Consider the following 54,617-nt stretch of genomic DNA (forward strand, 5'->3'; position numbering starts at 1 on the left):
GCGCACCGTGCCCGGCGTCACGAGGTTGACGCGGACACCGCGCGCGGCGGCGTGTCCGGCGAGGGTGCGGGTCAGCGAGGCGAGGCCCGCCTTGGCGGCGCTGTAGGCGTGGTTGCCGAAGTCCTGGACGCCGTTGACCGAGCCGATGCTCACGATCGCACCGCGCCCCGAGGCCGCCAGGTGGGGCAGCGCGGCCCGGCAGCAGCGGTAGGCGCCGCCGAGGGTCACGTCGAGGTCGCGGGCCCAGACCTCGTCGGACTCGTCCTCGAAGAGCGGGGCGTCGGGGGCGCAGGCGTAGGCGTTGTTGACCAGTACGTCGAGGGTGCCGAAGGCGTCCACGGCGCGGGCGACGGCCGCCTCGACGGACGCCCGGTCGGTCACGTCGCAGGCGAACGCCTCGACGGCGAGCCCCTGCCCGGTCAGTTCCCCCGCGGTCCGCCGTGCCGCGTCGAGGTCCACGTCGGTCAGCAGCACCCGGGCCCCCTCGGCGGCGAGCCGGTGTGCGGTGGCCGCGCCGATGCCCCGGGCCGCGCCCGTGACGAGTACTCCGTGATCCGTGAAACGCCTGGTGTCCGTCATGGGCCCGACGGTACTGCCGGCCCCCGTGTCCCGGTCCGTATCCGCCCGTCAGCGGTACCCGGTGACATCGGCCGGCCTGTCCGCGTCCTGCACCTCGACGAGATAGCGCCAGGCGTCCGGGCGGCTGCCGTCGAGGTCGGTGAAGCCGTACTCCCGGGCCAGGCCCCCGCTGGAGAGGGAGCGGCCGTTGAAGCGGGCCACGTCCGGGTCGGCGGCCAGGGCGGTGACGGCCCGGCCGGCATAGCGGGGCGTCTCGGAGATGGCGAAGTGCGGGACGCGGTCGAGGGCGTCGCGCCAGTTCTCCTCCCGCACGCCGAAGTGGTCGAGCATGATCTCCGAGCGCAGCCAGCCGGGGGTCAGCGCGACGGCGGTGGCGCCGCGCGGCCCGAGTTCGTGCCCGAGGGCGAAGGCCATGCGCAGGACCGAGGTCTTGGCGAGGTCGTAGAAGAAGGAGTTGCGGTAGTGCTCGCGGTTGTACTCGTCGGTGCCGTCGGTCACCTCGACGACCAGTCCGCCGGGGCGGCGCAGCAGCAGGGGCAGGGCGTGGTGGCTGGTGACGGCGTGCGTCTCCACCGCGAGGCGCAGGAGCCTGAGCCCCTTGTCGAGGTCGTGCTCCCAGACGGGGCTGTCCCACTCGAAGAGGTTCTCGCCGCCCCAGATGTCGTTGACCAGGATGTCGAGGCGGGCCTGTTCGCGGGCGACGCGGTCGACGAGCAGCGCGACCTGTGCCGGTTCGAGGTGGTCGGCGGGTACGGCGATGCCGTGGCCGCCGGCCTCGGTGACCAGGTCGGCGGTGTCCTCGATGGTCTCCGGGCGGTCGTACTCGGAGCGCCGGGCGCGGGTGCTGCGGCCGGTGACGTAGACGGTGGCGCCGGCCGCGCCCAGTTCGACGGCGATGCCGCGGCCGGCGCCCCTGGTGGCTCCCGCGACCAGCGCGACCCTGCCTGCCAGCGGCTTCTTCGGTGACTCTGCCATGTCCGGCTCCCGTTCCTCTCCCCCACGAGCGATGTCGTGATCGAGAGTGCCCGGGAAACCGGACATCTTCTGTCACCTTTTCCGCGTGTCCGCCTTGTCCGGTCTCGTGAGCGGCGGGTCAGTGCCCGCGTTCGATCCACTCCTCAAGGTGCGGGGCCTCGGCGCCGATGGTGGTCGACTCGCCGTGGCCGGTGCAGACCTCCGTCTCGGGCGGGAGCACGAGCAGCCGGTCGCGGATGGAGTCGATGATGGTCGGGAAGTCGGAGTAGGAGCGGCCCGTGGCGCCGGGTCCGCCCTTGAAGAGGGTGTCGCCGCTGAAGAGGGCGCCGAGGCCCGGGTCGTAGAGGCAGACCGCCCCAGGCGCGTGCCCCGGGGTGTGCAGGACCGTCAGGTCGGCGCCGCCGGCCTCGATGACCAGGCCGTCGGTCAGCCAGGCGTCGGGGTCCCGGTCGGGGTGGGTCTGCCGCCACAGCGGCAGGTCGTCGCGGTGCAGCCAGATGGTGGCGCCGGTGCGCTCGGCCAGCGCGGGCGCGGCGTCCACGTGGTCGTTGTGGGCGTGGGTGCACACGATGGCGGTGAGCCGGCGGTCCCCGACCGCCTCGGCGATGGCGTCGGCGTCGTGGGCCGCGTCGATGACGACGACCTCCTGGTCGTCGCCGACGAGCCAGACGTTGTTGTCGACGTCCCAGGTGCCGCCGTCGAGGCTGAACTGCCCCGAGGTGACGAGGCGTTCGATGCGGGCGGTCATCACAGCACCACCACCGAACGCAGCACGTCACCGGCGTGCATCCGCTCGAAGGCCTTCTCGACCTCGTCGAGCCGGACGGTCTCGGTCACGAACTTGCCCAGGTCCAGGCGGCCCTGGAGGTGGAGGTCGATGAGCATCGGGAAGTCGCGGGAGGGCAGGCAGTCGCCGTACCAGGAGGACTTCAGCGAGCCGCCGCGTCCGAAGACGTCGAGGAGCGGCAGTTCCAGCTTCATCTCGGGCGTCGGTACGCCGACGAGGACGACCGTGCCGGCCAGGTCGCGGGCGTAGAAGGCCTGCCGGTAGGTCTCGGGGCGGCCGACCGCCTCGATGACGACATCGGCGCCGAAGCCACCGGTCAGCTCGCGGATCGCCTCGACGGGGTCGTTCTCGCGGGAGTTGACGGTGTGGGTGGCGCCCATGCCGCGGGCGGTCTCCAGCTTGCGGTCGTCGATGTCGACGGCGATGACCTTCGCCGCCCCGGCCAGGTGGGAGCCGGCGATCGCCGCGTCGCCGACGCCGCCGCAGCCGATGACGGCGACCGTGTCACCGCGGCCGACGGCGCCGGTGTTGATCGCGGCGCCGATGCCCGCCATCACCCCGCAGCCCAGCAGGCCGGCCACCTGTGCGGAGACGGCCGGGTCGACCTTGGTGCACTGTCCGGCGGCGACCAGGGTCTTCTCGGCGAAGGCGCCGATGCCGAGGGCCGGGGAGAGTTCCTGGCCGGTCGAGGCGAGGGTCATCTTCTGCTCGGCGTTGTGGGTGTCGAAGCAGTACCAGGGCCGGCCGCGCAGACAGGCCCGACACTTGCCGCACACGGCACGCCAGTTGAGGATGACGAAGTCGCCGGGAGCCACGTCGGTGACGCCCGCGCCGACCGACTCCACGACACCCGCGGCCTCATGGCCGAGCAGGAAGGGGAAGTCGTCGCTGATGCCGCCCTGCTTGTAGTGCAGATCGGTGTGGCACACCCCGCAGGCCTGGATCTTGACCACGGCCTCCCCCGGACCGGGATCGGGCACGACGATCGTCTCGATCCGCACCGGCTCGTCCTTCCCCGGTGCGATCACGCCGCGTACTTCCTGCGCCATGGTGGTGACCCCTTCTTCGGCCGTTCAGAGTTCCCCCCGACCCTACGCGCCGCCGCTCGGCAAAGGGCAGGTGACAGGGCGGTTCGAAGGATGTGCCGGGTGGCTGCCGACCCTCCGCGGACCCCGCCGCGGGGCGCCGACGTAGCCTGAGTGCCCCAACCGCGCGCCGAGGGAGCATCGTGAGCATCGCAGAGCCGGATACCGGTCCGCCCGCCTGGCGACTGCTCCTGTCCTACGTACGGCCGCACCGGAGGGCCCTGTTGGCGGGCGCCCTGCTCTCGCTGCTGACCGGCGGCACCGCGCTGCTGCTGCCGCTGGTGGCGCGGGAGCTGATCGACGATCTCGCGCACGACCGGACCATCACCGGCGCCCTGCTGCTCATGTCGGGGCTCGTGGTCGTCAACACGGTGCTCGGGGCGCTGGGTTCCTATGTGCTGCGGCGCACCGCCGAGTCGGTGGTGCTCGGGGCGCGGCGCGCGCTGTCGTCGTATCTGCTGCGGCTGCGCGTCACCGCCGTGGACCGCACCGAGCCGGGTGATCTGATGGCCCGGATCACCTCCGACACGACCCTGCTGCGCGAGGTCACCACCGACTCCCTGATCGGCCTCGGCACCGGTGGGCTCACCCTGGTGGCGACGCTGGTGATGATGGGCGTGGTCGACCCGGTGCTCCTCGGGGTGACGCTGGCGGTGGTCCTCGGCGCGGGGACGGTCCTGGGCCTGATCGTGCCGCGCATCAACCGGGCGAGCCGGCAGGCACAGGACGCGGTGGGTGTGATGGGCGCGGCGCTGGAACGCACCCTCGGCGCGCTGCGCACGGTGAAGGCGTCCGGCGCCGAGCCCCGGGAGGAGCGGGCGCTGCACGAGGCGGCCGAGGAGTCGTGGCGGCAGAGCGTGCGCGCCGCCAAGTGGTCGGCCGCCGCGGGCAACACGGCCGGGCTGGCGATGCAGCTCGCCTTCATCACGGTGCTCGCGGTGGGCGGGGCGCGGGTGGCGACGGGGGCGATCGACGTGGCCACGCTGGTCGCGTTCCTGCTGTTCGTCTTCTATCTGATGTCGCCGATACAGCAGGTCGTCGGCGCGATCACGCAGTACCAGACGGGCCGGGCGGCGCTCGCCCGCATCCAGGACGCGCTGCGGCTGCCCGCCGAGCCGCCGGTGCGGCCCGTCCCGCTGCCGTCGCCGGGCGCTCGACCGGCGTCCGTCGCCTTCCACAACGTCCGCTTCCGCTACGCCGACGACCTGCCGTACATCCATCACGGGGTGACCTTCGACGTGCCGGCGCGCGGGATGACGGCGTTCGTCGGGCCGTCCGGCGCGGGCAAGACCACCGTCTTCTCCCTGGTCGAGCGGTTCTACGACCCGGTGTCCGGGGAGATCACGCTGGACGGCCGGAGCGTGACCGACTGGGAACTGGCCGCGCTGCGGGCCGCGATCGGTTACGTGGAGCAGGACGCCCCGGTGCTGTCCGGCTCGCTGCGGGACAACCTGCTGCTGGGCAGCCCGGAGGCGGACGAGGGCACCGTCGCCGCGGTGCTGAGGACGACCCGCCTCGACGGTCTGGTCGCCCGGCTGCCGAACGGCCTGGAGACGCTGGTGGGGCATCGCGGCACCAAGCTGTCGGGCGGCGAGCGCCAGCGGGTCGCCATTGCCCGCGCGCTGCTGCGCCGTCCCCGGCTGCTGCTGCTCGACGAGGCCACCTCGCAGTTGGACGCGGTCAACGAGGCGGCGCTGCGCGACACCGTGGCCGATGTGGCCCGGACGACCACCGTGCTGGTCGTCGCCCACCGGCTGTCCACGGTGACGACGGCCGACCGGATCGTGGTGATGGACGCGGGGCGGGTCCGCGCGGTGGGCACGCACCGGGAACTGGTGACCGCCGATCCGCTCTACGCGGAGCTGGCGGCGACGCAGTTCCTTGCCGCCGGCGGCTGATGGGCGGCGGGCGCGTCCGGACGTGCGTGAGGGCCGCCCGGCGTCGGGCGGCCCTCACGGCGGGTGCGGCCGGGGGTCAGCCCAGGGCGGGGACGGCGCCGAAGACCGGGGAGACCAGACCGGTGACCTGCTGGAGCTGGTCGAGGTCGTTCAGCCGGTTCAACTGCTGGGAGGGCCGGGGCAGTTGGGCTTGGTCCTCGGCGGGCATGTCGCCGGCCGCGAGCGAGTCCAGCGTCTCCGTCACACTGATCTTCTCCGGGCCCAGTGCGCTCCCGTCGGCCGCGCTCGCCATCGGCGCGGCGAGACCGGTGACACCGGCGGCGAGTCCGACGGCGGCGACGATACGTCGTGTTGAGATCATGCTCTGCGCAACGCGGGCGGGCCGGGCGCGGACACGGGCCGGTGGCGCCGCTCACCCGTGAGGACCAGTGGCTCGTCCGGCGTTCGAAGTTGCGGGCCCTCCTCCGGTCGGCGCGGGGCCCGGGGGCGGCTTCAGGCCACAGGTCATTGAAAGTACAACAACACCTTGTTCGGGGGCTGTTGCGTGAGTGAGACTCGTTGACGGCTGCCGGTCGGCGGGATCGACCGGGAGACCCGTTCGCGCTGCTCACGCGCGCCCAACCAGGAGGTAGCGATGAAGATTCGCCGTCGTGGGGCCGGATTGCTCTTCGGTCTGGTCTCGGCTCTCGCACTGACCATGCTCGGCACCGCCCCGGCCCAGGCCTCGACCACGGCGTCGACGTGGACGCTGGAGGCCGGGGGCCAGCGGATCTGCGTCGACGCGGCGCACGGGTGGCCCAACACCTACGCCTTCGCCCCGGTGTCCGGCACCTGGTCGAACCCGATCCGGACCGGTGTGCGGGACCTGCCTCCCGGCTCGTCCAGCGAGGGCGGCAGCACCATCGCGCCGGGTACGAACAACCGCCGTCCCGACGGTGCCCTGGTCATCAACGGCTTCCTCCAGCTGTCGCTCGCCCCCGCCCCGGTCGGTGACTACACCGCCGAGATCTGGGCCACCGACGGCACGGAGACCCAGACCGACTCGCTGCTGCTCGCGTACCGCGAGAGGTGCCCGGCGTAACGGAGCCGAGCCACGGCGCCCGGACGAGCGGTCCGGGCGCCCTCCCCGGTCCGGACGGCGGCTACCGGCGGGGCAGGCGGTGCAGCTCGAACGTCCCCGAGCCGGCCGTCGGCGGCCGTGGCCGTCATGTAGGTGCAGTACGGCTGACGGCGCCGGTCCGTCGGCGACCCCGGGTTGAGCAGGCGCGGGCCGCGGTCCGCGGTGGTGTCCCAGGGGATGTGGCTGTGCCCGAAGACCAGGACGTCCAGGCCGGGGAAGCGGGCGGCGCAGCGGGCCTCGCGCCCCTGGGCGGCACCCGTCTCGTGCACCACGCCGAACCGCACCCCGCCCAGCTCGGCGTACGCGACCTCGGGCAGCCGCGCCCGCAGACCGGCCCCGTCGTTGTTGCCGTACACGGCGACGAGCCGACGGCTGCGGCTCTCCAGCAGATCGAGGGTGTCCGTGTCGACCCAGTCCCCCGCGTGCAGGACGACATCGGCACGCGGGATCTCCGCCAGAAGCGGCGCGGGCAGTTCCCTCGCCCGCTTGGGGAGGTGGGTGTCGGACATCAGCAGCAGGGAAACTCCCATGAAGTCAGGCTAGGCGACGCGTCCCCTTGATCGCAGACAGCCGCGCCTCAGCCGCCGCGAACTTTGGCGGTGCGGCGATGCCGGTCCTGCCTCGGACATCGACGCTCACCGCAGGGCAGTCGGAAGGCGAGGAGCGGCCATGGTGCGGCGCCGACCTGACGGCCCGTACCCGCGTGGACTTCGGCTGGCGGCCGCCCGCCCGGGGTGCCGATCCACCCGTGGTGTCGCGATTCCTGCGTGGCGGCACAGGTCCTGGATGCCTGCGGCCGACACTCCGGCCACTGCGCGCGGTGTGCGTACAGCTGTGGCGCCGCCTCGCTCCGGAGACGCGCCGATGACCATCTGCGCGCGCTGCGACGAGCCCACCGAGAACCTCCCGCCGGCGCGAGGGTTCGGAGGTGTTGCTCACCAGACGAGTCACCGGCGTGCTCCGTTGCCGCTCGCTCCGTCAGGTCGTGCGTCAGGCGGTGGCGGTGCGTTGTTTGAGTGGGGCCCACCAGGGTCGGTTGTCTCGGTACCAGGCGACGGTTTCGGACAGGCCGGTGGTGAAGTCGTGGTGGGGGTGGTAACCGAGTTCGTCGTGGGCCTTGGTCCAGTTGACCGAGTAGCGCAGGTCGTGGCCCTTGCGGTCCTCGACGTGGGTGACCCGGTCCCAGCCGGCGTCGCAGGCGTCGAGAAGCAGGGCGGTCAGCTCGCGGTTGCTCAGTTCGGTGCCGCCGCCGATGTTGTAGACCTCGCCGGCCCGGCCCCGGATCCGCACGAGGTCGACGCCCCGGCAGTGGTCGTCGACGTGCAGCCAGTCGCGGACGTTGCGCCCGTCCCCGTACAGCGGGACCTGCCTGCCGTCCAGGAGGTGGGTGACGAACAGCGGGACGAGTTTCTCGGGGAACTGGTGCGGGCCGTAGTTGTTGGAGCACCGGGTCACCCGTACGTCCAGGCCGTGGGTGCGGTGGTGGGCGAGGGCCAGCAGGTCGCCCGACGCCTTCGAGGCGGAGTAGGGGGAACTCGGCCGCAGCGGGTGCTCCTCGGTGGCCGAGCCCGACTCGACGGAGCCGTAGACCTCGTCGGTGGACACGTGCACGAAGGGTCCGACACCGTGGCGCACGGCCGCGTCCAGCAGGGTCTGGGTGCCGACGACGTTGGTGAGGACGAAGTCGCGGGCGGCGTGGATCGACCGGTCGACATGGGACTCGGCGGCGAAGTGCACCACCTGGTCGGCCTCGGCCATCAGTTTGTCGACGAGTGCGGCGTCGCGGATGTCGCCGTGCACGAACTCCAGGCGCGGATGGCCGAGTTCGAGGTTGTCGAGGGTGCCGGCGTAGGTGAGGCGGTCCAGCACCGTGATCCGCGGTGCCTCGGGCTCGTCGCGGGCGAGGAGCATCCGGACGTACCAGGAGCCGATGAATCCGGCGGCGCCGGTGACCAGGAGGTTCATGAACGGTTCTCGTGCCTTGCTGCGGTCGGGGCGGGCCGTGCCGTACGGCCCCGACGCTACCGGCCCGGACGCGCACCGCGCCGGCACCGAGGCCGGCGCGCCGGGTGGGCCGCTACCGTCCGTGGGGCTCGGTCAGTCCTCGCCCCGGACGATGTTCGACTCCTGGCCCGGTTGCGGTGCGCGGGGAAATCTGCCGTCCTCGACAGCGGGTATCCAGGTGCGCATGGCGCCCCTGCTCCGCAGGCGACGGGCTTTCGACCATCCCGTCTCCAGGCGACGGACAGCGGATTTCCCGCCGGCGTCCGTGGTCACGAGGCATCATCTTCCTTCCTGCGTCCGGGTACGGTTCCCTTCCGGGTCCCCGGGCGCGGCGCCGTGAAACACCGGGCTCGGCGGTCCCGCGGGTCGGGCCGGGCCACGCCGGTGTCCCCCGGCGCCGGGTCGCGTTCCATGGCCGTCCCGGGCGGTCGGCTCACCGGGTCAGCGGGTTCTCGCTCCAGACCTGCTTGCCCCCGCTGACCGGCAGCGTCCCCCGCGTCGCCGACATCGCCTCGACGAGGAGGATGCCGCGCCCGCCGGTGGTCCCGGCCGATGCCGGCCGGTTTGACGGGCGTACGGGGCGAGGCGCCTGCGACCGGGCAGCCGCCGGACGCGGGGTAACCGTCCCGCACTCCGTACAGGGTCCGCGGCGCACCCGGCCGACTCGACCAGGCAGAGCAGGCGCGGGCGCTCGCGCGGATCCGCGCCGGCGCGATCGCCTTGAGGGCATCCTCGGCACGCGGCGTTCCCGATCCGCGTGCCGAGGACGCCCCCTCCGACCACGTCGCCATTGCAGCGCCGGTGGGACACCCGCGCAGGCCCTGCGGAGCCGGGTACCGGCGATCGGCGGCACGGGCGGGTCGCCGACAGCACCGGGCGCCCGCCGGACGCCGTACCCCGGCCGACTGCCCCCACAGCGGGCGGGGGCATGGATCCCGGCCCTCCGGGGCGGGAACGCGCGGCGGTCCGGTCCTCCCGCCGGAGGACCGGACCGCCCGCCACCGACCGCTTGGGCCGGAGATCGGTCAGGACCGTGGGCGACCGACCGTTCGGGCCGGTCGCGGGTCCGGAGTGTGTGTCCGGGGTACGGGGCTCCCGGGATCAGCCCATCGACCCGGAGCCATGACGGCTGCTGGTGCCGGTGCCGGTGCCCATACCCTCACCCGCGTGTCCGCCGCCGACGGCGTCGCCGCCCCCGGCCTCTTCCCCGCCGGCCTGGTCACCGGCGCCGGCCTCCTCGCCGCCCGCCTGGTCGCCCGCGCCGCCGCCCACCGGGTCGCCCAGGGTGGCGCCCACGGCCTCCAGGGCGGTGGTGACCGGCTGGAAGAAGGTCTCGCCGCCGGCCGTGCAGTCGCCGCTGCCGCCGGAGGTCAGGCCGATGGCGAGGCCGTCCCGGGTGAACAGGGAGCCGCCGCTGTCGCCGGGCTCGGCGCAGAACGTCGGTCTGTATGAGGCCCGTGACCGTGCCCTCGGGGTAGTTGACGGTGGCGTCAAGGCCGAGCACCTGCCCGTCGGCCAGTCCGGTCGTACTGCCCATGCGGAAGACCTCCTGGCCGACCGTCGCCTCCGCGGCCTGGCTGATCGCGAGGGTCTGGCCGCCGAGGTTCACCTCGCTCGGGGCCTCGGTCGCCGGGTCGTCGTACGTGACGAGCGCGAAGTCGCCCGCGCCGGGGAAGACGGCCTGGTCGACGGTGGCGAGCGGCTGCCCGCCCTGCGCGTCGGACCACTGGTCGGCCGCGACCCCGCAGTGACCGGCCGTCAGGAAGGCGGGGGTTCCGTCGCCCGCGGTGACGTTGAAGCCGAGTGAGCAGCGCACTCCGCCGGCGAAGATGGCGTCGCCGCCGGACGCGAAGGTCTTGAAGGTGCCGGCGGACTTCTTGATGGTGGCCATGCCGGAGCCGAGGCCCTCCACGGTGGACTCCAGCCGGTCCCAGTCGGCGCCGGTGACGGTGCTGTCGGCGGTCACGAGGATCTTGTTGGTGCGCGGGTCGATCGCCCACGCGGTGCCCGGGATGGTCGCCTCGGACTTCAGCGTCCGCGCGCCGCTCCTCAGCTCGCCCATGCTGTTGTCGACCTCGCGGACGTTGGCGCCCGCCTTCTTCGCCTCCACGACGACCCGGTCGTTGTCACCGGGGACGACGTTGACGACGAGCCGCTGGTCACCGGCGTCGTAGTACGAGCCGGCGAAGGCGTCGCCGAGCTGGCCGGCGAGTTGCGAGGCGAGATCCGACGCGTCCGCCGCCTTGAGGGTCCGCGGCGCCGCCGCGGCGTCGCCGGAGGCCTGGCCGTCCTGTGAGGCGTTGGCGTTGGGCAGCAGGATGGCGGCGGCGCCGAGCGCGACCACACCGCCTGCCGCGATCGCGGCCTTGCGCTTCGGAATTCGCTTGTGACTCAACCTTCTCGACCTCCTGGGGACGGGGTCCGTGCCGCCTGTCGGCAGCTGTGGGGGGCACCTGGACGGCTGTTGGTACGCACGCGCCGGACCGGGCGTTCAATCGCGGGCCGAACCGGTGTTCAATCACGCCCCGATCCGACACTCCGTCACGCCCGACCTGACGACCCGTCACGCTCGACCTGACGACCCGTCATATCCCGGCCCCGTTCTTCACCGAGCCGCTGTGATGCAGCCTGCTGGTGGTGGTCGCCGCCGCGTAGGAGCGGTTCGCGCACCGCCGTTGAGCCGGGGACCGTTGAACCGGCGCACAAATGGGTACATGCGCCTTCATGCGGATCAGCGTGGTGGATGTGGGGTCGAACACGGTCCGGCTCGTGGTGGCGGACGCGGAGGGCGGTGTCCCGCTGCCGGTCCACACCGCGAAGTGGCGGCTGCGGCTGTCGGAGCAGGTCAAGCCGGGCGGCCCGGTCCCCGACGAGGCCGTGGAACGACTCGTGGCGGCGGTCGCCGACGCGAACAGGACCGCGGAGCGGTGGGGGGCGTCCGGCCCGCCGGCCTTCGCGACCGCCGTGGTGCGCGCCGCCCCGAACCGCCGGGAGGTCCTGCGCGCCGTCCGTGCCGGCACCGGCGTGGAGCTGTGCACCCTGCCGGGCGAGCTGGAGGCCGAGCTGACCTTCCTCGCGGCCAGGCGCTGGATGGGCTGGCGGGCGGGGCCGCTCGCCCTGCTGGACATCGGCGGCGGCTCGCTGGAGGTCGCCTTCGGGCGCGGGCGGCTGCCCGGCTTCGTGGCGTCGCTGCCGCTGGGCGCGGCCCGGCTGACCCACGAGTTCCTCGCGGGCGGCCAGGACCCGCCGCGGCTCGAACAGGTCCGGGCGCTGCGCCGCAGGGTGCGCCACCAACTGCGGGACGCCGCCGCGCGGATCCGCTGGGAGGGACCGCACACCGCGGTGGCCACCTCGCGGACGTTCCAGCAGTTGGGCCGGTTGTGCGGGGCCCCGCCGGGCCGTCACGGGCCCTTCGTGGAACGGCGGATGCGCTGCTCCGACCTGGGCGACGCGGCCGGTCGGCTGGCCGCCCTCTCCGCCGCCGAGCGGGCCCTGCTGCCGGGCATCTCCGCACCGCGCGCGGCCCAGAGCCTGGCCGGGGCGCTGGTCGGGCACACCGCGATGAAGCTGACCGGCCTGAAGTCGGTCACGCTCTGCCCCTGGGCGATCCGGGAGGGTGTCCTGCTGCGCCACATCGAGGACGGCCCGTCGTGGTGGGCCGAGGTCGCCCGCCGCAGCGACGAGGCCGCTCCCCCGGCCCCGGTGCCCCTGCGCCTCGCGTCCACGTCGGGCTGACCGGGCCGGACCGGGTGAGCGGGAAAAGACCTTCCGCCCCAGGAGGGCGACCGCGCCCGGACGCGTGACCCGGAGCCGGACGAGGAGCGCCGGCGCCGGGACGGGGGACGCCGCGTCGCCCAACACCCGCGCCCGGCGGGACTCCGCGCGGCCGGGGGTGCCACGGCCCCGGCCGGGTACTCGCCGCGCATGGAGTACGACCGCGAAGGACCACAGCTGCCGACCGCCAGGGGACCGCTCTCCGCCGCCGTCGGCGCCCATCTGCGCGGGACCGGCCCGCTGCCCGGCCCGGCGGCCACAGCCGCGGCGCCGGTGTACGGCGACGATCTGCAGCTCGCCCTGTACCAGTGCTACGAGCTGCACTACCGGGGCTTCTCCGGGGTCTCCCCCGACCTGGAGTGGGACCCCGACCTGCTGCGCACCCGGGCCGCCCTGGAACGCCGCTTCCTGGCCGCCCTGCGCGAGGACACCGAGGTCCACGGCAGCGTGCCGGAGGCGGTGGGGGCGCTGCTCGTCGAGCCCGTCGACGGCGGTGGTGTCAGCCACTTCCTGCGGGACGAGGGCGAGTTGTGGCACCTGCGCGAGTACGCGGCGCAGCGTTCCCTGTACCACCTGAAGGAGGCCGACCCGCACGCGTGGGTGCTGCCGCGGCTGTGGGGGCGCGCGAAGGCGGCGATGGCGGCGGTGGAGTTCGACGAGTACGGCGGCGGCCGTCCCGACCGGGTGCACGCCGGCCTGTTCGCCGACCTGATGAGGGACCTGGGCCTGGAGACGACGTACGGGCGCCATCTCGACGCGGCCTCCGCCGAGTGCCTGGCCACGGTGAACATGATGTCCCTGTTCGGCCTGCACCGGGCGCTGCGCGGCGCCCTGGTGGGCCATTTCGCGGCGGTCGAGATCACCTCGTCGCCCGGTTCCCTGCGGCTCGCGGAGGCGATGCGCCGTACCGGTGCCGGGCCCGCCGCCGAGCACTTCTACGACGAGCATGTCGAGGCCGACGCGGTGCACGAGCAGATCGTGCGGCACGACGTGATCGGCGGGCTGCTGGAGGAGGAGCCGTGGCTCGCGGCGGATGTCGCCTTCGGCATCGACGCCACCGGTCATGTCGAGGACCGTTTCGGCGCCCGGCTGCTGGCCGACTGGCGGGCCGGGCGGTCGTCCCTGCGTACACCGTTGCCGGCGGCGCTCCACGGCCTTAGCGAAATTTCCGATATTTCCTGATGGCCGGGGTACCTGGGTGCCGTGAATTTCTTGGTGCTTCCGGGCGTCTACGCCCCACAGGAGGACACCGCCCTGCTGGCCGGGGCGCTGTCCGACGAGTCGCTCCGTCCGGGCGCGGCCGTGCTCGACGTGGGTACCGGCACGGGCGCTCTCGCCCTGGCGGCGGCCCGGCGGGGCGGCCGGGTGACCGCGGTGGACGTGTCGTGGCGCGCGGTGTGCGCCGCCCGGCTGAACGCCGCACGGGCCGGGCTGCCGATCCGGGTGCGGCACGGCAACCTCTTCACGCCCGTACGCGGTGAGTCGTACGACCTCGTCCTGGCCAATCCCCCGTACGTGCCGGCACCGGTCGGCGGCCGGGAGCCGCGGGGCGCGTCCCGGGCGTGGGACGCGGGCCACGACGGGCGGCTGGTACTGGACCGGATCTGCGGACAGGTGCCGGACCTGCTGCACCCCGGTGGTGTGCTGCTGCTGGTGCAGTCGGCGCTCAGCGATCCGGGGCGGACCGTGGGGCATCTGCGCGGGGCGGGTCTGAAGGCCGCGGTGACCCGGCGGCAGCGGATCGCGTTCGGCCCCGTGGTACGCGGCCGGGAGCGCTGGCTGCGCCGGCGCGGGCTGCTGTCCCTGGCCGAGAGCGAGGAGGAGTTGGTGGTCGTCCGTGCCGAACTCCCCGTCTGACCCGCCGCCCGACCAGCCGTACGGCTCTCCGTCCGGCCCGCCCCGCGCGTCCGCGTCTCCGCGCCGGATCAAGGTGCAGCGCCGGGGGCCGCTGCTGGTGGAGGGCCCGGTGGAGGTGGAACTGGAGGACGGCACGACGGTGTCCTCCGACCGCTTCCGGGTCGCCCTGTGCACCTGTCGCCGCAGCCGGCGCTACCCCTGGTGCGACACCAGTCACCGGGCCAGGTCGTCCGGCCCGCGGGACGGTCGGGACGCGAAGGGCTGACCCTTTGGTCCGGGAGGGCGGCGGACGGCCCCACTCCGTCCGCCGCCCCCGGTGCGGGACCGCGGGATCCGTGGGGCGGCGCTCGCACTCCCCAGTGGCGAGCCGCCGGTCACCCTGTACGGCCGGGCGGTCCCGGTCCCTCGGAACGTGAAGACGCGCGCGCTTTCCGCGTTCCTCACGCATTCGTGGGCGAAGGCGTGTTCGTACGAGGCGCGAGTCTGCCGAGTCGGTCGCCGGAACTCATCTCGACCCCATGCGTTTCGGTAACCTTGCGTATTGAATCAGTGGCGTGAAGTCACGATATCTGAACGTGCCAAGTCCGGAACAGGGCGGTTCTTGATCGTTCAGTGCGGCGCGAACTGGCCGGATGGCGTGATCCGCGCGTTCGCCAATAGGCCTGAAACATCCCTGAAACACGCCTGTCCACCCGGCCGGCCGGTCCTGGTATACCCGCGGGTAAGGTGCTGGCGGCGCGAGCGCGACGACGGGATGCGGGGTGCGGGATGCCGAAGCACTGGGCGGACTTCCAGTACGAGATCTACCTGAACGGCATGACGGGCGCCGTGCCCCGGCTGCCCACCGACCTGACCCGGCTGGAGCGGCTCACCGAACGGCGGCTGGGGCCCGGCCCCGTGGGCTATGTCGCGGGCAGCGCGGGTGACGGCAGCACCGCGCGCGCCAACCGGGCGGCCCTGGAGCGGCGCCGGATCGTCCCGCGCATGCTGCGGGACGTGCGCGAACGCGACCTCTCCGTCGAGGTGCTGGGCCGTCCGCTGCCCGCCCCGCTGGCACTGGCGCCGGTCGGCGTGCTGTCGATCATGCATCCGGACGCGGAGCCGGCCGCCGCCCGCGCCGCCGCCGCGCAGGGCGTGCCGTACATCCTGTCCTCGGCGTCCAGCACGCCGATGGAGCAGGTGGCCGAGGCGATGGGCGACGCCGAGCGCTGGTTCCAGCTGTACTGGCCGAAGGACCGCGAGGTGGCCCGCAGCTTCCTGGACCGGGCGAAGGCGGCCGGGTACGGCGCGCTGTTCGTCACGCTGGACACCCCGCTGCTGTCCTGGCGCCCGCGCGATCTCGACCGGGCCTATCTGCCGTTCCTGCACGGGGTGGGCACCGCCAACTACTTCTCCGACCCGGCGTTCCTGGCCGGTCTCGCGAAGCCGGTGCACGAGGATCCGAACGCGGCGGTCATGCACTTCGTCGGCATGTTCGCCGATCCGGGCAAGTCCTGGCCGGACCTGGCGTTCCTGCGGGAGAACTGGGACGGTCCGATCGTCCTCAAGGGCGTCCTGCACCCGGACGACGCCCGGCTCGCCGCCGACGCCGGAATGGACGGCGTGGTGGTCTCCAACCACGGCGGGCGCCAGGTGGCCGGTTCCGTCGCGGCGGCCGACGCCCTGCCGCGGGTGGTGGAGGCGGTCGGCGACCGCCTCACCGTGCTGTTCGACAGCGGGGTCCGCACCGGCGACAACGTCTTCAAGGCGCTCGCGCTCGGCGCGCGGGCGGTGCTCCTCGGCCGCCCCTACGTCTACGGTCTCGGCCTGGACGGACAGGCGGGCGTCGAGCACGTGATCCGCTGCCTGCTCGCCGAACTCGACCTCACCCTGGCCCTGTCCGGGCACGCCTCACCCGGCGCCCCCGGCCCCGCCGACCTCGTCGAGGACCCGGTGTGAGGGGTCGCGGGGCCGTCGTCGTGGGCGGAGCGCCGCCGGGTCCCGGCCTGCCCCGGGCGCGACCCGGGTCCGTCAGCTGCCCGGCAGGTCCACGGTCCGCGTGTTCGGGGCGGCGGTGTCGGCGATCGACAGGGAGCCGTCCGCGGTCGGCACCGGGTCGGCCCGCCAGCGCTGGATGTCGGAGCGGTCCAGCACCTTGACGACTATGTCGGCGTCCGGGGCGGCGGCGGTGGCGGCGAGGGCGAGCTGCCGCTGCCCGCGCGGCACCAGTTCCCCCTCGCGGGTCAGGTCGTAACGCACGTCGTCGCCGCGCCCGGTGCCCTCGTCCGCGCAGGTGCCGAGGACGACGACCCCGGCGTCCGCCCGGGAGTCCAGGCACAGACCCGGGTCGGCGACGCTGCGCAGCAGCCCGTCGTCCTCGTAGTTCCACCGCTGGGTCCAGGCCTCGGAGCACGCCGCCAGCCGGGTGCCCGTCCCGGCCTTCGGCTCGCCCCGGACATCGAGGCACAGGTCCGCGGCGACATTGCGCAGCCGGGTGCGGTCCGCGGCCGTGGGCAGCGCCGCCGCGCCCGGCGCCTTCGGGCGGCTCGTCGCGGAGGTCTCGCCGTCCTTGCCGACGGCGCTGGTGGAGGCGGCCGGGTCGGCGCCGCCGCCGTCGTACGACCACACGCTCACCACGAGCACGATGGCCAGCACCCCGGCCGAGGCGGCGCCGAACTGCCTGAGCACCGAGCGGCCGGAACGGGGCCGGCCCGGCCCACGGCGCACGGGCACGGGAATCCGGGCCAGCAGACCGGGGCGGGGACGCCCGCCGCGGTGCCGGGCGGCGCCCTTGGCGAGCGCACCGAGCGTGGCGCGGGCCGGACGGGAGTCGAGATAGCGCCGGGCGCCCCAGCCGAGCACCGCTTCCGCGATCAGCGTGCCCAACTCCCGCTCGAAGTGGCCGAGTTGGTCGGCGGCGTGCCGACAGTGCCGACAGTCCGCCAGATGCTTGCGGACATCCGGCAGCAGGGCGCCGCCCCGGCGGATCGGCACGTCGAGGAGGCGGCTGTGGAAGCGGCAGTCCTCACTCGGCGCGAGCTGCCTATGGGCGTGCAGACAACCTTCGCGGAATTTCTCACGCGCTTGTTCGAGGGTGGCCGACGCGGTGTCGGTATCCATCCCGAGCAGACCGGCGGGCACGCTTATGGGCTCGCCCTCGACCTCCGTGTGCCACAGCAAACAACGGGCCGGGCCGGGAAGGGAGGCGAAAGCCCGCGCGGCGAGCGTGCGGTTTTCCGGAGTCAGGGACTTGGCCGCCCGCATACCACGTCCGCCGGCGGGTTTGAGCAACTGCGGCAGAACGCCGGATATCTCGTCGTCCCCGGACCACTGCCTGACCGTGTCGCGCACGGCCACCAGCAGTCGCGGACGCAGCGCCGTGGCCGGCTCGCCCTGGGCGAGCCGCTGGAGCACCCGGTGCCAGGCGGCCGCCGTGACCATGGCGGTGACCTGGGCCGACGTGGCAAGACAGATGGTCGCGTAGTCGTGCGCGGACTGCCAGTGGCGCGCCATCAGCAACGCGGCGGACTGCGTGGCCACACTCTCCGGGCCGTCCCGGAGCCGCGCGGCCAGGGACTCGTCGGACTCCCCGGGACCCCCGCCGGAGGGCGGGTACGCGGGTCGAGGGGGGTGGGGGGTGGGCACTGAGATGGTTCCTTCCCACGCGCATGTGGCTCAGAAGTTCCGGTCGCCGAAAAGGAACCACGGATTGGTGTGTACCTCTTGGGCGCGGTGTGGGGAGCGTGAATTCGCCATGGCGAAATCGGACCTGGCTCATGAAGGCGCGTGCGAGACCCGGCCTTTACTCCCCGCACGGGTGCTTCACTCTCGCACAAACCACTCATGGTCAACAAGGCGAGCGGGCAACCTCGGCCCCCGTTTGAAAGAAGGTCAGATTTCGCGGCAACTCACGGGGCTCACAGCGGCTTTTCACTTTCTCCACACGCCTTGTGTGAATCACGGCCCGCGCCGGCGCCCCCGAACACGCCCTCCGGCGCCCGCGTCCGGCCTCAGATCTGCCAGGACCGCAACCGGTCGGCCGCGCCGTAGACATCGGTCTTGCCGGACATCAGGTCACGTGCGAGGTCGACCAGGGCGCCGTAGGGCGGGTCGATGCCGACGTCGCTGGCGAACATGTAGGCGACGGCCGTCGCGCAGGCGAAGCGGGCGTTGGCCGAGGGCAGCGGCTTGAGCACGGTGAGCGTGTGCAGCAGGGCGGCGGCCCGCCAGGCCGGGTCGGAGTCCACCCCGAGGCGGGGCGGGTCGACGCGGTGCCGGGCGACGGCGGCGACCAGCGCGGAGAAGTCGTTGATGGTGGGCTGCTCCGGCAGCACTTCCTCGTGGCGCTGGAGCAGCCAGGGCACGTCGATGCGCAGGGCCGGTGCCATGGGTCAGGCGACCCGCCCCTCGCCCCTGACGGGCGGTGGTTCGTCGTCGGGAAAGGCGGCCGCGAACTCGTCGGCGTGGGAGGAGAAGAACCGGCGGAACGCCTCCGCCCCCTCCTGGAGCGCCCGGTGCCTGGCGATGTCGGCGGCGGCGGCCTCCCGCACGAGCGCCTTCATCGACGTGCCGCGTTCCTTGGCGATCTCCCTGAGATCCTCGATCTCGCGGTCGCTGAACTCCACGTTCAGAGCTGGCATGCCCTCACGGTACCGCTCGGGTACTGACCCGTAAATTTCCGCAGCTCACAACCGTGACCCGGCGGTACCGCGACGGCCGGCGGCCGGGCGGTCGGCGCCGGTCCGCCGCGGCGGGCCCGCGGGCCGGGTCGGTTCGGGTCCACGCGAAGCCCGGACGCATTAGGCTGGGACCCAGGTGACGCGCTGTTCACTGTGAGTGTGCGCAATGGAGTGGCGACGATGAGTCCGGTCAACCCGTTCGACGATGCCGCCACGGCCCGCGTCGTCGTCGACGACTCCGGCACCTTGCGGGAGTGGAACGAAGGCGCCCGCAGGCTGCTGGGGCACCCGGCGGCGGATGTCGTGGGGCGCCCCGCCGCCGGCCTGCTGGCCGACTGGGGCGACAGCGCGTCCTCCCCGGTCCTCCCGGTACCGACGCCGAACGGTGGAGCGGCACCCTGGCGCTGCGCCACCGCGACGGGCACACCGTGTCGGTGTGGTTGCTCGCGCACCGCAGGGCGTCGGCGAACGGCGCCCCGGGCACGTGGTTCGCCGCCGCCCCGCTGGAGCACGGTCCCGACCCGCGCCACGACCCACTGGTCAGGGCGGCCCTCAGCCAGTCCCCGTGCGCCACGATCATCTTCGACGACCGGCTCCTGGTGCGCGGGGTCAACGACGCCATGGCCGAGTTGCTCGAACTCCCGCCCGAGCGTCTGCGCGGTCTGCGCCTCAGCGACATCAACGACCGGCCGCACAACGCGGACCTCGAACGGGACATGCGGCGCGTCCTGGCCTCCGGCCGCCGGTACGACACGCGGACCCGCCTCAGAACCGTGGGCGAGAGCCGCGCCCACGCGTGGAACGCCCGTATCGCACCGCTCGTCGACGCCGACGGCCGGGTGGGCGGCGTGTGCGTGAGCGCCCACGACCTCACGGAGCAGTACCTCGCCCAGGAGCGGCTGCAGCTGGTCAACGAGGCCAGCGTGCGCGTCGGCAGCACACTCAACGTCACCCGTACGGCTCAGGAGCTTGCGGACGTGTGCGTTCCCGCGCTCGCCGACTTCGTGAGCGTCGACCTGCTGGACCCCCTGGAGCACGGCGGTGAGCCCGCCACCGTGCTCGAACCGCCGGTCGCCCTGCGCAGGACGGCCCACCGGTCGGTCGCCCCGCACACCCAGGAGGCGGTGACCGAGATCGGGCAACTGGACGTCTACCCGGCCGGCTCGCCCCAGGCCGAGTGTCTGATCTCGGGGCGTGCGATCGTGGCCGCGACGGCCTCCGGCGACCTGCAACGCCGGCTGGAATGGGACCCCGTCCGCCTCGGACTGGTCAAGCAGTACGGCATCCACTCCACGATGTCGGTTCCGCTCCAGGCCCGCGGCACCACCCTCGGCGTCGCCGTCTTCACCCGGTTCCGGCACCCGCGCCCCTTCACGCACGACGACGTGCTGCTGGCCGAGGAGGTCACCGCCCGCGCCGCCGTCTGCATCGACAACGCCCGCCGCTACTCCCGCGAGCGCGAGGCCACCCTGACCCTCCAGCGCAGCCTGCTCCCCCGGTGGCTGCCGCCCACCGCCGCGGTGGAGGCGGCCTCCCGCTATCTCCCGGCCGCCCGCTCGGGGATCGGCGGCGACTGGTTCGAACGTCATCCCGCTGTCCGGGATGCGGGTCGCCATGGTCGTCGGGGACGTCGTCGGGCACGGCATCCAGGCCTCGGCCACCATGGGCCGGCTGCGCACCGCCGTCCGCACCCTCGCCGACATCGACCTGGCCCCCGAGGAACTGCTCACCCACCTCGACGACCTGGTGGTCCGGCTGTCCGAGGAGTCGGGCGACGAGAGCACGGGCGAGGTCGGCGCCAGTTGCCTGTACGCGGTGTACGACCCGGTCTCGCGGCGCTGCGCGCTGGCCCGCGCCGGGCATCCGGCGCCCGTCCTGGCCGCGCCGGACGAACCGCCCCGGCAGATCGAGCTGCCCTCGGGTCCGCCCCTTGGCGTGGGCGGGCTGCCCTTCGAGTCGGTCGAACTCGAACTGCGCGAGGGCAGCGTGCTGGCGCTGTACACCGACGGGCTGGTCGAGAGCCGGGACCAGGACGCCGACACCGGCCAGGCGTTGCTGCGCGAGGCGCTGGCGGACCCCGCCGACTCGCTGGACGCCGCCTGCGACCGCGTGCTGCGCACCGTCCTTCCCTCGGGCAGCACGGCCGACGACGTGGCGCTGCTGCTGGCCCGTACCCGGGGCCTGCCCGCCGGACAGGTCGCCACCTGGGACATTCCCGCCGACCCGTCGCTGGTGGCCCCCGTGCGCAAGCAGGCCCTGGACCAACTGTCCGCCTGGGGCCTGACGGACGCGTCCTTCACCGCCGAACTGGTGGTGAGCGAGCTGGTCACCAACGCCATCAGGTACGGCTCCCCGCCGATCCGGCTGCGGCTGATCCACGACACGTCCACCCTGATCTGCGAGGTCGCCGACACCAGCCACACCGCGCCGCATCTGCGCCGGGCCCGGACCTGGGACGAGGGAGGGCGCGGTCTGCTGCTGGTGGCCCAGCTCACCCAGCGCTGGGGCAGCAGGCACACCGCCGAGGGCAAGACGATCTGGGCGGAGCTGGGGCTGCTCGACGAGGAGTGAATCCTCCCCCGTTTCCTGGCCCCACGACGGGACACCCGGCAACACTGGGCGTACGGTGCCGCCGCATCGCGGGCCGTACGCGAGAACTTTGACGGGAGTGGTGGAAAAGCGATGGCGAACACGTCCCCACCGGTACGCCGAACCGCCCTGCTGACGAGCGCGGTCGCGCTCCTCGGCCTGGTGGCCGCCTGCGGCAGCGAGAGCGGCGCGTCGAGTGCCCCGCAGACGCCCGCCGGGGCCGCGAGCACGACGAGCACGACCGGTCCGGAGGCCGACAGCGGCGCCGGTACCGCGACCGCCGACGCGCCGGCGGTCGGCGCCGCGCCCAGTGACACCGCCGGATCCGCCTCCGCGTCCGCCCGCAACGACGGCCGTTGCCACACCTCGGAGTTGCGCGCCTCCGTCGGCCGCCTCGACCCGGGGGCCGGACAGCGCAACTTCCCGGTCGTCCTGACCAACACCTCCGAGCGCACCTGCACGCTGCACGGCTATCCGGGCGCCGCCTTCGTGGACGCGTCCGGCAGGCAACTGGGCCCGGACCCCGAACGCGCGCCCGGCTCACCGGAGACGGTCACGCTGACCCCGGGGAAGAGTTCGTGGGCCGGGCTGTCGTTCTCCAGCCCGGAGATCAGCGGCGCCCGCACCGCCACCCCGGCGGCGCTGCTCGTCACCCCGCCGGACGAGCGCGAGCCGCTCAAGGTGACCTGGAAGGCCGGTGAGGTCCCGGTGGGCGGCAACGCGTCGTCGGTGTCCGTCTCCGCCCTGGAACCGGGCACGGCCCCGTGAGGAGTCGCGTCCCGGATCAGTGCCCGGCGACGGGGTGCGGGGCGTAGGGCCGCTCAAGCTCCTCGATCTCCTTCTCGGTGAGCGTCAGTTCGAGCGCCGCCACGGCGTCCTCGATGTGGCGGGGCTTCGACGCGCCGACGATCGGCGCGCTCACCAGGTCGTGGTGCAGCAGCCAGGCCAGCGCCACCCGGGCGCGGGGGACGCCGCGGTCGCCCGCGATGCGGGTGACGGCCTCGACCACGGCGCGGTCGCCCTCCCGGTAGAGGGTGCTGCCGAAGTTGTCGTTGGCGCTGCGCTCGGTGGCGGTGTCCCAGTCGCGGGCGAGCCTGCCGCGGGCCAGCGGGCTCCACGGCAGCACGCCGACGCCCTGGTCCGCGCAGAGGGGCAGCATCTCGCGCTCCTCCTCGCGGTAGAGGAGGTTGTAGTGGTTCTGCATGGACACGAATGTGGTCCAGCCGTGCCGCTCGGCGGTGTACTGGGCCTTGGAGAACTGCCAGGCGTACATCGAACTGGCCCCGATGTAGCGGACCTTGCCCGCCTTCACCAGGTCGTGCAGGGCCTCCATCGTCTCCTCGACCGGGGTGTGCGGGTCGTAGCGGTGGATCTGGTAGAGGTCGACGTAGTCGGTGCCCAGGCGCGCGAGGCTGTGGTCGATCTCGGTCATGATCGCCTTGCGGGACAGTCCCGCGCCGTTGGGTCCTGGCCGCATCCGGCCGTTCACCTTGGTCGCCAGCACGATGTCGTCGCGCCTGGCGAAGTCGCGCAGCGCCCTGCCGACGATCTCCTCGCTGGTGCCGTCGGAGTAGACATTGGCCGTGTCGAAGAAGGTGATGCCGGCCTCCAGCGCCTGCCGGATCAGCGGACGCGAGGCCTCCTCGTCGAGGGTCCACTCGTGGGTGCCGCGGTCGGGAACGCCGTAGGTCATGCAGCCCAGGCAGATCCGCGAGAACGTCCAGGCCCGTCGAACCGAGCTTCACGTACTCCATCGTTCCTGCTCCTGTCTTCGGGATCGTCACCGTCCCTGGGAGCGTACGTCTTCGCGTGGGCTCGAACCCGGGGCGGGTCAGCCCTGTTCGAGCAGGTCCAGGGCCCGCTCCCAGCGGAACTCCGGGCGTCCGCCGTCCTCGGCCGGCTCACCGGCGCACGGGTCGCCGAAGCGCACGCCCATCGCGCGCAGCCGTGTCAGGCTCTCCCGGTAGGCGGGGTGGGAGGCGAGGGCGCCGGACACGCACGGCAGGACGGCGACGGGCACGCCGAGGCCGCAGGCCTCGCACAGAGTGGCCACGGCGAGGGTGTCGGCCAGGCCCGCGGCCCATTTGTTGACCGTGTTGAAGGTGGCGGGCGCGACCACGACGGCGTCCGGCGCGGGGAAGGGCCGCGGAGCGCCGGGGCGGCGCCAGGCGGACCGGATGGGGCGGCCGGTCCGCGCCTCGACCGCGGCCGTGTCGAAGAAGCCGTCCATGGCGACCGGGGTCGCGAGGACACCGACCTCCCAGCCCCGTTCCCGCGCGGCGCTGATCAGCGTGCCGACGCCCGAGGCCACACCGGCGGCGCAGACGACGACGTAGAGGAAGGGGCGCGCGGCGTTCCGGGGCTGTTCGCTCACCCCGGAACCCTACTGAACGGCTCCGCGGGGGCCGGTGTCAGGACACTCGCTCGGACACCGTGATGGCGCCGACGGGGCAGGCTCGGGCCGCCTCCCGTACCAGAGGGCTGCCGCCGCCGTCCTCGCGGCCGGGCCACAGTGTGCTGTAGCCGTCGTCGTCCTGGGTGAACACCTCCGGGGCGGTCAGGGCGCACTGGCCCGCGCCGATGCAGGTGTCCTTGTCGATGCCGATGCGCATGTCCGGCACCCCCTTACCAGGTCACGGGGAGTTCCAGCATCCCCTGGATCGTGTCGCCGGGTTTGAAGGGGATCTCCTGCGCCGGGACGGCCAGACGCAGCGCGGGCAGCCTGTCGAAGAGGGTGCGCAGGGCGATCTCCAGCTCGGCGCGGGCCAGGTTCTGGCCGAGGCACTGGTGGATGCCGAACCCGAAGGCGACGTGGTGGCGGGCCGGGCGGTGCCAGTCGAGGGCGTCCGGCTCGGGGTAGACCGTCTCGTCGCGGTTGATGACGGAGGTCGAGAAGACGACCCCGTCGCCGGCCCGGATGACCTGCCCGTCCACCTCGATGTCCTCGGTCGCCAGCCGCATCAGCGCGTCGGCGATCGACAGCAGGCGCATCAGCTCCTCGACCGCGCCGGGCAGCAGCGCGGGGTCCTCGCGCAGCTCGGCCAGCCGCCGGGGATTGGCCAGGAGGGTGAAGGTGCCCAGCGAGATCATGTTGGCGGTCGTCTCGTGGCCCGCGATCAGCAGGATGACCGCCAGTGCGACCAACTGCTCGCGGTCGACGGCTCCCTCGCTCTGCTGACGCCGGACCAGGTCGTCCAGCAGGCCCTCGCCGGGAGCCCGCTCCTTGCGGTCGATCAGCTCCCCGAGATACGCCTCCAGCCGGTCCCGGGCCAGCCGGGTGTCGGCGGGCTCGGGACCGCGCAGCAGCCGGCGGGACTGTTCCTCGAAGAACTCGTGGTCGGCGTAGGGGACGCCGAGCAGGGCGCAGATCACCATCGAGGGCACGGGCAGCGCGAAGGCCGACACCAGTTCGGCGGGCGGGCCCTGCGCGATCATCGCGTCGAGCCGTTCGTCGACGATCCGCTGGATGCGCGGGCGCAGGGCGGCGGCGCGTTTGAGGGTGAACTCGGGGAGCACCATCCTGCGCTGGGTGCGGTGCTCGGGGTCGTCGACGCCGAGCAGGGCGGTCGTGCGGCCGCGGACCGCGGCGAGGCGCGCCGAGGTGGCGGGGAAGCCGTCGCGGGTGCGGTCGGTCGACAACCGCTGGTCGGTCAGCAGTCGGCGGGCGGTGGCGTGTCCGGTCACCAGCCAGACCGGGCGGCCGTCGAAGAGGGTGACCCGGGTCAGCGACCGGGCGGCGCGCAGCGGGTCGTAGGCGGCGGGCGGGCGGTAGGGGCAGGTCCGGTCCTGCGGGAAGGCGAGCAGTCGCGTCGTGTCAGGGTCGGTGTCCGTGTCCGTGTCCGTCATGGAAGACCTCGCAGACGAAGGGTGCGGCGTGCCGATCTTCATTAGATGCCTCGGGCATCCATATGACGACACCGAGTTCGGCCAGATCGGTGGCGGGGGTCAAGTGGCCGGGTATCGCCCCACGAGAGCCGACGGGGCCGGTCCGGCGCGGCCCGCGCACGGCGGATGTGGCGCGATAGGGCGGCCCGGTGGGGGCCGCGGTCTGCCGGATCTCGCCGGACCCGCGCCGTCCCGGCCGTCGGCCGGGTCCGCCCGGTCCCGGTGTCCGCGCGGCCGCCGGGATTCACGGGCCGGATGGGGTAGGGATGGAATCCGCACCGGTCGGTGTTGCACCGCGGTGCGGTCAGCCGTACGACACGACGATGGACGGATGCACACATGCCTCTCAAAGGCGAGTACGAACCCAGCCCGGAGCAGTGGGTGCGCGAACAGGTCGAGCTGTATGAGGGCTCGGGCGGCACCAAGGGCACGACCTTGCAGGACACGGGCCTGCCCGTGATCGTGCTGACCACCCGGGGCGCGCGCAGCGGCAAGCTCCGCAAGACGCCGCTGATGCGCGTCGCGCACGACGGCCGTTACGCCGTGGTCGCCTCCAAGGGCGGGGCCCCCGAGCACCCGGTCTGGTATCACAACATCAAGGCCGATCCCCATGTGGAGTTGCAGGACGGTCCGGTGAAGCAGGATCTGACGGCCCGTGAGGTCACCGGTGCGGAGAAGGCCGAGTGGTGGGAGCGTGCCGTCGCGGCGTTTCCGCCGTACGCCGACTACCAGAAGAAGACGGACCGGGAGATCCCGGTGTTCGTCCTGGAACCGGCCGACGGGAGCTGACCCGGGCGGGCGCAGGCCCACCGGATCGGCGTACGCGAGAATTTCCCGGACCGGCGCGCATGTTCGCGCGCCGGCCGGGAACGCGTGGCTCGGGCCCCGCCGCGTTCCCCCGTCGCGGCGGGGCCTTCCGCCTTCTCCCGCCCCGTCCCGGCCCGGCGACGCCGATGTGGCCCGTACCCGCCTTGTGGGTGGCTCACCAGTGCCGGGAGCGGAAAACGGGGAACGCCTCTACGAGGACATTCGAACGGCGGGAAGGCGGGCTCATGAACGGCGACGACGGGACGCCCGGCAACAGCGGCTACGGGAAGAAGGCGTTCAAGCGGTCGCGGAGCCACTTCGCGGACCGGATCACGGCGGACGGCCGGGACGGCTGGCCGGTGGAGCCCGGCCGCTACCGGCTGGTGGTGAGCCGTGCCTGTCCGTGGGCGAGCCGGGCCCTGGTCTCGCGGCGGCTGCTCGGTCTTGAGGACGCCCTGTCGCTGGCGGTCACCGACCCCATCCAGGACGACCGCAGCTGGCGGTTCACCCTGGACCCGGACGGCCGTGACCCGGTCCTCGGCATCCGCTACCTCAGCGAGGCCTACGACCGGCGGGAGAGCGGCTACCCGGGCGGGGTGAGCGTGCCCGCGGTCGTGGACGTGCCCAGCGGGAAGCTGGTCACCAACGACTATCAGCAGATCACCCTGGATTTCGCGACCGAGTGGACGTCCCTGCACCGGCCGGGCGCGCCCGACCTGTATCCGCACTCCCTGCGCGACGAGATCGACGAGATGATGGCGGGCGTCTACGAGGACGTCAACAACGGCGTGTACCGGGCGGGCTTCGCGACCGGCCAGAAGGAGTACGAGGCCGCGTGCGCCGGCGTGTTCCGGCGCCTGGAGTGGTTGACGCCCCGGCTGGAACGGCAGCGCTACCTGGTCGGCGACACGATCACGGAGGCGGACATCCGGCTGTTCACGACGCTGGTCAGGTTCGACTCCGTCTACCACGGTCACTTCAAGTGCAACCTCTGGAAGCTGACGGAGAACCCGGTGCTGTGGGGGTACGTCCGCGACCTGTTCCAGACGCCCGGGTTCGGGGACACCGTCGACTTCGACCACATCAAACGGCACTACTACCAGGTGCACACCGGTATCAACCCGACCGGCATCGTGCCCCTGGGCCCGGACCTGTCCGGCTGGCTCACTCCCCATCACCGGGAGGAGCTGGGCGGCCGGCCGTTCGGCGACGGGACACCGCCCGGACCGGTCCGCGCCGAGGAGGAGGTACCCGTGCGGGGCAGGCCCTGACCCCGGTCACCTCGGCGCACGGCGTACGACCGCTACCGCACACCAAGCAAGGAGATGCACGTGGCCAGGAAGAAGAAGAAGAAGCTCCCGCTCGCCTACAAGCCCGTCGGCTTCGCGCTGGGCTGGCTGGGCGGCACGCTGGCCGGGCTGGCGTTCCGGCGGACGTGGAAGCTGCTGCGGCACGAGGACGACGCGCCCGACGCGCTCGACCCGGACCGCGGCTGGGGAGAGATCCTGCTGGCCGCCGCGGTCCAGGGCGCCATCTTCGCCGCCGTGCGCAGCGCCGTGGACCGCACCGGCGCCAAGGCCATCGAGCGCTCGACCGGTGTGTGGCCGGTCGGCGAGAAGGGCGGGCGGGACTGACCCGCACCCGGACGGCGCCCCCTCCCCCGCCGCCGGCACCCCCTATCCCTGCTTGGGCGCCGTCGGCACGGCGGACCGGCGCAGGGTGAAGGAGTGGCCCGCCGGGTCGCAGAAGCCGCGCTCCTCGTGCGGGCCCGCCGGGTCCCTCGCCTCCACCGTGCGCCCCCCGAGTCCCACGATCGCGCGCTCGGCCTCGTCGAGGTCCTCCGCCACGAACTCCAGGTGCGTCTGGAGGGAGTTCTCGGGGCGGGGCCAGCTCGACGGGGTGGCGTTGGCGTCCCGGCGGAAGGCCAGGCGGAAACCGCGCGGGCCCTCGATCTCGATCCGGTTGGCGGCCACGTCGGTCTCCTCCGCGCCCAGCAGCCCCTTGTAGAACTCGGCGAGCTTCTCGGGCTCGGCGCAGTCGAGCACCACGACGCCCGCGTTGACCAGTGCCATGTCTCCTCCGAAGGGTTCCGGGCGCGGGCGTCGATGTCCCGCGCCCCGTACCTTGCGGATGTCCCGGACCGGCCGATTCAGTCGATGGGCAGCCACCGGCCGCCGCGCATCAGCTCGCGTCCGGGGATCTCGTTGGCCTCGCGCCAGGCCTGGACGCGCTGTGGGAGGACCCGGAAGTACAGGTAGGGCGTGGCAAGCCGGCGCGGGTCGAAGCCGGTCTTGGCCGCGAACAACTCGGCGTCCTGCTCGGGAAGTTCGACGGGCTCCACGGCCTCGACCGTGCCCTCGACCAGCACCACGTCGCGGGTCGGTCCGACGGCGACGCGCGCCCTGCCGCCCGCTGCCAGGTTCCGTCCGGTGGCACTGCCGGCGGGCGTGGCGAAGAGCAGGTAGGACCCGTTCCACAGAAAGGACAGGGGGACGAGGTGGGGCACCCCCGAGGTACCGTCCGCCGTGGCCACCCAGGCGTCCTCGTCGTGGTCCAGGCGGTGCAGGGTGTCGTGCTTGCGCTGTGCGGCGCTGCGCGCGGGCTGCGGGGTCATCGGCGAGGGGTCTCCTGACGCTTCGTCATGATCGGTTGCCGTCGATGGTGCCACTGTGAACGCCGGCCGGGGCGGGCCACACGTGTGAATCTTCACGAGCCGTGCCGCTGCGGAGGAGTTACGAAGATCACCACCGCACACCGCCTAGATCATTTAGGGTCGGGGCAGCCTCGTAGCGCTTCGCGGTTCAACTCATGTCCCGGGGAGCCCAGTTCGAGTGTGCGGGCGGTCCGGTGACCGTCCGCTCGCAGGGCGGGGGGACTCTGCGTTCCGTCTCCCGAAAGGAAACACATGCCGCAGGACATCCGGTTCGACCTCCCCTTCGACACCCCGGTCAGCCCGCATCTCGCCCCCGCCCGTGACCGCCATCTGCGCTGGGTCCGGGAGCGGGGGCTGGTGCGCAGCAGCGCCGGATTCGAGGAGTACGAGTCCTGGGACCTCGCACAGGCCGCCGCCCGCACCTATCCCCACGCGTCGGCGGACGACATGGTCGTCCTGATGAACTGGTTCTCGCTGGCCTTCCTCTTCGACGACCAGTTCGACGCCGGCCGGCCCGACCGCGCGGAGCGCATAGCGGAGGTGGCGCGGGAACTCATCGCCACGCCGCTGCGTCCGGCGGGCACCCCGCCGCGGGTGGAGTGCCCCATCACGCTGGCCTGGGCGGAGGTCTGGGCGCATCTCTCGGATGGCATGTCCCTGACCTGGAGGTCGCGGTTCGCCGCCTCCTGGGGCCGGTTCCTGGTGGCGCACTGCGAGGAGGTCGACCTGGCCGCCCAGGGCCTGGCGGGCACGCTCGGGCTGGAGGACTACGCCGCCTTCCGGCGCCGTACGGTCGGCATCCACCACAGCATCGACGCGGGCGAGCGCAGCCGGGGCTTCGAGGTGCCGGCCGCGGCGATGGCGCATCCGCTGATGGAACGGATGCGGGACCTGGCCGCCGACACCATCGGGTTCATGAACGACATCCACTCCTTCGAGCGCGAGCGCCGCCGCGGCGACGGCCACAACCTCATCGCCGTCCTGCACCGGGAGCGGGACTGCTCGTGGCAGGAGGCCGCCGACGAGGCGTACCGCATGACCACCGTCTGCCTGGACGAGTACGTCGCCGTCGAGTCCCGGGTGCCGGACATGTGCGACGAGCTGGGTCTCGACGGCGACGAGCGGACGCGGGTGGGGATGGGCGTGGAGGCCATCCAGCACTGGATCAACGGCAACTACGAGTGGGCGCTGACCACCGGCCGCTACGCGGCGGCCAAGGAGGGCCCGGTGGCCACGGCGGAACTGGCCGGGCGCGGTTCGGTGGACGACCTGCTGAGCGTGTGAGACGAGCGCACCGCCCGACCGGAACTCCCGGTCGGGCGAGGGCGGTACGACGGGCTATACGGTGAACTCCACCGGCAGGCTGTCCAGTCGTGACTCCCAGGTGGAGGCCGTGGAGGTGAGGTCGGCCGGCGGCACCGCCAGGCGCAGGCCCGGCAGGCGGTGCAGCAGGACGTCGACGGCCGTCTCGATGATGCCCTGGCCGATGTTCTGCCCCGGGCACTCGTGGGGGCCCGCGCTGAAGGCCAGGTGCGAGGCGTTGCCCTGCACCGAGACGGCGCTGTCGGGGCGGATCTCGGGGTCGTGGTTGCCGGCCGCGAGCCCCAGTACGAGCAGGTCGCCCTCCTTGACCGGGCAGCCGCCCAGTTCCAGGTCGGCGGTGGCGAACCGGCCCGGCAGCACGGCGAGCGGCGGGGAGTTCCACATCACCTCCTCCACGACCGCGGACATGTTCAGCTGCCCGCTGACCAGGCCGGACAGCCGGGAGGTGTCGGTGAGGACGAGTTGCAGCGCGCGGGCCAGCAGGTTGCTGGTCGTGGTGTGGGCGGTGATCAGCACCAGGCGCAGGTGGTTGACGATCTCGTCCTCGTCGAGGCCGGAGTGGTGCTCGATGAGGCCGGAGGCGAAGTCGGACCCGGGCTCCGTGCGCTTGCGCTCGGCGAGTTCACCGAGGATGCCCATGATGCGCTCGTTGTGCGTGAGGGCGTCCGCGCCGCCCTTGATCACCTGCTTGCTGGACTCGACGAGGCTGCGCCCCTCGCGTTCGGCGAGTCCGAAGACACGGGTGAGCACCAGCATGGGCAGGTACTCGGCGAAGTCGGCCACCAGGTCGGCGCGGCCCGCGCCGGCGAACGCGTCGATCTGCCGGTTGGCGAAGTGCGTCACGTGGCGGCGGATGCCCCGGCCGGCGACGGCGTACAGATTGTCGGTGACCGCCCCGCGCAGCCTGCGGTGCGGTTCGCCGTCCTGGGAGACGCAGTCGGGGCGCCAGCCCACCATCTGCATCAGCGGGGAGGCCGCCTCGACCCGGCCTTCCCTGAAGTCCCGCCAGATCCGCGAGTCGCGGCTGAACTGCAGGGGGTTGTCCAGCACCCGCCGGTTCTCCCGGTACCCGAGCACCAGCCAGGCGGACACGTCCCCCTCCAGCAGTACCGGTGCGACCGACCCGTGCTCCGTCCGCAGCCGCGTGTAGATCTGGTGCGGGTCGGTGTCCGCCTCGGGGCCGTACAGCCGGGTGGCGCCCTCGCCGTGGGCGACGGGGCAGCCGCCGCCCGAGGGGGCGGACGGGGTCTGGTCGTCGTTCATCGGGGCTCCAGGGCGGCGGCCGAGCGGTCCTTGAGATGTCTTATCAGGGTGACCAGCACATCGCGGCTGGCGGTGCGGTCGCGGGCGTCGAAGGCGACGACCGGCGTGTTCGGGGGGATGTCGAGGGCGTCCCGGATCTCCTCGACCGGGTAGTCCCGGGAGTCGGGGAAGACGTTGAGCGCGATGACGAAGGGCACCTTCTGCCGCTCCATCTCCTCGATCGCCCGGAAACTGGACGCCAGCCGCCGGGTGTCCACCAGGACGACCGCACCGAGCGCGCCCTTGAACAGGCCGTTCCACAGGAACCAGAAGCGCTCCTGGCCCGGGGTGCCGAACAGGTACAGCATCAGCGTGTCGTTGAGGCCGATCTTGCCGAAGTCCAGACTGACCGTGGTCTGCGTCTTGTCGGCCACGCCGATGAGGTGGTCCACGTCGGCGCTGGCCTGGGTGAGGGTCTCCTCGGTGGTCAGCGGCTTGATGTCGCTGACGGAGCGGACCATGGTGGTCTTGCCCGTGCCGAAGCCCCCGGCGATCATCACCTTCACCGAGCGGGTGTCCCCGGCCGTCGGTGACCCCGGATGGTCAAAGCCTTTCAAGTCCACTGAGTACCTCCTCAAGGAGCGCGAGGTCGGGCCCGCGGCCGGCGTCGTGTGCCTGGATGGGATCGCGGGCCTCGACGCGGCCTGCCTGGAGCAGGTCGGACAGCAGCACCGCGAGAATGTTGAAGGGCAGGTGCAGGTGGGCACCCAGTTCGGCCACCGACAGCGGTTCGCGGCAGCGCCGGAGAATCTCCTCGTGCTCGTGCTGCATGCCCGGTAAGGGGACGGCGCGGGAGACGACCAGGGTCGCCACGTCGAGGGTGGACGCCGAACCGCCCGGCCCGCTGCGCCCTCCGGTGAGGACGTAGTAGCGCTCGAGACCGGACGGATCGGTCGGTCGGCGGGGAGCACTCATCCAGAGTGCTCCTCCTGGCGCGGGGTGGTGCCGAGGAGTTCACCCATCCGGCGGGCCAGGTCGCGCATCTGATGGCCGAGCAGGCCCTGGTCGAGGCCCTCGCGGGCGAGGACGCCGAGATAGGTCTCCAGGCCCGCGCGGACCACGAAGAGGTGTCCGCCGTCCACTTCGATCATCGCCAGCCGCAGTTGCCCGGCGTGCTGCGGGAACTGCTCGGCGACCGGCTGGGCCAGCGCCTGGAGGCCGGCCACCACGGCGGCGAAGCGGTCCACGTCGTCGGGGTCTTCGGCGCCGTAGGAGGTGATGGCCTTGCCGTCGCTGGAGGCCACGAGGGCGAAGCGGATCTCCTGGATGCTCTCCACAAGGTCGCGGAGCGCCCAGCTCACGTCGGTTCCCTGGTGCGTCATGGGGACTAGTCGCTCTCTTCAGTGCGGTGCTCGGTGGGCGTGCCACCGGTGGTCGGGTCGCGGGGGTCGGCGGTCTTCGCCGGCGGGGAGGCACCGGTCGCCGCGCCGCTCCCCGAGGGGGTCCCGGTTCCCGGTTCGCGTCCGGCGGTGGCGAAGGCGGCGAGACCGTCGAAGGAGGCGTCCGGCGGAACGGCCGAGACGGTGGCCCGGTCGGACCCCTCGGGCCGGTCGGCGTACGCGGCGGGGGCGAATGCCTGCCCGGCGTCCGGTTCGGTGCGCCTGCCGCGGCGCCGGGGCAGACCGCCCGGCGTGGTCTGCCCGGTGCCGTCGTCCTCGGGGGCCGGGTCGGCGGCGGGCCCGGCGTCCGGGAGCACGGCGGTGGCCGTGGCGGGCGCCGCGGTGTCGGAGGCGGCGGCCGGCGGTCCCTCCGGTGCGGTGGACGCCGCCGCGGGCAGCGGGCTGAAGTACTTGTGCGGTACGACGACCACGACGGACGTGCCCAGCCACGGCGAGTCCGCGAAGGTGACGCGGATGCCGTAGCGGCGGGCGAGGGCGCCGACGACGCGGAGTCCGATGTTGGCGTCCTCCGAGATGCCGCCGAGTCCCGGTCCCGGCGAGGTGCCCGCGAGGGCGTGTTCGGCCTCGCGCTTCTTCTCCTCGCTCAGTCCCTTGCCGGAGTCCTGGATCTCGATGCCGACGCCGTTGGGGACCTCCTTGCCGGAGACGACCACCGGCTCGGTGGGCGGCGAGTAGCGCGCGGCGTTGTCCAGCAGATGGGCGAAGATCAGCGTGAGGTGGTCCACCAGGCCGCCGTCGACGCCCAGTTCGGGCAGATGGCGCAACTGGACCCGGTGGAAGTCCTTGATCCGGCCGATGCCGCCGCGCATCACGCTGAGCAGCCGCTGCGGCTCCTGCCACTGCCGGCCGGGCCGGTCGGAGCCGCCGAGGACGCCGATGCTGGCGGCGAGGCAGTCGGCGGGGCCGATGGCCTGGTCGAGTTCCATCAGGCCCCGGGCGACGGCCGGCAGCCGTCCGTGCTCGCCCTGCAACTCGTGCAGGCGGCCACGGAGCTTGCTGGTCAGGACGTGGATGCGGTTGCCGACGCCGATGACGGCCTGTTCGGCGGAGGTCGAGCGGTCGAACTCCGCCTCGACGCCGATCAGCGCGGTTCTGAGGACCTTGCGCAGTTCGGCCCGCAGGTCGGCATCGGCCTTCGCGTACTGCTCGACGCCCGGCAGGATGTCGTCGATGGCGTCGCCCTCGCGCAGCCTGCGCATCGCGTCGGGCAACTGGTCGTCGGCGAGCCGGGTCACCGCGGCCAGTTGGTGGCTCAGCCGCTCCTGCCAGGCCTCGGCCTGCTCGGTGAGCTGTGCCTCGTACGTCGTGGCCCGCTCGGCCAGCCGGTCCTCGTAGGCCCGGGAGAGTTCCGCGAGCTGTGCCTCGTAGGTCTGTGCCTGCTCGGTGAGCTGCGCGTCCAGGTCGGCACGCTCGGCGGAGAACTTCCGTTCCAGGCCGGCCACGTGCTGCTGCCACTGCTGGGAGTTCTCGGCCCGCGCCGTGCGGTGCGCGTCCTCGGCCCGGCGCAACTGGGCGCGGGTGCGCAGCAGGAGGCGTACGCACACGGCGCCGGCCGCCGTCGCCGCGGCACCGGCGACGGCCACGGTTATTCGCTCCGAACTCATGAACGTGGCGGCTACCGTCCCGCCGCCCAGACCCAGTGGCATCAGCCACCAGCTGTACCAGGCGACAGGGGGCCGCGCCGCCGGTGGCGGAGTGGCGAGTTCCATCTGCATCCTTCGAAGCAAAACGATCGAACAGGGGGGATGTGCAAGGGGACCGCACTCATGAGTACGCACCGCCAGCCGACTCGTTCGCGATCGGGTCAACTCGCAGCGCCTTTCGGGAGCTTATCGGTTGTGATCGCTAAAAGATCAATTTCGCGGGCCGCCGGAAGTGAGGATTCCGTCACGACCCGACAGAAGGCCCGGGTTGGACAAATCCCCTGCCCCCCGGGGCACTTGGGAGTGTGCCGCGGAGGACGGGGCCGGGGCTCGCGGCCGCGGTGCGCGGGTGCCTGGGAGCACGGCCGCACGCTCCCCGGGGTGCCGTCCGGCCGGGGGAATGACACGATCTCGTCGGAGGTTGCAGATCGTGCCGTTGGAATCCCTTTTCCGAACTGCGAGGTTCTCGATGAACACCATGCGCGCCATCAGCCAGGACGTCTTCGGCGGCCCCGAGGTCCTGAAGGAGGTGACGGCCGAGCGCCCCGAGCCGCGCACGAACGAGGTACTGGTGCGGGTGCGCGCCTCCGGAGTGAACCCGACCGACTGGAAGCACCGGGCCGGCCGCGGGTTCCTCGGCCAGCCGCCCTTCGTGCTGGGCTGGGACGTCTCGGGCGTGGTGGAGGAGGTGGGGATCGGGGTCGCCGCGTTCCGGCCGGGCGACGAGGTCTTCGGCATGCTGTCCTACCCGTTCGACCACGGCTCCCACGCCGAGTACGTGACCGCCAAGGCGCGCACCTTCACCCACAAGCCGGCCGGCATCGACCACGTCCAGGCGGGGGCGCTCCCCCTGGTCTCGCTGACGGCGTGGCAGGCCCTGGTGGAGCGGGCGGACCTCCGGCCGGGACAGCGGGTGCTGATCCACGCGGCGGCGGGCGGTGTGGGCCATGTGGCGGTGCAGATCGCCAAGGCCCGGGGCGCCCATGTGATCGGCACCGCCAGCGCGGGCAAGCACGAGTTCCTGCGCTCCCTCGGGGCGGACGAGACCGTGGACTACCGCGAGACGGACTTCACCGAGGTGGTGAAGGACGTCGATGTCGTCCTGGACACGATCGGCGGCGACACGTCCGTGCGGTCGCTGCGCGTCCTGCGTCCGGGCGGGGTGGTGGTGTCGATCCTGCCGATCGGCTCGGACGAGTTCTACCAGGAGGCGGAGCGGCTGGGCGTGCGGGCGGTGCGCATGCTGGTCGACGCCGACCGGGCCGACATGCGGGAGGTCGCGGGTCTGGTCGAGTCGGGGAAGCTGCGGGCCACGATCGCGCGGACCTTCCCGCTGGCGGACGCGGCCGAGGCGCACGCGCTCGGCGAGACCGGCCGCACCACGGGCAAGATCGTTCTCGTGGTCGACTGAACGGCTCGGCCGGGCAGCCGACCGAACGGCTGCCCGGCCGCCGCGCCGACTCGGTTGTGAAGATTCGCCGACATATGTCAATCGAACATGCTCAAACTCGTTCGATCGGGGTAACTTCTCGGTCTGAGTGGGTAGTTGAGCCACCGGAAGCAGGCCGGAACAGGCTGGAGGCAAGGTCGTCGTGCGGCAGGAACCCACGTCGCCCACCCGGTATCTGCGCGTGCGCCGCGACCGGGGGCACACGGTGCTGGAGTTCCGGGGCGAGATCGACATCGCGTCGGCCACGGAGATCGCCCCGTATCTGGACCGGGAGACCGCACGTCCCGGCGCCCTGATCGTGCTGGACCTCGCCGGGATCGAGTTCTTCGACTGCTCGGGACTGCGGCTGCTGTACCGAGCCCGCCGTCAGGTCCTCGCCCGGGGCGGGCAGGTGCACCTGGTGTGCGCCCATCCGCTGACCCTGCGCATGCTGCGGATCACCGGCCTGGCCCGGCTGCTGCCGCCCCGGGCGACCCTGGAGGAGGTGCTCGGCGTCACTCCTCCGGCCGGGCGTCGAACAGGGCACTGACCGACTCACCGTTGTGGATGCGGCGCACGGCCTCGGCGAGCGCCGGGGCGATGGACAGGATCCGCAGCTTCTCCGTGTGGTCGCCGGCCGGCACCGGCACGGTGTTGGTGCACACGATCTCCAGCACGTCCGGCTGCTCGCTGAGCCTGCCCAGCGCACCGGCCGCGAACAGCCCGTGCGTACAGGCGAGGCGGATGGTGCGCGGCTGCGCCTCCCGCAGCCGGCCCAGGAGTTCCAGCACCGTACTGCCCTTGGCGATCTCGTCGTCGAGCACGATGACGTCCCGCCCGGCGACATCCCCGATCACGGCGTTGATGCTGACCCGGTCGTCCGCGTAGCGCTGCTTGGCGCCCGCCGCGACCTGGGCGCCCAGCATCCGGGCGAAGGCGGCGGCCTCCTTGGCGTTGCCGAGGTCGGGCGAGACGACGGTGGTGCGCGACAGGTCGTACTGCCGGAAGTGCGCGGCCAGCTCGCGCAGCGCGTGCAGATGGTCGACCGGGACCGAGAAGAAGCCGTGCACCTGGGGCGAGTGCAGGGTCATCGCCAGCACCCGGCTCGCGCCCGCCGCCACCAGCAGGTCGGCGACCAGCCGCCCGCCCAGCGAGATGCGCGGCGCGTCCTTCTTGTCGGAGCGGGCGTAGGAGTAGTGCGGCATGACGACGGTGATGCGGCCGGCCGACGCCCCGCGGGCCGCGTCGCACATCAGCAGCAGCTCGACGAGATGCTCCTGCACCGGCTTCACCAGCGGCTGGACCAGGAAACGTCCCGCTCCCGGCAGTTCGCCCGCAGCTGCACCTCCAGGCAGTCGTTGGCGAACCGGCTGACCCGGGTGGGGCTGAGGGGCACGCCCAGATGCGCGCACACCTCCTCGGCCAGCTCGGGATGGGCACTACCGCTGAACACGGCGATGTCTCGCACGGACCGCTCCTCGCGTGATCCTTTCCGGCCGGAATCCTCGGGCCGGAACCCTCACCCTACGGAAGGCCCGGACACGACGGCCGCCCGCCGAGGCCGCCGCGCTGAAACCCCGCGCGCCCCCTTCGTGCCCCCGTCCCCCGCCCCGTCCGCCAACTGCTCGGTCTGGCGCGGGAGATGGCGGGCATCCGGAGAGTAGGAAGGAGGGCCGTCGCCATGACGACTCCCATCAGGAACCTGCCCAGGCGCATGCCAGGCTGGGCGAAGGTGCTGAGCGCGATCGTGCTGGTGCTCGTCGTGCTGTTCGCGGGGCTCCGGCTGAGCGTCCTGCCGGGCCTGAAGGACCTGTTCGGCACCGAGACCCAGGACCGCTCGGGCCCGGCCCTGCTGAAGTCCATCCAGGACCTCAGCCGGTTCGAGGCCGCGTCCGGCAACTTCCAGGTCGTCGTGGACCTGGAGAAGGACACCAAGTTCCTGCCCGACGCGATCCGCGGCACCCGCACCCTGTACGTCGGGGCGGGCACCGTGAGCGCGTACGTCGACCTCGGGAAGGTGGGCGAGGGCGATGTGCGGGTCGACGACGACCGCACGTCGGCCACGCTGCGGCTGCCGCACGCGGCGCTCGGCAGGCCGGCCCTCGACCCCGAGCGTTCCTACGCCGTGTCCAAGCAGCGCGGTCTCCTCGACCGTCTCGGCGACCTGTTCTCGGACAACCCGAACGGCGAGCAGGCCGTGCAGAAGCTCGCGGCCCGGCACATCGGCGACGCGGCGAAGGACAGCGAGCTGAAGGAGCGAGCCGAGACCAACACCACGGCGATGCTCCAGGGTCTGCTGCACTCCCTCGGCTTCGACCGGGTGAAGGTGAGCTACGGGACCTGAGCGTCCGGGCGGCGGCCGATCCCACGGCCCCGCCCGGCATCCTCGGCGGTTGCGCGGGTAACCGCCCGGCACGTGGGGAAGTCGACGACTGGAGGACCGAATGGCTCGTACCGCCTCATCGGGGCCGCGCTCCCCACTGCCGCGCCCCCGCGCCGCCAAGACGGAGGAGACCGACCCGCCCCGACGGAGCCCGCTCGCCCTGCTGCTGCGCCTGCTGGCGGTATTGTGCGCCTTCGTCTTCATGGTGGCCTTCGCGGTGGTGCTGGCGCAGCTGACCCTGCACCCCTCCCCCGCGTCGGAGGCGCTCACCCACACCAACATGCATCCCGGCCGCTCGCTCAGGGCCTATCTGGACCAGCCCGCGCTGCGCGACGCCGTCAAGCAGATCGGCGGGAACATCCTGCTGGGGGTGCCGTTCGGCGTACTGGTCCCGATCGTCGCCCCGCGCACCCGCGGGATGCTGCGGGTGCTGCTGCTGACGGCCGTCGTGATGCTGCTGGTGGAGTCGGCGCAGGGCCTCCTGATCACCGGGCGGGCCTTCGACATCGACGACGTGATCCTCAACAGCACGGGCGCGCTGCTCGGTTACCTGCTCCTGGGCCGGCGGCTGAGCCGCGCGGTGCACGCGCGCAAGGCACGTACCTGAGTGAGGGGCACTGGTCCGTACCAAAGTATTGACCCGCCCTTATCTCACTACTTGAATAAAGAGGCGACACCCCCCACCCATCTCTCGGTCGGCGCTCCCTTCCCCGGAGCGCCGTACGGAAGGGAGAGCCGTGGCCCGCCCACGCCTGCTCCGCAGATGTCTCCTCGCCGCCGCCCTGTCCGCCGCACTGGCCGCCTCCCTCGTGACCGGCACCGCTCAGGCCGGTCCGGAAAGGTCCACGACCGCCGGCGCCTCGGCCGCCGCCGTGGCCTTCTCCGACACCTTCGACGGCCCGGCCGGCGCGGCCGTCGACTCCTCGAAGTGGCAGATCGAAACCGGCGACAACGTCAACAACCACGAACGGCAGTACTACACCGCCGGGAACCGGAACGCGGCCCTGGACGGCCAGGGCCACCTGGTCATCACGGCCCGCAGGGAGAACCCGGCCAACTACCAGTGCTGGTACGGCACCTGCCAGTACACGTCCGCCCGGCTCAACACCTCCGGGAAGTTCACGGCGCAGTACGGACACGTCGAGGCCCGGATGAAGGTGCCGCGCGGGCAGGGCATGTGGCCGGCCTTCTGGATGCTCGGCACCCCGGTGAACTGGCCGGACTCCGGCGAGATCGACATCATGGAGAACGTCGGCTTCGAGCCCTCCACCGTGCACGGCACCCTCCACGGACCCGGCTACTCCGGCGAGGGCGGCATCGGCGCCGGCTACAGCCTGCCCGGCGGCCAGGCCTTCGCGGACGACTTCCACACCTTCGCCGTCGACTGGGCCCCCGACTCGGTCACCTGGTCGGTGGACGGCAACGTCTACCAGCGGCGCACCCCGGCCGACCTGGGCGGGCGGCAGTGGGTGTTCAACAGGCCGTACTTCATCATCCTGAACCTGGCGGTCGGCGGCTACTGGCCCGGCGACCCGGACGGCTCCACCGCCTTCCCGCAGACGCTGGTGGTGGACCACGTGTCGGTCACGACCGGTGACTCGCCGGCCGACGGCGCGATCCGGGGCCTGGCCGGCAAGTGCGTGGACGTCGCCGCGGCGGACTCCGCCAACGGCACCCCCGTACAGCTCTACGACTGCAACGGCACCTCGGCCCAGCAGTGGACGGTGGGCTCCGACGGCACGATCCGGGCGCTCGGCAAGTGCCTGGACGTCAACGCCGGCGGCACGGCGGACGGCACCGTCGTCCAACTGTGGGACTGCAACGGCAGCGCGGCCCAGCGGTGGGTCGTCACCGCGGCGCGCGACATCGTCAACCCACAGGCCGACAAGTGCCTCGACGCGGCCGGCAACAACCCGGCCAACGGCACCCGGCTGCAGATCTGGACCTGCACGGGCGGCGCCAACCAGAAATGGACGGTCGGCTGAGGCACGCGTGATCAATACACCTAGGGCATCGCCCAGGTGAACTTGTCCCCGCCCTCCCAGCAGACCACGTCCGGGTCGTCCAGGTCGTGGACCGCGATGCCGTGGGCCGCGGCGGCCTCCAGTACGTCGGTGACGCTCCTGGCCTCACCGACGTACTGGCCGTCGATCTCCACGATCCGGAACGGGGGCGTGCCCGGCTCCACCGGGCGCACCAGGATCCGCGGTCTGCCGATGTGCGGGCTGTCGATTTCGGTCATGCATAGAGCGTAGGCCGCGACCCGGTACCCGGCCGCCTCGCCGGTGGCGCCGCTCGGCCCGTGGTGCGGACCCGACACCGCTGGGCAACCCTGGAGGTGCCGGAGGTGGTGGCGATGGATCCCGTCGACGCGCTGGAGCGGATCGCGTTCCTGCTGGAGCGGTCGCGGGCGCCCACGTACCGGGTCCGCGCCTTTCGCACCGCGGCCCGGGTGCTCGGTGGGCTGCCGGCCGCCGAGCTGCGCGAGCGGGCCGGCTCGCTGGAGTCGCTCAAGGGCGTCGGACCGAAGACCGCGCAGGTGGCGCGCGAGGCGCTGGCCGGGCGGCTGCCCGGCTATCTGGAGCGGCTGGAGGGCGAGGCGGACACCCCGCTCGCCCGGGGCGGCGAGCACCTGCGGGAGCTGCTGCGCGGGGACTGCCATCTGCACTCCGACTGGTCGGACGGCGGCAGCCCGATCGAGGAGATGGGCCGGACCGCGGCCGCGCTCGGGCACGAGTGGGCGGCGCTGACCGACCACTCGCCGCGGCTGACGGTGGCGCGCGGTCTGTCCCCCGAACGGCTGCGCGAGCAGTTGGACGTGGTGGCCGCGCTCAACGAGACCTGGGCGCCCTTTCGGCTGCTGACCGGCATCGAGTGCGACATCCTCGACGACGGCTCGCTGGACCAGGAGCCCGAACTGCTGGGGCGGCTCGATGTCGTGGTGGTCTCGGTGCACTCCAAGCTGCGGATGGACGCCCGCGCGATGACGCGCCGCATGGTGCGGGCCGTACGGGATCCCCACGCGGACGTTCTCGGGCACTGCACCGGGCGGTTGCTGACCGGGCGGGGGCGGCCGGAGTCGGAGTTCGACGCGGACGAGGTGTTCGCCGCCTGCGCGGAGTCCGGCACGGCCGTGGAGATCAACAGCCGCCCGGAGCGGCTCGACCCACCGCTCCGGCTGCTGCGCCGGGCGGTGGCCGCGGGCGTGCTGTTCTCCGTCGACACCGACGCGCACGCGCCCGGTCAGCTCGACTGGCAGATCCACGGGTGCGCGCGGGCCGAGGAGTGCGGGGTGCCGGCGGAGCGGGTGGTCACCACCTGGACCGTGGAGGAGCTGCTGGCCTGGACCCGGCGGGGGCGGACACCGTCCGGAGTGACGGGCGGCTGACGTGGTACCCGCCGGGCGAGCCAGGGACCGGGAAGGGAAGGGTGCATGGAACGGGCAGCCGTGTTCGACGTCGACGGAACCCTCGTCGACACCAATCACCTGCATGTGACGACCTGGTGGGAGGCGTTCCGGCAGGCGGGTCACCGGGTGTCGATGCACGCCGTCCACCGGGCCGTCGGCCTCGCCTCGACGGATCTGATCGGGCATCTGCTGGGCGAGGACCGGGACCGCGACCGGGACGCGGAGCTGAGCGCCGCCCACAAGGCGCTGTACGGACAGTACTTCGACCGGCTGCCGGCCCTGCCGGACGCCGGGGAGCTGCTGCGCCGGCTGGCCGGCGACGGCTGGCAGGTGGTCCTCGCCACCTCGGCGGGCGGCCCGGAACTGGGCGCGCTGCGGCGGGCGATCGACGCGGACGACGTGATCGCCGCCACCGCGAGCGCCGACGACGCCGACGCGGGCAAGCCCGCGCCCGATCCGGTCGAACACGCCCTGGAGCTGGTCGGGGTGCCGCCCGAGCGGGCCGTCCTCGTCGGCGACACCGTCTGGGACATGCGGGCGGGCAGCCGGGCCGGGGTGCGGTGCGTGGGTGTGCTGTGCGGCGGGCTGCCCCGCGCCGACCTGGAGGAGGCGGGCGCGGACGCGGTCTACGCCGGCCCGGCCGAGCTGCTGGCGTCCCTGGAGCGGAGCCCGTTCGCATGAGCCACCGCGTCGAGGCCCGTCGCGGGCCGCGCCGTCCGGCCGCGCGGACACCCGGCAGCGCATGAGGACTGTGGCGCGTACGGCCCGGGAGGCGCTCCGGGGACGCCGGCCGCCGGCGGCGGCGTGGTGGGAGGCATGTGCCGCCGGGCGAAGCGTGCGGGCCGCCCGGCGCGGGCCCGGACGGGAGCGCGATCTCGTCGTCCAGTCGCTGAAGGCGGCGGGCGCCCTGGGTCGCGCTCGTCCTCGTCCAGGCCACCGTCTGCAGCTCGGTGCGGCAGGCCCGGCAGTTGTGCGCGGCGGTCTGTGCCGGGGCCCTGGTGGCGTCGGCGGCGCAGGCGGTCACGGAGGACACCACGGTGCTGATGCCGATGGCGAACTGGTCCCGCTCCGGCCGGCAGGGCATCTGCGCGGCGACCACCGCGGTGTCCGTGCCGGCCTGCGGCACGGCGGTCTCGGTCCACGCGGTCGGGCACCGGGTGGGGCAGGCGGCGCTCGGCGCGCGCGTCGGGGTCGCGGTGAACGCCTTCGTGCTGCCGCCCATCCATCTGCGGGACGTACCCGAGAACCTCGCGGCACTGGCCGGGGAGGCGGACGACCTGCTGCGCTCGGTCGCCTCGGACCTGCGGGAGACCGAGTGGGACGCGCAGAGCGCGGCCGGCTGGTCGAGCGACGCCGCGCGGCTCCAGCGGCGGCTGGACGCGCTGTACGCCGCCCGGTCCTGGAGCCGGGAGAGCCCGCGTCCGGCCTCCGCGCCGCTGCGCGGGCCGCCCCGCCGGTGGAGGAGCACCGGCGGTGGACTCGCGTCGCGGGGGAACAGCACGGCACCGACCCGCACGCGCCCGAAGCAGCAGTGTGCGGGTCGGTGCCGTGCGCGTAGCCCCCTGCCCGGTGTGCTCAAGCCACGAGGCAGTGACTCAGATCACCGCAAACCATGACAGAGGGCGGAACACCGGCGGGCCCTCCTCCGTTGAACAGGGCGTGGGTACGGATGGGACAGTGTCCCCGGGCCTCACCTATTGCCCACAGGGACGATCGTTCGGCTGAAGCCCTGTGGAGCCTTTCGCCGAGAGGCGACCGCCATCCGTATCCACCCTTTGAGCCGCCCCGGCCGTGATTCCCCCGTCACGGTCGGGGCTTCCCTCTGTGCGCGCCCGCGCCGGGTTCAGCCGGAGGACTCGTGGGGCACGGGGTGTTCGGGGTGCACGGTGCCGGAGTGCGCCGCGCCCTGCCGGCCGGTGCCCGCCTCGTCGGTGTCGGGGACATCGGTGGCCGGCTCGTCGGTGTTCTCGGGGTTCTCGGGGTTCTCGGCGGTGCCGTCGTCCCCGTCGTCCCCGTGTGCGTCGCTCTCGCTGCCCTGCCGGTGTTCGCGCTGCTCGCGCGTGGGCACGGCGGCCTCCCAGGGGTCGTCGTCGATACCGGCCTGCTGGTCGGGCATGTCGCGCGGGACGGGGCTGCCGTTCTCCCCCGGTCCCTCGTGGCGGTGATCGGTCACGGCGCGCTCCTTCCCGCGGTCCTCATGGTCGTCCGAGCCGCATCGGGTACCTCCGGGGCGACCTGCGAAACCTCAGTGCGGGGCCCGTTCCTGGAGCGCCGTGCGCCAGGCGGGGACCGGGTACTCGGCGGCCGGCTCGGGGCGCCGGCCGCCGCGTGCGAAGAAGTCGGCCAGCGGCAGGATCGCGGCGCCGACGGTGACCGCGTCCGGGCCGAGCCGCCCCAGGTCGACGCTGACCTTCTGGGCGGGGTGGCGCAGCGCGTACGACACGGCGTGGCGGCGTACGGCGGGCAGGAAGCGGGTGCCGAGCTGGAGGCCGGCCCAGCCGCCGATGAGGATGCGCTCGGGCTGGAAGAGGTTGATCAGGTCGGACAGACCGGCGCCCAGGTACTCGGCGGTCTCCTCCAGAACGGCGAGCGCGACCGGGTCGGGCGCCCCGCCGTCGGGCGGATAGGCGGCCGCGAGCATCGTGGTCAGGGCGGTCTCCTCGTCGGTGCCCTCGGGCACCCCTCCGCCCTCCTCCCGCCAGCGGGCCAGCAGCGACTCGGCGCCCGCGTAGGCCTCCAGGCAGCCGAGCGCCCCGCAGCGGCAGCGGCGCCCCCGGACCCGGACCGTCAGGTGCCCCCATTCGACGGCCCGGCCCTGCTCGGCCTCGGCGGTGACGAGGCTGGCGCCGACGCCGGAGCCGAAGAGGACCACGACCGCGTTGTGGGCGCCGCGTCCGGCGCCGAACCACATCTCGGCCTGGCCGAGGGTCTTGGCACCGTTGTCTATGAAGTAGGGGACGGATTCGGGCAGCGGGGAGCCGGCGCGCAGCAGCGCCTCCAGCGGGACCGCGGACCAGCCGATGGTCTGGCCGTGCACGACGGCGCCCCGGTCCGGGGTGTGCTCGACGATGCCGGGGACGCCGATCCCGACGCCGAGCAGGCGCTCGGGCGCAAGTCCGGCCGCGGCCAGGACCTCGGCGACGCCGTCGCGGATGTGGCCGACGATGACCTCGACGTCGTACCGCTGCTGGGTCAGCGGGCGTTCGGCGCGGGCGAGTTCGGTGAGCGTCAGGTCGAACAGCTCGACGCGCACCCGGGTCTCGCCGACGTCCACGCCGATCATGTGGCCGCTGGTGGGGGCCACGCGCAGCAGGGTGCGCGGCCGGCCGCCGTCGGAGTCGACGCTGCCCGCCTCCTCCACCAGGCCGTCGGCGACCAGGTCGGCGACGACATTGCTGACGGAGCCGGAGCTGAGCCCGGTCGCGGGGCCCAGTTCGAAGCGGCTGAGGGGGCCGTCGAAGTAGAGCCGTTGCAGCACGGCCGTACGGTTGGCCCTTCTGAGGTCGCGCACCGTGCGCCCGTTCCGCACCGTCATGTGGCTCCTCCCGTGCCGTGCCCGGTCTGCAACATACCTCTGCCGTACTGGTGCACGCGACTTCCCTCTCCCCTTAATTCATGTTATGAACTCGCGCTCGCGGAAATTCGCTGGTCCCGTTCCTTGTTGGCTATCTACGCTAGGCGAAAACCTAGAGCCTCTAGGTTCTGCTCCTGGTTCCGTGCAGCGGGCAGAAGAAGACACAAGTAGGCAGGGGAAGGGGACTCCCATGAGAGCACTCACCGAGCAGGACATCCGCGGCTCCTTCGTCAACTGCTCGAAGGGCGAGGCCAAGCGCCTGGCGGTCCCCCGCGACCTCGGCGAACGCCCGTGGGGCGATCTCGACTTCCTGGGCTGGCGGGATCCCGGGGCACCCGACCGCAGCTATCTGGTCACCGGCCACGAGCAACGCCCCACCGGCGTGGCCCTGCGCTTCCAGCCGGCCCGGAGCGGCTACTTCCAGCGCAGCATGTGCGCCCTGTGCCTGACCACCCACCCGCGCGGCGGCGTGTCCCTGATGACGGCGCGCAAGGCGGGCGCGGCCGGCCGCGAGGGCAATTCGGTCGGCCTGTACATGTGCACCGACCTCGCCTGTTCCCTGTATCTGCGGGGCAAGAAGGTCTCGGAGAGCGGCGCCCGCTTCGAGGAGAGCCTGACCCTGGAGGAACAGGTCGCCCGGACCCTGGGCAATCTGTCCGCCTTCCTCGCCAAGGTCACCGCCTGACCCGTCCGGCGGCGCGCGGCGCGTGGGAGGCGGCCTGGTCGCCCGTGTCCGGTTACCGTCCTGTCCGGACACGTTCGACGCCCCTGGGAAGGGGAACAGGCCCGAGGATGCAAGATCTACGCGAGAGGGCGGCGGTCGCCCTGCGAGGGATGAAGTGGCTTCGCGACCCCATGGTCGTGCAGGCGCTGCGTTCGGCCGCCGCGGCGTCGATCGCCTACGTGATCGCGGTGCGGCTCAGTCCGGACAACGCCCCGCCGCTCACCGCGCCGCTCACCGCGCTCCTGGTCGTCCAGGTGACTCTGTACGCCACGCTCAAGATGAGCTTCCGCCGGGTGAACGCCGTGGTGGCGGGTGTGCTGGTCGCGATCGCGTTCAGCCAGTTGGTGGGGCTGAGCTGGTGGAGCCTGGCCCTGGTGATCGTGGCGGCGCTCGGCGTCGGGCACCTGGTGCGGGCGCACGAGTTCGTGGCCGAGGTGGCGATCAGCGCGATGCTGGTGCTCGGCGTGACCTCGCACGGGACCCTGGCGTGGGCCCGGGTGGTGGAGACGCTCATCGGCGCGGTCGTCGGGCTGTCCTTCAACCTGGTCCTCGCCCCTCCGGTGTGGGTGGAGCAGGCGGGCGAGTCGATCGAGGAGCTGGCCCGCCGGGTGCGGCAGCTGATGCTGCGCCTCGGCGAGGAGGCCGCCCGCAGCACGCCGTTCCACGAGGCGGCGGCCCGGCTGCACGAGGCCCGCCGGCTCGACCACGACATCGCCGAGGTGGACGAGGACCTCCGGCAGGCCGAGGACAGCCTGCGGCTCAATCCCCGGGTGCGCGAGGGGCTGCTGCACCGGGTGGTGCTGCGGACCGGTCTGGACACCCTGGAGATCTGCACGGTGGTGCTGCGGGTGCTCGCGCGGACCTTCACCGACCTCGCGAAGGAGCGTGAGCCGCAGCCGCTGTTCCCGCCGGAGACGGGCGCCGCCATCCAGCAGTTGCTGTCCGAGATCGCCGACGCCGTGGTGAGCTTCTCGGTGCTGGTCACCACCAGCGTCAGCGAGAACGCCGAGTCCGCGGAGGAGCGCCTCACCAACGAGCTGCGGCAGGCCGCGGTCACCCGGGACAGGCTGGCCGGGCTGCTCCTCGGCGAGGTGCGCCGCGATCCCCGGCAGTGGCAGTTGCAGGGCGCGGTGCTGACCGAGGTCAACCGCATCATCGACGAGATGAACACCGAGCACCGCTCGCGACGGCTCCTGGAGGAGCTGGACCACCACACCCGCGAGCAGCGCGAGCGCAGGCCCCGGCTGACCTCGCTGCGGGACCGGGCACGGGCCCTGCGCCCGCGGTGGAACCGAATCGCCGCCGGGCGGCGTTCCAAGTGAGAGACCCCGGCGGCCTCGGGGGCACGGAGGATCCCGCCACGGACAGAGCCAGGAAGAGGGGGCGTACGGATGACGGACACCAGCGTGCGGATCGACGGGAACAGGCTGCTGCTGCCGGGCGGCGCGGCGGTGGGCTTCGTCCGCACCCTGCGGCTGCCCGAGACGGGCACCCATCCGCTGCCGCCGGGGCTCGGCGGGTTCCCGGTCCGCCGGGTCGCCGACTACGCGGACACCGTGCCCGAGGCGTGGCGGGCGCGCGGCGGTGTGATGCTGCCGGTGTACCTGCGGGAGGCGATGTGGCTGAGTTTCGCCGGTACGAAGGAGCCCGCCGCGCTCCAGGTGGGCGTGGGCAAGGTGTGCGCGGTGTCGGGCGAGCCCTGGAGCGACCGGCTGTCCCGTGATCCGCAGAACTACGTGGTGCTCCCCCGCCAGCCCTGGCTGGACGGCATCAACTCCGGGACCGGCACGGTCCGCCAGTTCGTGGCGGTGCCGCTCGGCATGGGCGCGACCGTCGAGGGCCAGGTCACCGGCGAGGAGGTGTGGGGCGGTGTCCAGTTGCAGGCCTTCCCGCTCAACGACACGGAGCTGACCCGCTGGCGGGAGGAGGAGCGGCGCCGGATCGAACGGGCGCGCGGGGCGGCCCGCACGGGCGGCGCCCTCGGTGCCCCGATGCCGTTGACCGCGTCGGGCGCGGCGCCCTCCTGCAGTTCGGCCCGGACCCGGTCCTCGCCGGCCATGGGGCTCGGTGTCGGGGGGTCGATGCGCCAGGAGGTGTACCGCGACGAACGGGCCCTGAAGGACTGGGCGGAGCGGCCGGCGGGCCGGGTCTTCGTGCATCTGGTGACGCCTCCGGAGTGGCGGCGCATCACCGGCGAGGCACCGCCGCCGTCCCCCGTGGACCGGGCCGCCTACACACGGGCCGGTCTGCCCTGGTACGACTACTACGACCAGGACGCCCACGACCTCGCGCCCACCGATCCGCTCCAGGGCGTCAGGCCGGTCGGGGACTGGGTCGGGGACGACCACGAGCCGTGGCAGTCGCCCGCGCAGCAGCAGGTGAGGCCGCTGAAGGACGCACCGGGCAAGCCGGTGCAGGACGGGGACTGGTAGGGGAGCGTGGGCGTGCGCGGTGAGGGCTGGAGCAGGCGGCGGTTCGTCGGCGTGCTCGCGCGGACGGCCGGCGCGGCGGCGGTGCTCCCCGCGGCGGCGGCGTGCGGCGGCTCCTCCGGGCCGGGACCGTCTCCTTCACCGGCGACGCCCACGGGTCCCGGGGCGAGCGCCGGGGCGTCGGGCGGGCAGCACGCCGGGTCCGGCCCGCGCCCGCTCCACCTCGGCACCTACACCTCGGCCGAGGGAGGTGGCACGGGCATCGCCCTCGCCGAGTACGACCCGGGCACGGGCGCGGTCACCGGCCGGGACACCCTCACCGGTGTGGCCGACCCCTCGTATCTGGCGGTGCATCCCGACGGGCGCACGCTGTACGCGGTCAACGAGCGCGAGGAGGGGGCGGTGACCGCCGTCCGGCTGTCCGACCGCGCGGTCCTGGGCAGCCGGTCCACCGGGGGCGCGGCGCCCTGCCATCTGTCGGTGCACCCGGGCGGGCGGTGGCTGCTGAGCGCCAACTACGGTTCGGGCAGCGTCGCCGTGCACCCGATCGACGCCTCGGGCGCGCTCGGGGAGCGCACCGACCTGGTCACGCACTCCGCTCCCCCGCCCGGTCCCGGGCAGCAGGGCCCGCACGCCCATCAGATCGTCACGAGTCCCGACGGGGGCCACGTCCTCGCCGTGGACCTGGGCACGGACACCGTCCACAGCTACCGTCTCGACGAGGGGTCGGGCACGCTCGCCGAGGTCGCGCGGGCGCGGACCCGGGCGGGCGCAGGGCCCCGCCACCTCACCTTCCATCCGGGCGGACGCCACGCCTATCTCGCCAACGAGGTCGACAACACGGTCGCCGTCTGCGGCTACGACCCGGACAGCGGACGGCTGAGCGTCGGCGAGGCGCAGTCCACGGGCACGGGGTCCGGCACCAACTTCCCGGCGCAGATCCTGGTGACCTCCGACGGCGCGTACGCCTTCCTCGCCAACCGGGGGCACAACAGCCTCACCCGTTACGCGGTGGAGGCGGACGGCGCCCGGCTCCGGCTGCTCGGCACGGTGCCGGTGGACGGCGACTTCCCGCGGCAGATCGCCTTCTCCCCGGACGGCGCGCTGCTCTTCGCGGCGAACCAGCGGTCCGGGACCGTCAGCGTGTTCCACGTGGCCCGGGAGAGCGGTGAACTGCGCCCGGCGGGGCGGCCGTTCGCCTCACCCGTCGCCGTCTGTGCGCTGCCGCTGTAGGGGCCGGGGGCAGGGCACGGCGCTGGCCTGCGTCAGCAGCACATGCACCCGGTCGGTCAACTGCCCGACGTTGTCGGCGGGCGCGTGGAAGGGCAGTCGTACGTCGCCGTGGGCGCGGAGGCGTTCGATGCGCAGCGTCAGTCCGTGCCGGTCGACGGCGAGCGGCCGCACCCGGACCGCGCCGTGCAGGCTGTCGGCCTCGACGAGCCGGGTCAGCCGCTCCACGGCGTCGCCGTGGCAGTCGGCGAGATGGGTCAGCAGCCGGGCCTCGGCCAGGGCCAGCGGGTCGGGTTCGGCGGCGGTGAACTCGTCGAGGTCGACCACGATCGCGCGGGAGGGCCGGTGCAGCACCACGCGGGTGGGCCGGAACGCCAAGTGCCCGTCCTCCACGGCGAACCAGCCGGCCAGCCAGACCCGGGCCCTGATCCGGCCCCGCACCGGGACGGGTGCCACGTCGGCGAACTCCAGCACGGCGGAGGGCTCTCCGCGAGGTGCGCAGATCGCCGCCGCGAGCAGGGCGCTGTCCTCGGGCACGTGCAGGAGCACCCGGCCGTCGTCGGTCACGCTGTGCGCGCCGACGAACTCCTCGCGTCCGCCCTCCGCGGTCACCGCGCAGGACCATGCGGCGGCGAGTACGGAGCGGGCCTGCTCCGCCGCGGCAGGCGCGGCCGCCCAGGTGTGGCTGTCACCCATCCCCAACCTCCGTCGTCGATTCATTAGGTAAGGCTCACCTAACCTATAGGACATCGGGGTGCGCGCCAACCAGGACGCGTGATCTCCTCGGGACTTTTTCAGTGCGCCGCGATGGCGCCCAGCAGTGCCCGCGCGCACAGGTCGCGCACCTCTTCGCGGGCGGGCTCCGGATCCCGCAGCCACTCCAGGCAGACCGCGGTGGTGAACGCCAGCCAGCCGCGCACCGCCAGCCGCACGCCGGCGCGCTCCTCGAAGGCCGGGCCGAACTCCGGGTCGGCGGTCAGGGCGGCGAGGATCTGCCGCTCCTGCGCGGCGAGCGCCCGCCGGTAGACCCGGCGCACCGCCTGGTCCCCGGTGGCGTCGGCGCGATGGAAGGCGCGGTAGCCGTGCGTGTGGGCTTGGACGTACTCCAGGTACGCGTCGAGCCCCGCGGCGAGCTGCTCCCGGACCGGGACGCCGGGCACGGCCGCCGTCATCCGCAGCATGCGCTCGCTCTCGCGCTCGACGACCGCCGCGAAGAAGTCCCGCTTGGTCGGGAAGTAGTGGTACAGCAGCCCGCGGGAGACACCGGCGATCTCGGCGACCTGCTCGATCCACACGTCGTCGTAGGGGCTCTCCGAGAACAACCGGGCCCCCACCGAAAGCAGTTGCTCCCTGCGCGCTTCGCTGCTGAGCCGGCGGCGCGTGCGCTCGCCCTGGTTCGCGGCCATGCCCGCACCTTACTTGACGCCGGTTCAACAACGGGACGACACTGGGCCCACGTTATTGAATCCATGTACAACACGCTTGCCTCGGCACGTGCGACACACCGCTGCGTCAAGGGAGACCGCGTCATGGCCCAGACGAGGAGAGAACCGGCCCGGGACGGACTGCCGAGGGGGTTTCGCGGCGCCGAGCCGGGCTGGCCCGAACTGCGCCGCATCCCGCACCCGCCGTACCGGCTCCCCCTGGTCGGGGACGTGGTGGGGGCCGGCCGGAGCACTCCGATGCAGGACTCGCTGCGGTACGCGCGGCGGCTGGGGCCGATATTCCGGCGCCGGGTCTTCGGCAAGGAGTTCGTGTGCGTGTGGGGCGCCGCGCTCACCGCCGACCTGGCGGACGAGACGCGGTTCGCCAAGCACGTGGGCCTCGGCGTGGCCAACCTGCGGCCGGTCGCCGGGGACGGGCTGTTCACGGCGTACCGCCACGAGCCCAACTGGCAGCTCGCGCACGACGTGCTCGCGCCCGGGTTCGGCCGGGAGGCCATGGCGGGCTACCACGTGATGATGCTGGACGTGGCCGGCCGGCTCACCGACCACTGGGACCGCGCCGTGGCGGCCGGACGGGCGGTGGACGTGCCGGGCGACATGACCAGGCTGACGCTGGAGACGATCGCGCGCACCGGCTTCGGGCACGACTTCGGTTCCTTCGAGCGCTCCCGCCCCCATCCCTTCGTCACCGCGATGGTGGGCACGCTCTCCTACGCGCAGCGCCTCAACACCGTGCCCGCGCCGCTGGCCCCGTGGCTGCTGCGCGCGGCGAGCCGCCGCAACGCCGCCGACATCGCCCACCTCAACCGCACGGTCGACGAGCTGGTCGAGGCCCGCCGGGCGGCCGACGGCGGGAGCGGGGCGGGCGATCTGCTCGACCGGATGCTGGACACCGCCCACCCCGAGACCGGCGAGCGGCTGTCCGCGCTGAACGTCCGCCGCCAGGTCATCACCTTCCTGATCGCCGGCCACGAGACCACCTCGGGCGCGCTCTCCTTCGCCCTGCACTACCTCTCCCGGCACCCCGGCATCGCGGCTCGGGCCCGTGCCGAGGTGGACCGCGTCTGGGGCGACACCGAGCGGCCCGGCTACGAGCAGGTGGCCAGGCTGCGCCATGTGCGCCGGGTGCTGGACGAGTCGCTGCGGCTGTGGCCGACCGCGCCGGCCTTCGCGCGGGAGGCCCGCGAGGACACCGTGCTGGGCGGCACGTACCCGATGCGGCGCGGTGCCTGGGCGCTGGTGCTCACGGGGATGCTGCACCGCGACCCGGAGGTGTGGGGGCCGGACGCCGAGCGCTTCGACCCGGACCGCTTCGACGCCAAGGCCGTGCGCTCGCGCGCCCCGCACACCTTCAAGCCGTTCGGGACGGGTGCGCGGGCGTGCATCGGGCGGCAGTTCGCGCTGCACGAGGCCACGCTGGTGCTCGGGCTGCTGCTGCGCCGCTACGAGCTGCGGCCCGACCCGGACTACCGGCTGCGGGTGACCGAGCGGCTGACGCTGATGCCGCGGGGGCTGCGGCTGCACCTGGACCGGCGGGTCCCGGCCGGCCGCACCGGCGCGGTCCCCGAGCCCGCTCCCGCAGGCGAGGGCGCCGGGTCAGGGGCCGGCTGTCCAGTGCGCCGGGCGGGTGACTGACTCCGGCAGCCTGGTGCCGGCGCTGCCGCGGGCCGCGGTGAGCTGCGGCTGGGTCAGGAAGAAGGCACCGGTCAGGTCCGCGTCCGTCAGATCGGCGTCGCGCAGGTCCGCGCCGATCAGGTCCGCGCCCCGCAGATCCGCGCCGGTGAGGTCGGCGGCGATCAGACAGGCCCCGCGCAGGTCGGCTCCGCCGAGGTCGGCGCCCTTGAGGCGGGCGCCCATGAGGTCGGCGTTGCGGCGGTTCTTCTTCCTGCCGCGGGTGCCGGACCGTACGAGTTCGCTGGTGCGCAGCAAAAGCGCGTTGACCCGCTGCCGGTGCGCGGCCACGTCCAGGCCGGCCAGCTCGCCGGGCGTGCCGGTGGCGAGGCGCTCGGTGTCGGCGAGGGCGCGGCGCAGGCCGGCGTGGACCGGGCGGGCCGCGGGCAGGGTCAGCGCCTCGGTCAGGTACCGGAGCAGTTCGTGCAGGTGGCGCACCACCGGGAAGATGTCGAACATGCGGCGGGCCTCCTCCGGCGGGGCGGTGCGCCAGTCCCGGCCGGCGAAGGTGGTCTGCGAGACCCGCTGTCCCGCGCCGAAGCAGTCGTAGACCGTGCAGCCGGTGAAGCCGCGCTCGCGCAGCCTCGCGTGGATGCCGCAGCGGTGGTCGGTGTCCAGGTTCGGGCAGGGTGTGCCGGCGGCCTTGTCGACCGCGAAGTCCGCCGAGCGGGTGAACGGCAGGGCCGCGCAGCACAGGCCGAAGCAGCTCCCGCAGTCGCCGCGCAGGTCCGCCATGACGGCCGGGGCCGCCGGGTCCGCCGGGTGTTCTCGCATGTCGTCGAGGATACGGGCCGCCGGCGGCCCTCCCGCCCCGGTCAGGCCTCCGGCGCGGGCAGGTCCAGGCGGGCCAGCCGCTCGGGGTCGGACAGGATGTACAGGCCGGTCACGAGTCCGTCCACGACGGTCATGTACGTGACGGACTGCGGGCGTCCCTCGGACACGGCGACGGTGCCGACCGAGCCGTTGACCAGGACGAGGCGTGCGGCCTCGGCGAGGTGACGGAACCGCAGGGCCCCGGTGGCGACCGTCCGCGCCCCGCGTGTCACCTTCGACGCCGCCGCGCCCACGGCGAGCGCACCGGCGTCGGCCCGCAGCACCACGTCCGGGTGGAGGACGGACACCAGGGCCTCGAAGTCACCGGCGCGGCTCGCGGCCAGGAAGGCCTCGACGGCCCGGCGCTGCCGGCCGAGGTCCGGGTCGGCGGCGGGGGTGGCATCGCGCACCCGGCGCCGGGCCCGGCCGGCCGTCTGGCGGGTGGCGGCCGGGGTGCGCCCGGCGATCCGCGCGATGTCCGCGAAGGGCACGGCGAACATGTCGTGCAGGACGAACGCCAGCCGCTCGTCCGGTTGCAGGGTCTCCAGCACCACCAGCAGGGCGATGCCCACCGAGTCGGTGTGCAGCGCCTCCTGCTCCGGGTCGGCCCGCGGCAGCGCCCGCAGCACGGGGTCGGGCACGAAGGTGTCGAAGCCCTCGGTCATCGGCTCCTCGCGGCGCGCGGTGCGCGAGCGCAGCAGGTCCAGGCAGACCCGGCCGGTCACCGTGGTCAGCCAGGCGCCGAGGTTCTCGATGCCGTCGTCACCGGTGCGGTCGAGCCGCAGCCACGCCTCCTGCACGGCGTCCTCCGCCTCGGCCGAGGAGCCGAGCATGCGGTAGGCCACCGCCCGCAGCCGCTCCCGGTGCCGCTCGAACCGCTCCGCCAGGCGCCGGTCCCCCGTCCCGTCCGGCGTGCCCGGGTCCCTCTGCTCCACCTGCTCCCCCGCCATGCCGCTACCGTCCCAGGAGTTCGAAGGTCACCGCGGGCCTTCCGCCGAACCGCTCGCCCGCGGCCTCGGCGAACCCGGTGAGGAGGCCGCGCGCGTACGTCTCGGGGTCCTCCTCGGTCAGCACCTCGATGTACGTACGGTGTGCGAGCAGCGAGCGGATCGCGCGCTCCAGTCCCGGCGTGGCGTCCACGGCGTGGGTGGGCGAGGAGGAACCGGCGACG

53 protein-coding genes and 6 pseudogenes (2 of these 59 running past the window's edge) are annotated in these 54,617 nt (G+C 73.3%); 26 read left to right on the forward strand and 33 right to left on the reverse strand.

The genetic code is table 11. The features are described from left to right. From AC4IHM_RS01660 to AC4IHM_RS01675, 4 genes are all read right to left on the reverse strand, one after another. A protein-coding gene (locus AC4IHM_RS01660) for an SDR family NAD(P)-dependent oxidoreductase (protein ID WP_490865287.1) crosses the window boundary here: on the reverse strand, nt 1–579 show its 5' portion. It extends 222 nt beyond the left edge of the window; only the first 579 of its 801 coding nucleotides appear in the window; its start codon is at nt 577–579; the stop codon falls past the left edge of the window. A 48-nt stretch (nt 580–627) separates the two neighbouring features. Next, the gene (locus tag AC4IHM_RS01665) at nt 628–1,554 is read right to left on the reverse strand and encodes an SDR family oxidoreductase (RefSeq protein ID WP_490865288.1); all 927 of its coding nucleotides are present in this window, start codon (nt 1,552–1,554) and stop codon (nt 628–630) included. A gap of 118 nt (nt 1,555–1,672) precedes the next feature. After that, nucleotides 1,673–2,302, reverse strand: coding sequence for an MBL fold metallo-hydrolase (locus AC4IHM_RS01670; protein WP_490865289.1), 630 nt, complete (start codon nt 2,300–2,302; stop codon nt 1,673–1,675). Then, nucleotides 2,302–3,390 carry an S-(hydroxymethyl)mycothiol dehydrogenase gene (locus AC4IHM_RS01675; RefSeq protein WP_490865290.1) on the reverse strand — a complete coding sequence of 363 codons (1,089 nt, stop codon included), beginning with the start codon at nt 3,388–3,390 and terminating at the stop codon, nt 2,302–2,304. Before AC4IHM_RS01675 ends, AC4IHM_RS01670 begins: the two co-directional genes overlap by 1 nt. 179 nt (nt 3,391–3,569) lie before the next feature. On the opposite strand from AC4IHM_RS01675, the gene AC4IHM_RS01680 reads away from it, so the two are divergent. Beyond that, nucleotides 3,570–5,324, forward strand: coding sequence for an ABC transporter ATP-binding protein (locus AC4IHM_RS01680; protein ID WP_490865291.1), 1,755 nt, complete (start codon nt 3,570–3,572; stop codon nt 5,322–5,324). Nucleotides 5,325–5,400: 76 nt separating this feature from the next. Here the strand turns inward: AC4IHM_RS01680 and AC4IHM_RS01685 are convergent, their stop codons facing one another. Further along, on the reverse strand, nt 5,401–5,685 hold the full coding sequence (locus AC4IHM_RS01685; RefSeq protein ID WP_490865292.1) for a hypothetical protein: 285 nt from the start codon (nt 5,683–5,685) through the stop codon (nt 5,401–5,403). Nucleotides 5,686–5,958: 273 nt separating this feature from the next. On the opposite strand from AC4IHM_RS01685, the gene AC4IHM_RS01690 reads away from it, so the two are divergent. Further along, complete coding sequence (locus tag AC4IHM_RS01690) at nt 5,959–6,405, forward strand: DUF5980 family protein (protein ID WP_490865293.1); 447 nt, start codon at nt 5,959–5,961, stop codon at nt 6,403–6,405. Between the two features lie 61 nt (nt 6,406–6,466). Here the strand turns inward: AC4IHM_RS01690 and AC4IHM_RS01695 are convergent. From AC4IHM_RS01695 to AC4IHM_RS01715, 5 genes and pseudogenes are all read right to left on the reverse strand, one after another. After that, nucleotides 6,467–6,974: pseudogene (locus tag AC4IHM_RS01695) on the reverse strand (metallophosphoesterase family protein). 460 nt (nt 6,975–7,434) lie between these two features. Then, the gene (gene rfbB / locus AC4IHM_RS01700; RefSeq protein ID WP_490865294.1) at nt 7,435–8,409 is read right to left on the reverse strand and encodes a dTDP-glucose 4,6-dehydratase; all 975 of its coding nucleotides are present in this window, start codon (nt 8,407–8,409) and stop codon (nt 7,435–7,437) included. 132 nt (nt 8,410–8,541) lie between these two features. Then, on the reverse strand, nt 8,542–8,721 hold the full coding sequence (locus AC4IHM_RS01705) for a hypothetical protein (RefSeq protein ID WP_490865295.1): 180 nt from the start codon (nt 8,719–8,721) through the stop codon (nt 8,542–8,544). A 160-nt stretch (nt 8,722–8,881) separates the two neighbouring features. Next, a pseudogene (locus AC4IHM_RS01710) lies at nt 8,882–9,044 on the reverse strand (ATP-binding protein); the annotation flags it as partial. Nucleotides 9,045–9,549: 505 nt separating this feature from the next. Further along, nucleotides 9,550–10,843: pseudogene (locus AC4IHM_RS01715) on the reverse strand (S1 family peptidase). Between the two features lie 329 nt (nt 10,844–11,172). Between AC4IHM_RS01715 and AC4IHM_RS01720 the strand changes: the two are divergent. The 5 genes from AC4IHM_RS01720 (at nt 11,173) to AC4IHM_RS01740 (ending at nt 16,017) form a co-directional block, all read left to right on the forward strand. After that, nucleotides 11,173–12,183, forward strand: coding sequence for a Ppx/GppA family phosphatase (locus AC4IHM_RS01720; protein ID WP_490865296.1), 1,011 nt, complete (start codon nt 11,173–11,175; stop codon nt 12,181–12,183). Between the two features lie 189 nt (nt 12,184–12,372). Next, nucleotides 12,373–13,404 carry an iron-containing redox enzyme family protein gene (locus tag AC4IHM_RS01725; RefSeq protein ID WP_490865297.1) on the forward strand — a complete coding sequence of 344 codons (1,032 nt, stop codon included), beginning with the start codon at nt 12,373–12,375 and terminating at the stop codon, nt 13,402–13,404. 12 nt (nt 13,405–13,416) lie between these two features. Beyond that, the gene (locus tag AC4IHM_RS01730) at nt 13,417–14,079 is read left to right on the forward strand and encodes a HemK2/MTQ2 family protein methyltransferase (protein WP_490870734.1); all 663 of its coding nucleotides are present in this window, start codon (nt 13,417–13,419) and stop codon (nt 14,077–14,079) included. Further along, on the forward strand, nt 14,060–14,344 hold the full coding sequence (locus AC4IHM_RS01735; protein WP_490865298.1) for a CDGSH iron-sulfur domain-containing protein: 285 nt from the start codon (nt 14,060–14,062) through the stop codon (nt 14,342–14,344). Before AC4IHM_RS01730 ends, AC4IHM_RS01735 begins: the two co-directional genes overlap by 20 nt. Before the next feature lie 503 nt (nt 14,345–14,847). Then, nucleotides 14,848–16,017 (forward strand): lactate 2-monooxygenase, encoded by a 1,170-nt coding sequence (locus AC4IHM_RS01740; protein ID WP_490865299.1) that lies wholly within the window; start codon nt 14,848–14,850, stop codon nt 16,015–16,017. A 72-nt stretch (nt 16,018–16,089) separates the two neighbouring features. Here the strand turns inward: AC4IHM_RS01740 and AC4IHM_RS01745 are convergent, their stop codons facing one another. The 3 genes from AC4IHM_RS01745 to AC4IHM_RS01755 all read right to left on the reverse strand — a co-directional run bounded on the left by AC4IHM_RS01745 (nt 16,090) and on the right by AC4IHM_RS01755 (nt 18,698). After that, on the reverse strand, nt 16,090–17,703 hold the full coding sequence (locus AC4IHM_RS01745) for an RICIN domain-containing protein (RefSeq protein ID WP_490865300.1): 1,614 nt from the start codon (nt 17,701–17,703) through the stop codon (nt 16,090–16,092). Nucleotides 17,704–18,068: 365 nt separating this feature from the next. After that, nucleotides 18,069–18,446 carry a toxin Doc gene (locus AC4IHM_RS01750; RefSeq protein ID WP_490865301.1) on the reverse strand — a complete coding sequence of 126 codons (378 nt, stop codon included), beginning with the start codon at nt 18,444–18,446 and terminating at the stop codon, nt 18,069–18,071. A 3-nt stretch (nt 18,447–18,449) separates the two neighbouring features. Then, the gene (locus tag AC4IHM_RS01755) at nt 18,450–18,698 is read right to left on the reverse strand and encodes a hypothetical protein (protein WP_490865302.1); all 249 of its coding nucleotides are present in this window, start codon (nt 18,696–18,698) and stop codon (nt 18,450–18,452) included. Between the two features lie 219 nt (nt 18,699–18,917). On the opposite strand from AC4IHM_RS01755, the pseudogene AC4IHM_RS01760 reads away from it, so the two are divergent. Together AC4IHM_RS01760 and AC4IHM_RS01765 are read left to right on the forward strand one after the other, a co-directional pair. Next, nucleotides 18,918–21,308 (forward strand): annotated as a pseudogene (locus AC4IHM_RS01760) (SpoIIE family protein phosphatase). A gap of 111 nt (nt 21,309–21,419) precedes the next feature. Then, complete coding sequence (locus AC4IHM_RS01765) at nt 21,420–22,094, forward strand: DUF4232 domain-containing protein (RefSeq protein ID WP_490865303.1); 675 nt, start codon at nt 21,420–21,422, stop codon at nt 22,092–22,094. Nucleotides 22,095–22,110: 16 nt separating this feature from the next. On the opposite strand, the pseudogene AC4IHM_RS01770 reads toward AC4IHM_RS01765, so the two are convergent. The 4 genes and pseudogenes from AC4IHM_RS01770 to AC4IHM_RS01785 form a co-directional block, all read right to left on the reverse strand. Further along, nucleotides 22,111–23,080 (reverse strand): annotated as a pseudogene (locus AC4IHM_RS01770) (aldo/keto reductase). Between the two features lie 77 nt (nt 23,081–23,157). Next, nucleotides 23,158–23,700: a flavoprotein gene (locus AC4IHM_RS01775; protein ID WP_490865304.1), complete on the reverse strand. Its 543-nt coding sequence runs from the start codon at nt 23,698–23,700 to the stop codon at nt 23,158–23,160. A 37-nt stretch (nt 23,701–23,737) separates the two neighbouring features. After that, nucleotides 23,738–23,938 (reverse strand): ferredoxin, encoded by a 201-nt coding sequence (locus tag AC4IHM_RS01780; protein WP_490865305.1) that lies wholly within the window; start codon nt 23,936–23,938, stop codon nt 23,738–23,740. 13 nt (nt 23,939–23,951) lie between these two features. Beyond that, nucleotides 23,952–25,172, reverse strand: coding sequence for a cytochrome P450 (locus tag AC4IHM_RS01785; RefSeq protein ID WP_490865306.1), 1,221 nt, complete (start codon nt 25,170–25,172; stop codon nt 23,952–23,954). Between the two features lie 378 nt (nt 25,173–25,550). Here AC4IHM_RS01785 and AC4IHM_RS01790 point away from each other — a divergent pair, with 378 nt between their 5' ends. The 3 genes from AC4IHM_RS01790 to AC4IHM_RS01800 all read left to right on the forward strand — a co-directional run bounded on the left by AC4IHM_RS01790 (nt 25,551) and on the right by AC4IHM_RS01800 (nt 27,652). After that, complete coding sequence (locus AC4IHM_RS01790) at nt 25,551–26,000, forward strand: nitroreductase family deazaflavin-dependent oxidoreductase (protein ID WP_490865307.1); 450 nt, start codon at nt 25,551–25,553, stop codon at nt 25,998–26,000. Nucleotides 26,001–26,263: 263 nt separating this feature from the next. After that, complete coding sequence (locus AC4IHM_RS01795) at nt 26,264–27,289, forward strand: glutathione S-transferase family protein (protein ID WP_490865308.1); 1,026 nt, start codon at nt 26,264–26,266, stop codon at nt 27,287–27,289. A 54-nt stretch (nt 27,290–27,343) separates the two neighbouring features. Then, the gene (locus AC4IHM_RS01800) at nt 27,344–27,652 is read left to right on the forward strand and encodes a DUF4235 domain-containing protein (RefSeq protein WP_490865309.1); all 309 of its coding nucleotides are present in this window, start codon (nt 27,344–27,346) and stop codon (nt 27,650–27,652) included. A gap of 42 nt (nt 27,653–27,694) precedes the next feature. Here AC4IHM_RS01800 and AC4IHM_RS01805 read toward each other — a convergent pair whose 3' ends face one another. Next, complete coding sequence (locus AC4IHM_RS01805; protein ID WP_490865310.1) at nt 27,695–28,090, reverse strand: VOC family protein; 396 nt, start codon at nt 28,088–28,090, stop codon at nt 27,695–27,697. 77 nt (nt 28,091–28,167) lie between these two features. Then, a complete protein-coding gene (locus AC4IHM_RS01810; RefSeq protein WP_490865311.1) occupies nt 28,168–28,632 on the reverse strand; it encodes a pyridoxamine 5'-phosphate oxidase family protein in 465 nt (154 codons plus the stop codon). Nucleotides 28,633–28,923: 291 nt separating this feature from the next. On the opposite strand from AC4IHM_RS01810, the gene AC4IHM_RS01815 reads away from it, so the two are divergent. Further along, entirely contained in the window at nt 28,924–29,955 is a 1,032-nt protein-coding gene (locus AC4IHM_RS01815; protein ID WP_490865312.1) for a 7-epi-alpha-eudesmol synthase, read from the forward strand. A gap of 54 nt (nt 29,956–30,009) precedes the next feature. On the opposite strand, the gene AC4IHM_RS01820 is transcribed toward AC4IHM_RS01815, so the two are convergent. The 5 genes from AC4IHM_RS01820 to AC4IHM_RS01840 are packed head-to-tail and all read right to left on the reverse strand — an operon-like array spanning nt 30,010 to nt 34,405. Beyond that, nucleotides 30,010–31,257, reverse strand: coding sequence for a cytochrome P450 (locus AC4IHM_RS01820; protein ID WP_490865313.1), 1,248 nt, complete (start codon nt 31,255–31,257; stop codon nt 30,010–30,012). Continuing rightward, a complete protein-coding gene (locus tag AC4IHM_RS01825; protein ID WP_490865314.1) occupies nt 31,254–31,859 on the reverse strand; it encodes a GTP-binding protein in 606 nt (201 codons plus the stop codon). The genes AC4IHM_RS01820 and AC4IHM_RS01825 overlap by 4 nt, the downstream gene beginning before the upstream one ends. After that, entirely contained in the window at nt 31,840–32,211 is a 372-nt protein-coding gene (locus AC4IHM_RS01830) for a DUF742 domain-containing protein (RefSeq protein ID WP_490865315.1), read from the reverse strand. The genes AC4IHM_RS01825 and AC4IHM_RS01830 overlap by 20 nt, the downstream gene beginning before the upstream one ends. Further along, on the reverse strand, nt 32,208–32,618 hold the full coding sequence (locus AC4IHM_RS01835; RefSeq protein ID WP_019327713.1) for a roadblock/LC7 domain-containing protein: 411 nt from the start codon (nt 32,616–32,618) through the stop codon (nt 32,208–32,210). The genes AC4IHM_RS01830 and AC4IHM_RS01835 overlap by 4 nt, the downstream gene beginning before the upstream one ends. A 5-nt stretch (nt 32,619–32,623) precedes the next feature. Next, nucleotides 32,624–34,405 (reverse strand): sensor histidine kinase, encoded by a 1,782-nt coding sequence (locus tag AC4IHM_RS01840; protein ID WP_490865316.1) that lies wholly within the window; start codon nt 34,403–34,405, stop codon nt 32,624–32,626. A 403-nt stretch (nt 34,406–34,808) separates the two neighbouring features. Here AC4IHM_RS01840 and AC4IHM_RS01845 point away from each other — a divergent pair, with 403 nt between their 5' ends. Then, nucleotides 34,809–35,750, forward strand: coding sequence for an NADP-dependent oxidoreductase (locus tag AC4IHM_RS01845; RefSeq protein WP_490865317.1), 942 nt, complete (start codon nt 34,809–34,811; stop codon nt 35,748–35,750). Between the two features lie 181 nt (nt 35,751–35,931). Next, nucleotides 35,932–36,318 (forward strand): anti-sigma factor antagonist, encoded by a 387-nt coding sequence (locus tag AC4IHM_RS01850; RefSeq protein ID WP_490865318.1) that lies wholly within the window; start codon nt 35,932–35,934, stop codon nt 36,316–36,318. Here the strand turns inward: AC4IHM_RS01850 and AC4IHM_RS01855 are convergent. Beyond that, a pseudogene (locus AC4IHM_RS01855) lies at nt 36,284–37,236 on the reverse strand (ribose-phosphate diphosphokinase). The gene AC4IHM_RS01850 and the pseudogene AC4IHM_RS01855 overlap by 35 nt on opposite strands. A 213-nt stretch (nt 37,237–37,449) precedes the next feature. On the opposite strand from AC4IHM_RS01855, the gene AC4IHM_RS01860 reads away from it, so the two are divergent. The 3 genes from AC4IHM_RS01860 to AC4IHM_RS01870 all read left to right on the forward strand — a co-directional run bounded on the left by AC4IHM_RS01860 (nt 37,450) and on the right by AC4IHM_RS01870 (nt 40,136). Then, nucleotides 37,450–38,112 carry a DUF4230 domain-containing protein gene (locus AC4IHM_RS01860; protein WP_490865319.1) on the forward strand — a complete coding sequence of 221 codons (663 nt, stop codon included), beginning with the start codon at nt 37,450–37,452 and terminating at the stop codon, nt 38,110–38,112. Nucleotides 38,113–38,212: 100 nt separating this feature from the next. Continuing rightward, nucleotides 38,213–38,758 carry a VanZ family protein gene (locus AC4IHM_RS01865; protein ID WP_490865320.1) on the forward strand — a complete coding sequence of 182 codons (546 nt, stop codon included), beginning with the start codon at nt 38,213–38,215 and terminating at the stop codon, nt 38,756–38,758. Between the two features lie 130 nt (nt 38,759–38,888). Beyond that, nucleotides 38,889–40,136, forward strand: a complete 1,248-nt coding sequence (locus AC4IHM_RS01870) for a ricin-type beta-trefoil lectin domain protein (protein ID WP_490865321.1) — start codon at nt 38,889–38,891, stop codon at nt 40,134–40,136. Nucleotides 40,137–40,156: 20 nt separating this feature from the next. Here AC4IHM_RS01870 and AC4IHM_RS01875 read toward each other — a convergent pair whose 3' ends face one another. Next, nucleotides 40,157–40,393 carry a hypothetical protein gene (locus AC4IHM_RS01875; protein ID WP_490865322.1) on the reverse strand — a complete coding sequence of 79 codons (237 nt, stop codon included), beginning with the start codon at nt 40,391–40,393 and terminating at the stop codon, nt 40,157–40,159. A 114-nt stretch (nt 40,394–40,507) separates the two neighbouring features. Between AC4IHM_RS01875 and AC4IHM_RS01880 the strand changes: the two genes are divergently transcribed. From AC4IHM_RS01880 to AC4IHM_RS01890, 3 genes are all read left to right on the forward strand, one after another. Further along, the gene (locus tag AC4IHM_RS01880) at nt 40,508–41,539 is read left to right on the forward strand and encodes a PHP domain-containing protein (protein WP_490870735.1); all 1,032 of its coding nucleotides are present in this window, start codon (nt 40,508–40,510) and stop codon (nt 41,537–41,539) included. Nucleotides 41,540–41,584: 45 nt separating this feature from the next. Continuing rightward, on the forward strand, nt 41,585–42,241 hold the full coding sequence (locus tag AC4IHM_RS01885; protein ID WP_490865323.1) for an HAD family hydrolase: 657 nt from the start codon (nt 41,585–41,587) through the stop codon (nt 42,239–42,241). 269 nt (nt 42,242–42,510) lie between these two features. Then, on the forward strand, nt 42,511–43,176 hold the full coding sequence (locus AC4IHM_RS01890) for an aromatic acid exporter family protein (RefSeq protein WP_490865324.1): 666 nt from the start codon (nt 42,511–42,513) through the stop codon (nt 43,174–43,176). A gap of 227 nt (nt 43,177–43,403) precedes the next feature. Here the strand turns inward: AC4IHM_RS01890 and AC4IHM_RS01895 are convergent, their stop codons facing one another. Further along, complete coding sequence (locus AC4IHM_RS01895) at nt 43,404–43,733, reverse strand: hypothetical protein (protein WP_490865325.1); 330 nt, start codon at nt 43,731–43,733, stop codon at nt 43,404–43,406. A gap of 72 nt (nt 43,734–43,805) precedes the next feature. Continuing rightward, nucleotides 43,806–45,095 (reverse strand): ROK family protein, encoded by a 1,290-nt coding sequence (locus AC4IHM_RS01900; protein WP_490865326.1) that lies wholly within the window; start codon nt 45,093–45,095, stop codon nt 43,806–43,808. Between the two features lie 229 nt (nt 45,096–45,324). Between AC4IHM_RS01900 and AC4IHM_RS01905 the strand changes: the two genes are divergently transcribed. The 4 genes from AC4IHM_RS01905 (at nt 45,325) to AC4IHM_RS01920 (ending at nt 49,520) form a co-directional block, all read left to right on the forward strand. Then, entirely contained in the window at nt 45,325–45,819 is a 495-nt protein-coding gene (locus tag AC4IHM_RS01905) for an FBP domain-containing protein (RefSeq protein WP_490865327.1), read from the forward strand. A 107-nt stretch (nt 45,820–45,926) separates the two neighbouring features. After that, nucleotides 45,927–47,180, forward strand: a complete 1,254-nt coding sequence (locus tag AC4IHM_RS01910) for an FUSC family protein (protein ID WP_490865328.1) — start codon at nt 45,927–45,929, stop codon at nt 47,178–47,180. A 69-nt stretch (nt 47,181–47,249) separates the two neighbouring features. After that, nucleotides 47,250–48,290: a hypothetical protein gene (locus AC4IHM_RS01915; protein ID WP_490865329.1), complete on the forward strand. Its 1,041-nt coding sequence runs from the start codon at nt 47,250–47,252 to the stop codon at nt 48,288–48,290. A 6-nt stretch (nt 48,291–48,296) separates the two neighbouring features. Further along, a complete protein-coding gene (locus AC4IHM_RS01920; protein WP_490865330.1) occupies nt 48,297–49,520 on the forward strand; it encodes a lactonase family protein in 1,224 nt (407 codons plus the stop codon). Here AC4IHM_RS01920 and AC4IHM_RS01925 read toward each other — a convergent pair. Further along, nucleotides 49,488–50,213: a DUF2470 domain-containing protein gene (locus AC4IHM_RS01925; RefSeq protein WP_490865331.1), complete on the reverse strand. Its 726-nt coding sequence runs from the start codon at nt 50,211–50,213 to the stop codon at nt 49,488–49,490. The genes AC4IHM_RS01920 and AC4IHM_RS01925 overlap by 33 nt on opposite strands. A 98-nt stretch (nt 50,214–50,311) precedes the next feature. Further along, nucleotides 50,312–50,923 (reverse strand): TetR/AcrR family transcriptional regulator, encoded by a 612-nt coding sequence (locus AC4IHM_RS01930; RefSeq protein ID WP_490865332.1) that lies wholly within the window; start codon nt 50,921–50,923, stop codon nt 50,312–50,314. A 123-nt stretch (nt 50,924–51,046) separates the two neighbouring features. Here AC4IHM_RS01930 and AC4IHM_RS01935 point away from each other — a divergent pair, with 123 nt between their 5' ends. Continuing rightward, complete coding sequence (locus tag AC4IHM_RS01935; protein ID WP_490865333.1) at nt 51,047–52,597, forward strand: cytochrome P450; 1,551 nt, start codon at nt 51,047–51,049, stop codon at nt 52,595–52,597. Here the strand turns inward: AC4IHM_RS01935 and AC4IHM_RS01940 are convergent. The 3 genes in view from AC4IHM_RS01940 to AC4IHM_RS01950 are tightly spaced (at most 41 nt apart) and all read right to left on the reverse strand, a layout consistent with a single transcriptional unit that may run on beyond the window. Beyond that, nucleotides 52,559–53,407: a pentapeptide repeat-containing protein gene (locus AC4IHM_RS01940; protein ID WP_490865334.1), complete on the reverse strand. Its 849-nt coding sequence runs from the start codon at nt 53,405–53,407 to the stop codon at nt 52,559–52,561. The two genes, AC4IHM_RS01935 and AC4IHM_RS01940, sit on opposite strands and share 39 nt — an antisense overlap. A gap of 41 nt (nt 53,408–53,448) precedes the next feature. Further along, entirely contained in the window at nt 53,449–54,396 is a 948-nt protein-coding gene (locus AC4IHM_RS01945) for a sigma-70 family RNA polymerase sigma factor (protein ID WP_490865335.1), read from the reverse strand. Nucleotides 54,397–54,400: 4 nt separating this feature from the next. Further along, nucleotides 54,401–54,617 carry the final stretch of a PIG-L deacetylase family protein gene (locus AC4IHM_RS01950; RefSeq protein WP_490865336.1) on the reverse strand. It continues 527 nt past the right edge of the window, so the window shows 217 of its 744 coding nt (coding positions 528–744); its start codon lies beyond the right edge, outside the window — the gene reads right to left on this strand; its stop codon occupies nt 54,401–54,403.

Source organism: Streptomyces sp. SL06 (genome assembly GCF_058244745.1).

Coding starts and splice junctions, on each gene's coding strand:
- AC4IHM_RS01865 (WP_490865320.1), top strand. CDS start 38,213: ATGGCTCGTACCGCCTCATCGGGGCCGCGCTCCCCACTGCCGCGCCCC.
- AC4IHM_RS01805 (WP_490865310.1), bottom strand. CDS start 28,090: ATGGCACTGGTCAACGCGGGCGTCGTGGTGCTCGACTGCGCCGAGCCC.
- AC4IHM_RS01800 (WP_490865309.1), top strand. CDS start 27,344: ATGCACGTGGCCAGGAAGAAGAAGAAGAAGCTCCCGCTCGCCTACAAG.
- AC4IHM_RS01860 (WP_490865319.1), top strand. CDS start 37,450: ATGACGACTCCCATCAGGAACCTGCCCAGGCGCATGCCAGGCTGGGCG.
- AC4IHM_RS01785 (WP_490865306.1), bottom strand. CDS start 25,172: ATGACGGACACGGACACGGACACCGACCCTGACACGACGCGACTGCTC.
- AC4IHM_RS01885 (WP_490865323.1), top strand. CDS start 41,585: ATGGAACGGGCAGCCGTGTTCGACGTCGACGGAACCCTCGTCGACACC.
- AC4IHM_RS01830 (WP_490865315.1), bottom strand. CDS start 32,211: ATGAGTGCTCCCCGCCGACCGACCGATCCGTCCGGTCTCGAGCGCTAC.
- AC4IHM_RS01665 (WP_490865288.1), bottom strand. CDS start 1,554: ATGGCAGAGTCACCGAAGAAGCCGCTGGCAGGCAGGGTCGCGCTGGTC.
- AC4IHM_RS01750 (WP_490865301.1), bottom strand. CDS start 18,446: ATGGCACCGGCCCTGCGCATCGACGTGCCCTGGCTGCTCCAGCGCCAC.
- AC4IHM_RS01880 (WP_490870735.1), top strand. CDS start 40,508: ATGGATCCCGTCGACGCGCTGGAGCGGATCGCGTTCCTGCTGGAGCGG.
- AC4IHM_RS01935 (WP_490865333.1), top strand. CDS start 51,047: ATGGCCCAGACGAGGAGAGAACCGGCCCGGGACGGACTGCCGAGGGGG.
- AC4IHM_RS01930 (WP_490865332.1), bottom strand. CDS start 50,923: ATGGCCGCGAACCAGGGCGAGCGCACGCGCCGCCGGCTCAGCAGCGAA.
- AC4IHM_RS01925 (WP_490865331.1), bottom strand. CDS start 50,213: ATGGGTGACAGCCACACCTGGGCGGCCGCGCCTGCCGCGGCGGAGCAG.
- AC4IHM_RS01810 (WP_490865311.1), bottom strand. CDS start 28,632: ATGACCCCGCAGCCCGCGCGCAGCGCCGCACAGCGCAAGCACGACACC.
- AC4IHM_RS01690 (WP_490865293.1), top strand. CDS start 5,959: ATGAAGATTCGCCGTCGTGGGGCCGGATTGCTCTTCGGTCTGGTCTCG.
- AC4IHM_RS01845 (WP_490865317.1), top strand. CDS start 34,809: ATGAACACCATGCGCGCCATCAGCCAGGACGTCTTCGGCGGCCCCGAG.
- AC4IHM_RS01815 (WP_490865312.1), top strand. CDS start 28,924: ATGCCGCAGGACATCCGGTTCGACCTCCCCTTCGACACCCCGGTCAGC.
- AC4IHM_RS01675 (WP_490865290.1), bottom strand. CDS start 3,390: ATGGCGCAGGAAGTACGCGGCGTGATCGCACCGGGGAAGGACGAGCCG.
- AC4IHM_RS01940 (WP_490865334.1), bottom strand. CDS start 53,407: ATGCGAGAACACCCGGCGGACCCGGCGGCCCCGGCCGTCATGGCGGAC.
- AC4IHM_RS01875 (WP_490865322.1), bottom strand. CDS start 40,393: ATGACCGAAATCGACAGCCCGCACATCGGCAGACCGCGGATCCTGGTG.
- AC4IHM_RS01765 (WP_490865303.1), top strand. CDS start 21,420: ATGGCGAACACGTCCCCACCGGTACGCCGAACCGCCCTGCTGACGAGC.
- AC4IHM_RS01740 (WP_490865299.1), top strand. CDS start 14,848: ATGCCGAAGCACTGGGCGGACTTCCAGTACGAGATCTACCTGAACGGC.
- AC4IHM_RS01835 (WP_019327713.1), bottom strand. CDS start 32,618: ATGACGCACCAGGGAACCGACGTGAGCTGGGCGCTCCGCGACCTTGTG.
- AC4IHM_RS01915 (WP_490865329.1), top strand. CDS start 47,250: ATGACGGACACCAGCGTGCGGATCGACGGGAACAGGCTGCTGCTGCCG.
- AC4IHM_RS01905 (WP_490865327.1), top strand. CDS start 45,325: ATGAGAGCACTCACCGAGCAGGACATCCGCGGCTCCTTCGTCAACTGC.
- AC4IHM_RS01755 (WP_490865302.1), bottom strand. CDS start 18,698: ATGCCAGCTCTGAACGTGGAGTTCAGCGACCGCGAGATCGAGGATCTC.
- AC4IHM_RS01900 (WP_490865326.1), bottom strand. CDS start 45,095: ATGACGGTGCGGAACGGGCGCACGGTGCGCGACCTCAGAAGGGCCAAC.
- AC4IHM_RS01725 (WP_490865297.1), top strand. CDS start 12,373: ATGGAGTACGACCGCGAAGGACCACAGCTGCCGACCGCCAGGGGACCG.
- AC4IHM_RS01790 (WP_490865307.1), top strand. CDS start 25,551: ATGCCTCTCAAAGGCGAGTACGAACCCAGCCCGGAGCAGTGGGTGCGC.
- AC4IHM_RS01945 (WP_490865335.1), bottom strand. CDS start 54,396: ATGGCGGGGGAGCAGGTGGAGCAGAGGGACCCGGGCACGCCGGACGGG.
- AC4IHM_RS01780 (WP_490865305.1), bottom strand. CDS start 23,938: ATGCGCATCGGCATCGACAAGGACACCTGCATCGGCGCGGGCCAGTGC.
- rfbB (WP_490865294.1), bottom strand. CDS start 8,409: ATGAACCTCCTGGTCACCGGCGCCGCCGGATTCATCGGCTCCTGGTAC.
- AC4IHM_RS01910 (WP_490865328.1), top strand. CDS start 45,927: ATGCAAGATCTACGCGAGAGGGCGGCGGTCGCCCTGCGAGGGATGAAG.
- AC4IHM_RS01670 (WP_490865289.1), bottom strand. CDS start 2,302: ATGACCGCCCGCATCGAACGCCTCGTCACCTCGGGGCAGTTCAGCCTC.
- AC4IHM_RS01720 (WP_490865296.1), top strand. CDS start 11,173: ATGCGGATCAGCGTGGTGGATGTGGGGTCGAACACGGTCCGGCTCGTG.
- AC4IHM_RS01795 (WP_490865308.1), top strand. CDS start 26,264: ATGAACGGCGACGACGGGACGCCCGGCAACAGCGGCTACGGGAAGAAG.
- AC4IHM_RS01820 (WP_490865313.1), bottom strand. CDS start 31,257: ATGAACGACGACCAGACCCCGTCCGCCCCCTCGGGCGGCGGCTGCCCC.
- AC4IHM_RS01840 (WP_490865316.1), bottom strand. CDS start 34,405: ATGGAACTCGCCACTCCGCCACCGGCGGCGCGGCCCCCTGTCGCCTGG.
- AC4IHM_RS01685 (WP_490865292.1), bottom strand. CDS start 5,685: ATGATCTCAACACGACGTATCGTCGCCGCCGTCGGACTCGCCGCCGGT.